Consider the following 57,671-nt stretch of genomic DNA (forward strand, 5'->3'; position numbering starts at 1 on the left):
TCGTGAACGGCGTATAGGCGGGCAGGGTGCCCTCAAGGCCATGTTCGACGAAATCGCGACTGCCATAGGCAAGGCAGGCGAGGCCCGTCGCCGTTGCATGGGGCGAAATCCGTGCGCCAAAACCGACATGCACGCGATTGCTGCGCGTGCCGTCGCGCACTGCGACGGTGGCGATCTGGTGGCCGGCGATCAGCGAGGCATGGCAGGTTTCTGTCGTCCTGACCGCGAGCGCATCGACCAGCGCCTGCAGCGCCGGGGTGATCGGCGAGATGAATTCGCGGGTGCGGGCAAGCCGCAGCACCGTGGCGCCCAGCGTATATTTCTTCGAGCCCGGCGGGCGCGTCACATAGCCGTGTTCGTCGAGTACTTTCAGCATCCGGTGGCAGGTTGCCCGGTCGATCCCGGTCAGGGTGGCGATCTCGGTCAGCGCCAGCACGGACGTGTCCTCGGTGAACAGGTCGAGAATTCTCAGGGCTTTGCTGACGGTGCGCATCGGATCTCCGCTCGGGGTCGATGGCCGAAACGATACCCTATGGCTAGATCGTGTCAATATGACAAATTAAATTGATAATAGTGAAATTATTGGGTGCCATCGCCGTCACCCTTCACGGGTCTTTGAACGCGACGAAGGGCGGGCCATGGTCGTCTAAATTGCAGGAAATGCGCCGGCTTCGCGGAAGCGTAAGGCGGCGCGAGAGGAGACGTTCATGAACCAGCAAAGTGCCATCGACGGGTTGCGCCGGGCCGAAATTCCCTCGCAGGCTCTGTTCATCAATGGGCGATGGCAGCAGGGCGAAACGGGAGAGACCATCGAAGCCATTTCGCCTGTTGATGGCAAGGTTCTGACGACTCTTGCACGCGCTTCGCGCGGTGACGTCGACCGGGCGGTGCGCGCCGGCCGCGCCGCTTTCGAGGCGGGGCACTGGTCGCGGATGCCGCCGGCCGGCCGCAAGAAAGTGCTGCTGCGGATCGCCGAGATCATCGAGGCGCGGGCGCTGGAACTGGCCGTGCTCGGCGTGCGCGACAACGGCACGGAAATCGGCATGGCGCTGCGCGCCGAGCCCGGCAGCGCTGCCGCGACCTTTCGTTATTATGCCGAGGCTATCGACAAGATCTATGGCGAGATCGCCCCGACGGCCGATACCGTCCTTGGCTTGGTTCACAGGGAGGCGGTCGGCGTCGTCGGCGCCATCGTGCCGTGGAACATGCCGCTGATGATCGGTGCCTGGAAGCTGGCGCCGGCGCTGGCGATGGGCAATTCCGTGGTGCTGAAGCCGGCGGAGGCGGCCTCGCTGACGCTGCTCCAGCTTGCCGAAATCTGTGCCGAGGCCGGCCTTCCCGATGGCGTTCTCAACGTTGTCACCGGTTCCGGCTCGGTGGTCGGTGAGGCCATCGCCACTCATATGGATGTCGATGTGCTGGTGTTCACCGGCTCGAACGCCGTGGGCCGCCGGTTGCTGGAATATTCAGCGCGCTCCAATCTCAAGCGCGTCTATCTCGAACTCGGTGGCAAGTCGCCCAATGTCGTCTTCGCCGATGCGCCCGATCTCGCCAGGGCCGCGACTGTTTCGGCCAATGGCATCTTCCGCAATTCCGGCCAGGTCTGCGTTGCCGGTTCCCGCCTGCTGGTGGAGCGCAGCGTACATGACGAGATGGTCGAGCGCATTGCCGGCGTGGCGTCGGCGATGACGGTCGGTGATCCCCTGCGGCTGGACAGCGATATCGGCGCGATCAGCAGCGCCGGCCAGCTTGCCGGCAATCTCGGTTATGTCGAGCGCGCCGAGAGCGAGGGCGGCCGGAGGGTCGTCGGCGGCGAGCGCATTCTTGCAGAGACGGGCGGTTTCTACATGCGGCCGGCGGTTTTCGACGGCGTGACGCAGGAGATGACGCTGGCGCGCGAGGAAGTGTTCGGGCCGCTGCTGGCGGTCATTCCCTTCGACAGCGAGGAGGAGGCGGTGCGCATCGCCAATGCCACCGAATATGGCCTCGCCTCGGCGGTGTGGACCGCAAACCTGTCGCGGGCGCACCGCATGGTGCGCGCCATCCGCGCCGGCATCGTCCATGTCAACACCTATGGCGGCTCGGATCTCACCGTGCCGCTCGGCGGCCACAAGCAATCCGGCAACGGCCACGACAAGTCCCTGCATGCCCTTGAAAAATATACCGCCCTGAAGACGGCCTGGTTCCAGCTTTGACGCGCCGGAGCGCCCCCATGAACAAACGACACGGTGAACCATGAAGACCCACAAGACCATCCTCGTCGTCGGCACCTACGACACCAAGTCCGACGAGCTTCGCTTTATTCGCCACTGCATCGAAGAGCAGGGCGGGCATGTGCTCACCATGGATGTCGGCGTACTTGGAGAGCCGGCCGTTCCGGTCGATATCGGCAAGCACGAGGTCGCCGCCGCTGCCGGCGTCACCATCGCCGGGGTGATCGCCGCCGGCGACGAATGCGAGGCCATGGCGCTGATGAGCCGCGGGGCGCAGGCGCTGGCGGCAAGGCTGTGCGCGGCCGGCCGCTTCGACGGCATGATTTCGCTGGGCGGCACGATGGGCACCGATCTCGCCCTCGACGTCGCCATGGCCCTGCCTTTGGGCGTGCCGAAATACATCGTCTCGACTGTCGCCTTTTCGCCGCTCATCCCGGCGGAACGCCTGCCGGCCGATATCCAGATGATCCTCTGGGCCGGCGGATTATACGGCATCAATTCCGTCTGCCGCTCGGCGCTCAGCCAGGCGGCCGGCGCGGTGATCGGCGCGGCGCGCAGCGCCAGCGGTTTTTTGCGCGACCGTCCGCTGATCGGCGTTTCCTCGCTCGGCAATGCCTGCCTGAAATACATGAAGCGCCTGAAGCCGGCGCTGGAAGCGCGCGGCTACGAGGTGGCCTTCTTCCACGCGCAGGGCATGGGCGGCCGGGCGCTGGAAAGCCTGGCCTGCGAAGGGCATCTGGCGGCGGTGCTCGATCTCTGCATGCAGGAGTTCAACAATGGCATCCACGGCTCCATCGTCAACAGCGGCCCGGAGCGCCTGTCGCGCGTCGGCCTTGCCGGCGTGCCGCAGATCGTGGCGCCGGGCGCCGCCGATCTCGTCGACCTGCCGACCTGGCAACCGATCCCGGAGCATTTCGGCGAGCGGCCGAACCATGTCCACAACAAGCTCATCACCTCGCTGACGCTGACGCCCGACGAGCGCCGCTTCACCGCGCGCGAAATGGCGGCGCGCCTGAACCGGGCGACCGGGCCGACCCATGTCATCCTGCCGCTCGCCGGCATCGAGGAGTGGGATCGCGAAGGCGAGGTCGGCCACGACCCGGAAAGCCTCGCCATCTTCTTCGACGAATTGCGGGCCAGCCTGAAAGCCCCGGTCGAGATCTCCGAAACGCCGTCGCATATCAACGATCCCGGCTTCGTCGATGCGGTGCTGGCCGTCTTCGACCGCTGGGTGACGGCCGGCCTGGTCGAGCCCGGCCGGCAGGCGGACGAGGATCGTCTGGCCGTCGCCGGCGGCTGAGGGGCTTCGGTCCAAAAGGGAATTGGTGAGGCGTGGGCGTGAAAAATGCCCGCGCCATTTTTTGTGTTTTCGCCTCATGCGCGCCGGCAAACAAAATGCCCGGCTGGCGGGCCGGGCACAGACTGCTGACAAAGTCCGAAAACCTCTCCTCCGTCATGCTCGGGCCTGTCCCGAGCATCTGCAACGGTTTGATTTTATGAGACGTTTGTAGATCCTCGGCACGAGGCCGAGGATGACGAAAGAGAGTGGGGCAGGGGTTTGCCAATAAACCGTGCCCGGTCATGGCGGGGCATCGGATGGCGTTGATCTGGTGCAGGCTTCAGGCGCGCAGGCATTCCTTTTCGCCGCTGCGCTTGGCGCGGCTGTCGAGATCGGCGACCAGCGCATTGGCGAGCAACTGCTTGGTGTAGGCATGCCGGGGCGTGTCGATGACCTCGGCGACGCCGCGCATCTCCACCACTTTGCCCTGGTTGAGGACGAGGACACGGTCGGCGAGATTGCGCACCAGCGCGAGATTGTGGGTGACGAAGACCATCGTCAGGCCACGGCTCTGCTGCAGATCCTTGAGCAGGTTGACGATGGCGGCCTGCACCGAGACGTCGAGCGCGGAAGTGATTTCGTCGCAGATTAGCACCTGCGGATCCGCCATCAGCGCCCGGGCAATGGCGACGCGCTGCCGCTCGCCGCCCGAGAGCTGGTCGGGAAAGGCAAACATCGCATCGGGGGAAAGCCCGACCTGGCTCAGCACCTCGGCGATCTTCTGCCGCCGCTCGCTGCGGCTGGCGCGGTTGAACGTGTCGTGGACCAGGCCGACGATGTTCTCGACGGTCTGGCGCGGGTTGAGCGAATTGTGCGGGCTCTGGAAAATGTATTGCATCGTCTGGAGCTGCTGCCGGCTGCGGTCGCGGGCACGCGGCGCCAGCCGCTCGCCATTGAGCAGGGCCGTGCATTGCTGCTGCGGCACCAGCCCGATCAGGGCGCGGGACAAAGTGCTCTTACCCGAGCCGGATTCGCCGACGATGGCGAGGCATTCGCCCTTTTCGACCGTGAATTCGACGCCTTCGAGCACCCGGAAGGCGCCGTAGGCGACATGCAGGTCGCGGACCTCGATGACCGGGCGCTTTCCGCTCGCAGTCGCCGCCGGCACGGGATCGGGCAGACGCTCCGGCTCGGCGATGGCCGTGACGCCGGATTTCAGGCAGCGGACGTCATGCCCCGCGTCCTGACGGGTCATTGCGATGGGATGCGCCTTGCATTCCTGTGTGGCAATTGGACAACGAGCCTGGAAGAAGCAGCCCTGCGGGCGCTGGCCGGGGCGTGCGGCATGGCCCGGAATGGCCTTGAGCTGTGTACGGAAACGCAGTTCGGGAACCGCACTCAGCAGGGCCTGCGTATAGGGATGACAGGGCTGGTTGTACACCGTCTCGACCTGGCCGATCTCGACCACACGGCCCGAATACATCACCATCACCTGATCGGCGATATGGGCGATCACCGAGAGATCGTGGGTAACATGCAGCGCGCCGATGCCGTGTTCGCGGCAGAGGCGCTTGACGATGTCGAGGATCCTGTTTTGCGTCGTCACGTCGAGCCCGGTGGTCGGCTCGTCGAGCACGATCAGCTTGGGCGCGAGGATGACGGCCATGGCGATGCCGATGCGCTGCTGCTGGCCGCCGGAGAGTTGATGCGGGAAGCGCAGGAGGAAGGCGGGGTCGGCGGGCAGGCCGACATCCTGCATCACCGCCTCGATGCGGCGGTCGATTTCGCTGCGTGGCGTTTCGGGCTCATGTGCCTCGATGACCTCGGAGAGTTGCAGCCCGATGCGCAGCGACGGATTGAGGGCGGAGGCCGGATCCTGCGGCACATAGGCGACAGTCTTGCCGCGCAGCAGGCGTTTCTGCTGCGGCGTGAGATCGAGCATGTTGACGGCGCTATCGCCTGCGACATGGACGGTGCCGCCGGCGATCCGGGCGCCGCCGCGGGCAAAGCCCAGCAGCGCCGTGCCGACGGTGGTCTTGCCCGAGCCGGATTCGCCGACCAGCCCGAGCACTTCGCCGGCGCGGATGGTGAAGCTGACATCGTCGACGATATCGCCGCCTTCGGGCATGTCGATGCGCAGGTTGCGAACCTCGACGGCAAGCGCCGGAGCGATTTCGGCCATTCGGCATTTTTCCTTCTTCACTGCTCGCCTCCGGATTTGCGGTTTGCGCCGGACATCGTGCCGGCGATGCCCTCGGCGATCATGTTGATGCCGAAGGCAAACAGCGCGATGCACAGGGCGGGCGAGACGACGGCCAGCGGACGGCTGGCGATGCGGCCGCGATTTTCATTGATCATCAGGCCCCAATCGGCATTGGGCGGCTGGATGCCGTAGCCCATGACGCTGAGTGCGGCGATGCCGGAAATCGACCAGACGATGCGGATGCCGAACTCGACCAGCAGCGGCGTGGTGATGTTGGGCAGGATTTCGCCGAACAGGATCTTCCAGCGCGGCACGCTGAGCGCCTCGGCGAATTCGACGAATTCGCGGCTGACGATGTCGGCGGCCACGCCCCGGGTGACGCGCGCCACCTGCGGCATGTGCGCCACCCCGACCAGCAGCACGATCAGCCATTCACTGGTGCCGATCAGCGACACGAACAGCAACACGAAGATGATCAGCGGAATGGAGAGGAACACGTCCATGATGCGCATCAGCACCTGGTCGATCCAGCCCCGGCTATAGGCGGCGACAAGGCCGACCGTCACCCCCAGCACCATGCCGACCGAGGCGGAGGCGAACGACATCCACACCACCGGGATGCCGCCGCCGAGCAGCCGCGAGAGCACGTCGCGGCCGCGGAAATCGGTGCCGAGCAGGAAGTCCGCCGAGGGTTTCAGGAAGGGCTTGCCGACGAAGGCGCTCGGCTCATAGGGGGCGACGAAGGGGCCGATGACGGCAAGCAGGATGACCAGGAGCGTGATCGCTATGCCGATCCGTGTCCGGTTGTAGCGCGCCGCTTGCGCAAAGGTCGAAAACCAGACGGGCATCGGCAGGGAACTGGCGGTTTGCATGCGGGATCCGATTCAGCTTCTCAAGCGGGGTGTCATGAGGATGGTCAGCATGTCGGCGATCATGTTGAACACGATGTAGCCGAAGGCGAAGATGAGGACGATCGCCTGGATGACATAGAGATCGCGCTGCGAGACCGCCGATTGCAGGGCGCTGCCGAGACCGGGATACTGGAAGATATATTCGACCACGACCGCGCCGCCGAGGATATAGGCAAGGCTGAGCGCCGCCCCCTGGATGGAGGGCACGAGACTGTTGCGCAGCGCATGGCGCAGCAGGATCAGGCGCGGCGGCAGCCCCTTGAGGCGGGCCGTCACCACATATTCCGAGGCCAGCGCATCGATCAGCGAGGCGCGGATCAGGCGCGAGAGATAGGGCATGATGGCAAGCGTCAGCGTCATCACCGGCAGGACGAGCACCTGCGGGTTCTGCAGCACCGTCTGCCCCGGCCGCAGCACGGCGGTCGGCGGCAGCAATTGCAGAACCTGCGTCGACAGGAGCAGGATCAGCACGATGGCCAGCACGAATTCGGGAATTCCCGCCGTGCCGATCAGGAAGCCGTTGGCGGTGTTGTCGAACCATTTGCCCTGCCGCACCGCCATCAGGATGCCGACCGCGAAGGAGAGCGGCAGCGCGATGAGGCTGGTGGAGGCCAGCAGCACCAGCGAATTCGTTAGCCTCGGGCCGACGAGATCCCAGACCGGACCCTTGGTGACGACCGAATTGCCGAGATTGCCGTGCAGGATATCGGCGACCCAGCCGGCATATTGGGCGACGAGCGGCCGGTCGAGGCCGAGCTGCGCCTGAAGCGCCGCGACCGCTTCTGGGGTCGCGCTTCTGCCGAGGATGGCGCGGGCGGCATCGCCCGGAAGAACGTTGGTCGCCACGAAGATCAGGGCCGATATCAGGACCAGCGTCAGGAGCCCGTAGATCGAGCGTTCGAGGAGATGCCGCCACATCGCCATTATCCGGCAAAGCCGATCTTGGCGAGCGAACGGAAGATGCCGGCACCCGACTGGTCGAATTCCGGCAGGCCGACGACGGTCTGCCTGTAGATGCCGAGTTCGTTGCCATAGACCGGAATGATCCAGGCGCCGCGCTCGAAGAGGATTTCCTGCAGTTTCATGGTGATCGCCTTGCGCTTTTCATGATCGACCGTCTTCGACGCCTCGTTCCACAGGTCGAGATATTCCTTGTCGCGCCATTTGATCTGGTCGAGGCCGGCATTCGGGCCGTCGGCGAGCGACGAGATCAGGAAGAACGGACCGGAGGGATAATAATCGCCGCCGAAGAACGAACGCTCCATATATTCTTCATTGTAGAAGGCCGCGCCGTCCAGCTGCTTGACGTTGATGGTGAGGCCGATCTCCTTGACGTTTTCCGCCAGCACGAGGGCCGTGGCGACGTCATGATACATGGTCAGTTCCAGCACCGTGCCTTCGAGGCCGGCTTCCTTGACCAGCGCTTTTGCCTTTTCGACATCGCGCGCGCGGACCAGCTTGTCGTCGAAATCCGGATCGTAGCGACCATAAAGATCGTTGGCGATGGTCGCATAGCCGTTGGCGACGGAATTCAGGACCGCCTCGCGGTCGATGACGAGGCGCAGCGCCTGGCGCAGGCGCGGATCGTTGAAGGGCGCCCTGTCGGTGCGCATCTGGATCGGAAAGAACTTTCCGGTCGGGGAATTGTAGAGCTTGAACTCCTCATTGCCTTCGATTTCGCCGACCAGCGAGGCATCGACGTCGTTGACGATATCGATCTGCCCGGATTGCAGGGCATTGAGCAGTGCCGAGCTATCCTCGAACGGCAGGAGCACGACTTCGTCGAGCAAAGCGTGGTCGCCGTGATAGGTGTCGAAACGCTTGATGGTCACGCTTTCCTTGGGAACGATCTCGCCCATCTGGAAAGGACCGGTGCCGATCGGCTTCTTGGGATCGAAACCGGCCGGCACCATGCCGGAATAGGGGTCGGAAAGCCCGGTCGGCAGCCAGCTTCGCGGACCTTCGAGGATCAGCCGCACCGTGTGGTCGTCGACCTTTTCGTAGGCCTTGACCGGGCCGATATGGCCGCCGCTGATCGTGCCGGGCTCGCGGATGCGCTTGATCGAGAAGATGACGTCATCGGCCTTGAGCTCGCGGCCATCGTGGAAAAGCACGCCCTTCTTGATCTTGATGGTCCAGATCGCGGCGGTGTCGTCATCCGGGGTCACGGATTCGGCCAGCCACATCTCGACGCTGCCGTCGTTGGCCTGATGGGTCAGCGATTCGAAGACGTTGAACTGGTTGGCAAGATCGACCGCGATGTCGCCGGCCATGCGGTGGGGATCGAGCGGGCCGAAACCGGCCTGGCCATGGACGCCAATGGTCAGCTTTCCGCCCTTGGCGGGCGCCGCGGCCTGCGCCTTGCCGCCGAACGGGACGATGCCGGCCGCGGCCAGGGCAAGCGAGCCTGCGAGAAACGTCCGTCGCCGGATCGCCGGGAGCGCTGCGCCGAATGCTGGATCGGTTTTGTCAGTCATCGATGGTTCCCCTTGTTTATGAGCATAATCGATTGCCGCATCGGGCGGGCGGCACCGGACGCGGCCGCTTTCCGTCACATTTGATGAGGATGTTTTAACTGCCGAAAATAGCCATACCCTCTGAGGGTGAAGCCACCGACGGGGCGTGGATCGGCGCGAGACCTCAAGCCAACTGTCACCTTCCGAGAGGTCGAGGCGCGCCGGCCGCCTGCGCTAAGGGTTCTTCCACCTATGTTCAACAACGGCCGGAAAGACATTCATGAAACAGGACCGCGCACTCATTCTCGATTTCGGCGGCGTCGTCACTCACACGCCGTTCGAGACGCATGACGTCACCGAGCGCGCGCTCGGCCTTGCCGGGGGGACACTGACCTGGCGCGGCCCCTTCGATGTGCCAAGCGATCCGCTCTGGGCGCGGATGCAGGCCCGCGAGATCACCGAGCGTGACTACTGGATGACCCGCACCCGGGAGGTCGGCCGGCTGGTCGGCGAGGATTGGGACGAAATGCGCATCTTCGTGCAGCGCACCCGCGGCGCGGATGTCGACGGCGTCATCCGCCCCGAGGCGCGGCAGGCCATTCTCGCCGCGAAACAGGCGGGCTGCCGGCTGGCGATCCTCTCCAACGAACTCGATCTCTTCTACGGCGCCGAATTCAGGCAGCGGTTTGCGCTGCTGGACCTGTTCGACGTCATCGTCGACGCCACCTATACCGGAATCCTGAAGCCGGATCCGCGCGCCTATGAGGAGGTTCTGCAAAGGCTCGGTCTCGACCGGTGCGATTGTGTGTTTGTCGATGACCAACTCAAGAATATCGAGGGCGCGGATGCCGTCGGTCTGCCACGCGTCCATTTCGACGTGACCGATCCGGCCGCGAGCTATCGTCAGGCGCTGGAGATGCTGGGGATCGCCGTCACGGCCGGTTCATGACATCGTCGCCTTTTCGATGTCGTTGCGCGCCTCGACCAGCGCCGGGAGATAGTCTTCTATTCCCTCGGCGCGCAGCACCGGCACCAGCAGGCCGAGGCTGAATTGCACGGTCTGTCCGCCGCTGCGGATCGGCAGCGCCATGCCATGCACGCCCTGCTGCAGTTCGTTGCGGGAAACGGCGTAGCCCTTGTCGCGCACGGTTTCGAGAAGGGCGAGGACCTCCTCTTTCGGCTCCGCCCGCGCCAGCGACTTGTCGATGAACGCGCCGGATTGAAAGGCAAGGATGGCGCGGCCGCTTGCACCGAGATGCAACGCATGGCGCGAGCCGGGCTTGTGCTGGACCCGCACCAGATGCTGGTCGCTGACGGCCTGCTCGACGACAACGGCATTTTCCGCATCCAGACGATGGAGCACGACCGTCTCGCCGCAGGCGCCCGCCAGTCGCTGCATGATCGGCAGCGCCAGGCGCTGGAAACTGTAAGTGTCGCCATAGGTCGCGAGCTGGGCGACGACCGGGCCGATGGCAAAGGCCTTGCCGAACTTTGAGACATAACCGCGCGCATGCAGGGTGGAGAGCAGCCGGTGGACGACGGTGCGGTTCATGCCGCACACCGAGGCGATGTCGGCGGTCGAGAGCGGCCCCTGCCGGGCAACGGTTTCGAGGACCGTCAGCATCTGGTCGCCGGTGGAGGATATTTCAGCCATGACAAGGTTTTCTCTGGTTTCAATGCAGGGCGACGAGGACGCTGGAAGGGAATGGAAAACCCACCTTACGATGCGGACCCTGTGAAAACCAGAGGCCACGGGCTGGCGAAAATGACATCCGGCATAGCGGAGCAGCTTGCGCCTATACAGATATTGTCCTAATAACGAACTTAGATAAACATATATCGAACAAAAATGGAGGAACCATGAAGTTTTCGAGCTACAGACGCAATGGCCGGGCCAGCTACGGCGTGGTGGCTGATGATGGCACGGTGGACATTCCCGACCTGTTTTCCGCGATCGGCAAATCGGCCCTCGCCCATGACCTCCTTTCCTTCATCGAGGCTGGCTCTGCGGCTGTCGCGGCGCTCGAGGATGCGCTCGCTGAAGCCGTGCGGTCGGGCAGGATGGCCGTGGTGCCGCCGGCGGAGATATCGCCGCTTACGCCGCTGCCGCGTCCGCCGAAGATGATCTGCGTCGGGCGCAACTATGCCGAACACGCCCGGGAAGCCGGCTTCGAGATGAGTTCCATTCCGATCATCTTCCCGAAATTCTCCAGCGTCCTCGTCGCGGATGGCGATGCGATCCTGCTGCCGAAGGTTTCGGAGCAACTGGATTGGGAAGGCGAGCTGGCGGTGGTGATGGGACCGACGCCCAAAGGCCAGATCGCCAGGGCGGACGCGCTGACATACGTCTTCGGCTACACCGTGTTCAACGACGTGACCATCCGCGACTACCAGTTCCGCACGACGCAATACACCGCCGGCAAGAATTTCCGCACCTCCGGCCCTGTCGGCCCCTGGATCGTGACGGCTGACGAGATTGCCGATCCGCACGCGTTGCGCATCCGGACATGGCTGAACGGTACGGTGATGCAGGACGCCAATACTGCGGAAATGTTCTTCGACGTGCCGACGATCATCGAGCATCTGAGCGAGTTCATCGACCTGGAAGCCGGCGACATCATCGCCATGGGCACGCCCGCCGGCGTGGGCTTCAAACGCAAGCCCCCGATTTTTATGCGCCACGGCGATGTCGTTACCGTCGAGATCGAAAGTATTGGCAGGCTTGAAAACCGAGTGGTCGGCGAGGGTTAGTATTGCCGCCTCGTATTGATCCGACGATGGCATAGGCGCGATTGGAAGCGGATATCTCCACCATCGGCTGCTGCCCGCCGATCCCGAGCGTTTGACATTACGCTTCCTTTTCCATCGGTGCCTATTGAAACGGGAGGTCGCCGCGTTGCAATGCGACGTATAGAAGGCCGATGGTGCCGTCAGGGTCTGACGGCCATCCATAAGACATGGCGGGCGCCGCTGTTCCTGCTGCTCGCACGTACGCTCACCTCGTCTGTGGCGAAACCGACTTCACGCAATCGGCGTGTGAATGCACGGTCCGGCGCGGAGGACCAGACAGCCAGCACGCCGTTCGGGCGCAGTGCAGACTTGGCGGCCCGAAGACCGTCATGGCTATATAAACCGTCGTTGGACGCGCGCGTCAGCCCATCGGGCCCGTTGTCGACATCGAGCAGGATCGCATCATACGCGGCCTGCGTCGATTGGATGAGCGCGCCGACGTCACCGAGATGGATATCGACGCGCGGATCGTCGAGTGTGCCGTTGTGAAGGTCTGCCAGCGGTCCACGCCCCCACTCCACGACAGCCGGAACGAGTTCGGCGACGACGACGCGGGCGTCTTGAGGCAGCGCGCTCAACGCGGCCCGCAACGTAAACCCCATGCCGAGGCCGCCAATGAGCATGGTCGGGTTTTTCGACCTGCGATACGTTGGCAACTCAAGGTCGCCAACGCTTCCTCCGAGCCACTTAGCCGGCTGTTCATGAGTTCCGTCGAGCCGAGCATGATGGAGAATTCGCTACCCCGCTGCTTCAGACGAAGGTCGCCGGCGTCGCCGGGGATGGTGGCGCGATCAAGGTGGATCCAGGGAAGCATCGGGTACATCTCGTTACATCGTTGAAGGCGTCCTATCATGGCGACCTTTCCGAGGACATCACATTCTCGGTGAATACCGGAGTCGAAAGCAAACCGATCCGTTTCCGACAGGCGTGCCATTCTCATCGATATGCGTGGAATAACTGCAGACAACGCACATGTCATGAGACAGCCGGCATGCCCCGCGCCTGGCTGGGGCGATATTTCAGCGGCGCCATTCGTTCGGAAATCGAGTTGGCGCGACAATAGCCTGCCAGGAGCGCGGTGGTCGTGCCGCTTCATGCGGAGCTTTGCAGAAGCACGCGCGCCGTGCGCTCGTCCGTGATCAGGCCGTGCAGCTTGTGGCTGTGGAGCACGGCACGAATGGCTTCGGTCTTTGCTGGGCCACCGGCGATGGCGACGATGCGGTCGGGGCCGGTTTCCGAGAGGGATGCCGCGAGAGTGCGCGCGGTCACCGATGTCTGGAGGATGCGGCCCTTATTGTCGAAGAAATGGCCGAGCAATTCGCCGACGCCGCCGAGGGCCGCGATCTCTTCCAGTTCGTCCGGCTGCAACATGCCCGAGGTGACGAGATGGGCCTGGTTGTCGACGGTGCCGATGCCGACGATCTTCAGGTCGGCGTTGCGGGCGAGGTTGAAGACCTCGCTGACGCCGCGCTGCGACAGCAATACCTCGCGATCCTCCTCCGTATTGGCGAAGAAGGGAACGGGCATCACATAGGCCTGCGTCCCGGTCTTGGCCGCCAGCCGATGCATGACATCGTAAGGATTGGCGGCATAATTTCGGGTGAGGCCGCCCAGCAGGGAGACGAAACGGGTATTGCCCGCGCTGATGCGCGGCAGGTGATGCACGGCGGCGGACAGCGTGCGGCCATGGCCGAAACCGATGACGGCGGCTTCGCCGCGCTCGATCTCGCGCCGCAGGAAATCCGCGCCGACATGGCCGAGCGTCGTCAGCGCCAGCGCATCGTCGTCGACATCGGGGGCCACCTCGCAATAATCGAGCCCGTATCGCTCGGAGAGTTCGACTTCCAGATTGACGCATTCGGCAATGTCGCCGTCGATGCTGACCTTCACCACGCCCTCTGCGACCGCACGCGCGATCAGCCGGTGCGCCTTCACCGAGGGAATGCCGAGCCGCTTGGCCACCGCCGACTGGGTGAAGCCGCCGACATAATGCAGCCAGGCGGCGCGCACGGCGAGGGAGTCTTCATTGTCGCTCATCGGCATGTCCTGTCCTGCACTGCAACCGGTTTCGGATCCCGTCTTAGCAGGCACCCTCAAGGTGGTCAGCCCAGCTTGAGATCGGATGCACCGGTTTCGATATGCGGTGCCCAGAAGGCGATGCTTTCGGCGATCTGCGGGATCACCTCGCGGTCGTTCGGCTCGCGTTCCTTGAAGGAAAGTTCGAGGCAGATCTCGTTGTCGACTGCGCCGCCCTCGGCAAAGGCCTGCAACAGCGGCTCCGGTTGAATGCGGCCCCTGGCGTTGAATTCGGCGGTGAAGGGGCGGTGGCCGCCCTTGTCCATCAGGCTCTGCTTGATGTGGATGATCGGCGACACCTTCGGCACGGCGCGCGCCCAGGCATAGGGGTCGAAATCGGCGGGATTGTCCGAGGTGACGTCGCCATGGTCGATATCGGCCATCATCCACATGGGGATCGCCATGCCGGCGGCGGTCAGCCGGTCCTGAAGCCTGATGCACTCGGCGATGGTCTCGCCGAATTCGCGGCCGATGCTCATCGGCTCCCAGAAGACATAGGAGAGGCCGGCATCCTTCGCATGTTCCGCCACCTCCGCCCAGCAGTCGATGGCGATGCGGATCAGGTCTTCACGCCGGATCGGATTGTCAAAATCCTTGTAGGTGAAGATGGCGAACTGGGTGCCGACGGAGGTTCCGCCGAGATCGCCGATGATATCGGCAAAGGTCTTGAACCAGTCGACATAATAGCGGCGCACATCCGCATCCGGATGGCCGAAATGGTTGAGGCGGCCATAGGGGCCGGTCATGCCGGAGGTGACGCGCACGCCGGTGCGCTGCAACGCCCGGTCCATCTGTCGCGTCAGCCGGCGGATTGTGGCGGCGTTCCAGCCCGGATTGATGAATTCGTGGGTGAGTTGCAGGTCTCGCAGCCTGAGATCGCGCGCGACGGTCTCGATCAGATCGTCCGGATCGGCAAAACGGTTGACCAGCGGATTGGTGTTCAGCGAAAGCGTCAGCGGCATGGTCGTCCTCAGGCTGCGGCAGGGCGGGCGGTGTCGAACCAGTCGGCGAAAGCCGCGCGTTCGGCCGGCGTCAGATGCAGGTAATGCTTGGTGCGGCGATAGAGAATGTCGTCGGCCGTCTGCGCCCATTCGCTGACGACGAGATAACGCGCCTCCGCCTCGTAGAACTGGCCGCCGAAATGCCGGCCGAGCCCTTCGAGACCGCTCGCGCCGCCGATGACGGTTCTGGCGCGGGTGCCGTAGAGGCGGCCATAGTGATGCAGCAGCTTGCGCGGCATCCAGGGATAGGCGTCGCGCAGGCTGTTGGCGAAGGTCTCGTAATCGGCATTCGGCATGTCGCCGCCGGGAAGTGGCGCCTTTTCCGTCCAGTCGCCGCCCATATTGGGGAAGATGTGCCTGAGGCGCTGCATGCCGCGTTCGGCCAGCTCGCGGAAGGTGGTGATCTTGCCGCCGAAGACGTTGAGCAGCGGCGCGCCGCCGGTCTCGTCGAGATCGAAGACATAATCGCGGGTGACGGCGGAGGGGTTGCCCTTGCCGTCGTCGAACAGCGGCCGCACGCCGGAGAAGGAATGCAGCACATCCTGCCGGCGCAGCTTTTCCTTGAAATAGCGATTGACCGCCTTCAGCAAATAGTCGATTTCCGCCTCGTCGGCCGAGACATCCTCGGCGCGGCCCTCATAGGCGATGTCGGTGGTGCCGATCAGCGCCTTGTCGCCCTCATAGGGGTTGATGAAGATGACGCGCTTGTCGTGGTTCTGCACCAGATAGGCATTCGAACCGGCCCAGAATTTCGGCACGATGATGTGGCTGCCCTTGACGAGGCGCACATTGCGGGTCGAGTTCGAGCCGGCGACGCGGTTGATGACGTCGGAGACCCAGGGGCCGGCGCAGTTGACAAGACATTTCGCGCGAAAGCTGCGGGTTTCGCCGGTGACGCCGTTCTTCGTCGTCACCGTCCATGCGCCGTTTTCGCGGCGGGCGGAGACGGCGGGCGAGCGGGTCAGGACGAGCGCGCCCTTCTCGGCGGCGCCGATGGCGTTGAGCGTTACGAGGCGGGCGTCGTCCACCCAGCAGTCGGAATATTCGAAGCCGCGCGTATACTGGTCGAGGATCGGCGTGCCCTCGGGGTCGCGCCGCAGATCCAGCATGCGCGTGCCCGGCAGTTTCTTGCGGCCGCCGAGATGGTCGTAGAGGAAGAGGCCGAGCCGCACGAGCCAGGCGGGGCGATCCTCAGGGCTATGCGGCAGCACGAACCGCATCGGCCAGATGATGTGCGGGGCGGCGTTGAGCAGCACTTCGCGCTCGATCAGCGCCTCGCGCACCAGGCGGAATTCGTAATATTCGAGATAGCGCAGACCGCCATGCACCAGCTTGCCGGAGCGCGACGACGTGCCCTCGGCCAGGTCGTCCTTTTCGCAGAGCACGACTTTCAGCCCGCGCCCGGCTGCATCACGGGCGATGCCGGCGCCGTTGATGCCGCCGCCGATCACGAAAAGGTCGATAAGCTCGGGCTCGGTCATGTCAATCTCCTTCGGCGCCGGCCGCGGGCGGGCGCAATCGTTGTTTTCAGCGCGCGGCCAGGATGTCCCAGGCCGGCGCGATGCCCCGCCGCACCGTCGAATAGGCGGCGAAGAGGCGTGTCATGCGGTCGATGTCCTGGCTGTCCGGCCGTTCGGCCGCGCCGAGCTCGGGCGTCACCCAGTCGGCAATGCAATCGTCCATGCTGCGATAGGCGCCGATGGCGACGGCGGCCATCATCGAAGCGCCGGCAGCGCCCGCTTCCTCGCGGGTGCTGACCCGCACCGGCGCGCCGAGCGCCGCGCCCAGCGTGCCGCGCAGCGAAGCCGAGCGGGCCGCGCCGCCGCTGATGCGCAATTCGGCGGGCAGGGCGCCCATGGCGGCGTAGCAATCGCGCGTCGCCATACCGAGGCCCTCGACGACGGCGCGCACCAGATCGGGAAAACGGTGGCGGCTGGCAAGCCCGGTGAAATTGGCCCGCGCGCGGGCATTGACGAAGGGGCCGCGCTCGCCGGCCTCCGAAATATAGGGATGATAGAGGATGTTGCCGGGCTTGCTTGCGGCAAACCACTGGTCGACGCGGCCGATCATGTCATTGAGCCCGACGGTGACGCCGAACTCGCCAAGCAGATCGGCGCCGAGCTGCAAAAGCCAGTCGAGATTGATCGTCGCGCCCATGTTGGTCTGCACCTGGGTGACGATGCCAGGGATCGGCAGGGCGATGACATAACCCGTGCGCTCGGCATTCAACACGACATCGCCAACCGCCTTGGCCTGGAGATGCACGCCGGTCGAGCCGATAGCGGAGCAGGCGGCGTTGCGGCCTTCGCTGCGCACCCCGGCCCCCAGCGCCGTCATGCACATGTCGACATAGCCGAGGCAGACCGGCGTGCCGGGTTTCAGGCCGGAAGCGGCGGCGGCTTCCGCCGTCAGGGGATGGGTGGTCTGCGTGCCCTCGATCACCTCCGGCAGCAGCGTGCGGCGATGCGTCAGGCCGAGCGCGGCCAGAACCCCGTCGTCATAGGCGCGGGTACGGAAATTGCCGAAGGTGAAACTGACTTCCGACGGATCGGTGGCGCGGATGCCGGTCAGGTTCAGGTAGAGCCAGTCCTTGCAATGCATGGCGGTTTCGGCGCGGCCGAGCAGTTCCGGAAAATGGCGATCCATATGGGCAAGCTGCGTGCCCTGCTGGCAAGTGTTGAGGCCGGTCCCGGTCGCCTCGAAGCGGGCGCGGTCGGCCTCGCTTGCGGCGAGCCGCTCGACGGTCGGCGCGGCGCGGGCATCGAGCCACAGCCAGGCATCGCCGGCGGGTCGATTTCCGGCACCGACCAGCCAGGTGCCGTCGCCTTGCGCGGTGACGGCGATGGCGGCGGTGCGTTCGGCAAGGCGCTCGACCTTGTCGCCAAGGCTGCGCAGCGCCCGCGCGCAATCGAGCCAGGTCTGATCGAGGGATTGGGTGACGGAGCCGTCGTCGCCGGTTTTATAGGTATTGCGCACCGAGGCGCTGGCGATCTGGCGGCCGTTCAGCGTGAAGGCGACGGCCTTCATGACGGAGGTGCCGGCATCGATGCCGACGATCAGGTCTGCCGTCTCAGCCATGGCGCGCACCTACCGATCCCGCGACGGCCTGCGCCGTTTCGCCCGACCCGAAACAAAGCATTCGATCCTCCCGATCGTCACTCACGAAAGCATGCGCCCCATAGCCGGGCCTGCCGTCCTGGCAGGGTCTTCCCGGATATCGCAACAGAACATAACACAAAGTTATCGCATGTCTCGTAAAATTTTTCGGATACAGAATTTTTTTTCAGGTAAGATGCACGAGCAATTCGCATTGAGCAGGTTCCTGTTTTGAATGCCGGGCCATGGCCGTTTTCGCATCATTGGCCGGCTGCGGATACCGATACGTTCTCTCGAAAGGCCAGAACGTAGAATTTTTACGTCTAAAAACAGAGAATTGCGCAACGACTTCGAATGCTGTGCTTTTGCGCCTGACATCCGGCGCTTTCCAGATGGCGCGCCGATTGCGAAAAGAATCGCACCGCTGACATGCAAGAAAAGCGTGAGCGAGTTCCAAAAGGCCGATTGACAGGCTGCGATAACTTAACATATATAGTGCGACATATCACACATATATATCGCATATGCGAAAAAATGTGCACTGCAGCGCAAGGTCGGTGAGGAGATCGACCGGCGCCGCTCACTGGGGGAGGGTATTGCGATATGTTTCGTCTGGAAACCATCGACATCCGGCCGCTGCGCCGACCGCGCATCTGCGGGCATGTTCGCGTCGCCGGTCTCCTTCCCGCGTCCTGCGCCGATGCCTTCATCGCTCAACCGCAAGGTCAACCGACATGACTGACGCTACGCTCCCGAAACCGTCCCGTCCTGCGCGCAGCTATCGCTGGATCGGCCTTGCCGCCGCCGCCGTGCTGGTCGGCGCCATGGCCTTCGACACGACCGCCGTGCGCATCGGCTCGCAGGCCGACGTGCAGGTCCAGAAATTTTCGCCCGAGGCCTTCGGCGCCGAGCAGTTCCCGCTGATCAAGCAGAGCATCGAGACGCGCGCCGTCGACGCGGCCGAGCTGTCGGCCGCCATCGCCGCCGACAAGAAGGCGGCTGGCGAGAAATACGGCGTCGCCACCTCGGTCGGCCCGGTTATCCCGGTCAAGTTCACCGGCGTCGCCGGCGAGCACAAGGCGAACTACAATACCGTGACGGTTGAGGGGCTGCCCGCGGAACTGAGCGTGCGCGTCCAGACTGGCCCGGCGCTGAACGGCACGGATCTGCGCGATGCCACCGGCCAGATCGAATTCGGTCAGTTCAAGAACCAGATCGAGTATCAGGATGCGGGCTCGGCGATCAACAACGAGGTCAAGAAGGTCGTTCTCGCCGGCATCGATCCGGCGGCGCTGAACGGCAAAACCGTCACCGTCATCGGCGCCTTCAAGCTGGTCAACCCGAAGAACTGGATCGTCACCCCGGTGAGGCTCGACGTCAAATGAGCGCCGTCGCTGAAACCGGTCACAAGGGCGAAGTGGTGCTGGCCGCGCGCAACGTGGCGAAGTCCTACGGCAGCGTCCACGCCCTCAAGGGCGTCAATTTCGACATTCATCGCGGCCAGGTGACGACCCTGTTCGGCGAAAACGGCGCCGGCAAGTCGACGCTGATGAAAATTCTCTCCGGCGTGGTGACGCCTACTTCAGGCGAAATTATTCTCGATGGGGAACCCGTCTCTTTCGCGTCGTCCTCCCAGGCCCGCGATCGCGGCATCTCCATCATCCATCAGGAGCTCAGCCTCGCGCCGAACATGAACGTTCGCGACAACATCTTCATGGGTCGCGAGATCATGATGGCGACGGGCGTGGATTTTGCCGAGGAGGAGCGCCAGACGCGCCTGCTGATGGCCGAACTGGAAGAGGATATCGATCCGCTCACCCCGGTCGAGGATCTGCGCCTCGGCCAGCAACAGATCGTCGAGATCGCCCGCGCCCTTTCGGTCAATTCGCGCATCCTGATCATGGACGAGCCGACCTCGGCGCTCTCGGCCTCGGAAGTTGAGGTGCTGTTCAAGGTCATCCGCGACCTCACCAATCGCGGCGTCTCCATCGTCTATATCTCACATCACCTGGAAGAAGCGCTGCAGATCACCAACCACGCGGTGGTGCTGCGCGACGGCGCGATGACGGCCTATGCGGAGCGCAAGGACATCGATCTCGAATGGATCGTGCGCCACATGGTCGGCGACAATTTCGATCTCGGCTCGCCGCCGACCGGTTATGACAAGGGCGAGGTATCGCTCTCCATCGAGGGGCTGACGGTGCCCGATCCGGGCGGCGCCGGCTATGCGGTGGTGGACGACCTGTCGCTTGCGGTGCGCGCCGGCGAGATCGTCTGCATCTACGGCTTGATGGGCGCCGGGCGCACCGAATTGCTGGAGACGGTCGCTGGCCGCCTGAAGGCGACGGCCGGCAGGGTCCTGCTCAAGGGCCGCGACGTCACCGGCCAGACGATTGCCCAATGCATTCGCGACGGCCTCGTGCTCGTCCCCGAAGACCGGCAGCGCGACGGGCTGGTGCAGACCATGACCGTCGGCCGCAACCTGTCGCTCGCCAATATCGGCGCGTTCACGCGCGGCCTGTTCACCTCGGCGGCCCGCGAGCTGGATCTGGTCGGCGATGCGATCCGCAAGGTGCATATCAAGACCGACGGCGGCGGCGCGGCTATCGGCTCGCTGTCGGGCGGCAACCAGCAGAAGGTGGTCATCGGCAAGATGCTGGCGACCGACCCGGAGGTCATCCTGCTCGACGAACCGAGCCGCGGCATCGATATCGGCGCCAAGGCGGAGGTCTTCAAGCTGCTCGCCGAGCGCGCCCGCCAGGGGCTCGCGGTCGTCTACACCACCTCGGAAGTCGGCGAATGCCTGAGCATCGCCCATCGCATCATCGTCATGCGGCGCGGCCGCATCTCCGCAGAATTCGGTCCTGACGCGACCAAGGAACAGATCATGGCCGCCTCCGGCGAAGCCGTGCATGCCCATTAGGAGCGCCGAGCATGTCAGTCACACCTGCAATCGACACCAAGGCGGCGACGCGCGGCGGCAAGCGCAAAAAGAGCTTCGTCGAACTGCTGTTCGAAGGCCGCGCCTTCTTCGCGCTGATCGCCATCGTCGTCGTCTTCTCGCTGATGTCGCCGAACTATTTCACCGTCAGCAATTTCCTGATCATGGCCTCGCATGTGGCGATCTTCGGGCTGCTCGCCATCGGCATGCTGCTCGTCATTCTTAATGGCGGCATCGATCTCTCGGTCGGCTCGACCCTGGGGCTGGCCGGCGTCGTCGCGGGCTTCCTAATGCAGGGCGTGGCGCTGCCGCAGATCGGCTTCATCCTTTACCCTTCCGTCTGGGTGGTGGTGGTGCTCACCTGCCTGCTGGGCGCCGTGGTCGGCGCGGTCAACGGCGTGCTGATCGCCTATCTGCGGGTGCCGGCCTTCGTGGCGACGCTCGGCGTGCTCTATGTGGCGCGCGGCATCGCGCTTTTGATGACCAACGGCCTGACCTACAACAATCTCGGCGGACGTCCCGAGCTCGGCAATACCGGTTTCGACTGGCTGGGCTTCAACCGTCTCGCCGGCATTCCCATCGGCGTGCTCGTCCTCTTCGTCTTCGCCATCGCCTGCCATATCCTGCTGACGCGCACAGCCTTCGGCCGCTGGCTCTATGCCTCGGGCGGAAACGAGCGCGCGGCGGAGCTGTCGGGCGTGCCGGTCAAGCGGGTGAAGATCTCCGTCTATGTCCTTTCGGGCATCTGCGCGGCGGTCGCGGGCCTTGTGCTCTCCTCGCAGCTGACCTCGGCAGGCCCCACGGCCGGCACCACCTACGAGCTGACGGCGATTGCCGCCGTCGTCATCGGCGGCGCGGCGCTGACGGGCGGCCGCGGCACGGTCATCGGCACCATGCTCGGCGCCTTCGTGATCGGCTTCCTGTCGGACGGCCTCGTGATCATCGGCGTCTCGGCCTACTGGCAGACGGTTTTCACCGGCGCCGTCATCGTCACCGCCGTTCTTCTGAACAGCATCAAATACGGCCGCCGCTAAGCGGCGTCCGCTGGAACTGACCGAAGCCGGGAGAGGCGGACCATCGATTTGGCCCGGAAGCGGAAAGTATTGCCGAAAACCGGCGAAACCAAGTGCTCAACAAAGGGAGTGAGACCATGTTCAAAAAAGGTATGCGTGTACTCTTCGCGGCAACCGCCGTCATGCCGCTGCTGCTCAGCTCGGCCTGGGCCGACGGCCTGATCACCGTCATCGTCAACGACCCGTCGAACCCCTATTGGTTCACGGAGGGCGAAGTCGCAAAGGCCACCGCCGAGAAGCTGGGCTACACAGCCAATGTCGGCGCCCACAAGGGTGACACCAACACCGAAAGCAACCTGATCGACACCGCGATCACCAACAAGTCGGTCGCCATCATCCTCGATCCGGCCAATGCCGACGGTTCGGTCGGCGCGGTCAAGAAGGCGGTCGCCGCCGGCATCCCGGTCATCCTCGTCAATGCCGAGATCAACCAGGAAGGCCTCGCCAAGGCCCAGCTCGTCTCGAACAACGCGCAGGGCGCCGCGATCGGTGCACAGCAATGGGTCGAGGCCGTCGGCGACAAGGGCAAGTATGCCGAACTCTTCGGCAACCCGGCCGACAACAATGCCGCGACCCGCTCGAACGGCTACGAAACCGTCCTGACCCAGTATCCCGATCTGGTGAAGGCCGCCAAGGAAGTGGCCGATTGGGACCGCACCAAGGGCCATGCCAAGATGCAGTCCATGCTGCAGGCCAATCCCGACATTATCGGCGTCATCAGCGGCAACGACGAAATGGCGCTCGGCGCCATCGCCGCCCTCAAGGAAGCCGGAAAGCTCGACCAGGTGAAGGTCGGCGGCTTCGACGGTTCGCCGGATGCGGTCGCAGCCATCAAGGCCGGCGAGTTGCAATACAGCGTCCTGCAGCCGGTCGCCGTCTTCTCGGAAGAGGCCGTCAAGCAGGCCGACAACGTCATCAAGAACGGCAAGACGGGTGCTGCCACCGAAAAGCAGCTTTTCGATTGCCTGCTGATCACCAAGGACAATGTCGACAAGTACACCGCTCCCTTCGTCCTGAGCGAGTGATCGAGACCGGGAGCGCCCCTAGCGGGCGCTCCCATTCCGGAATTGCGGGCCGTTCCCGGCAGCTCGCTTGGCATTTTCCTTCCCGCCCGATACGAGATCAAGAAACCTCGAAGCATGGCAGGGACAACCATGAGCAAGAAAGTCGACGTCAAGGAACTGCTATCGGAAGAGCTGCCGAGCGACAGCCGGCATGCGCGCCAGCTCGTGCGCCGCCAGATGATCGCCGAGACCGTCATCGCCGAGGGCTCGATCCGCATCGAGGATCTGACCGAGCGCTTCGGCATCAGCCTGATGACGGCGCATCGCGATGTCGACGAACTCGTCAGCCGTGGCCTGTTTCGCAAGACGCGCGGCATCGTCTCCGCCGCGCCCACCAGCCTGACCGAATCCTCCGACGTCTACCGCGCCACGCGTCAGGCCAAGGAGAAGAAAGCCATCGCCAGGGCGGCGATGCAGTTCGTCGAGCCGGGGCAGGCGATCTTCATGGACGACGCCACGACCGTGCATGAAATGACCCGCTTCCTGCCCGCCAAGGTGCCGCTGACGGTCATTACCAATTCGCTGGTGCTGATCAACGCGCTGAAGGAGGTCAGCGACCTCAACCTCATCTGTCTCGGGGGCCAGTTCTACAATTGGTGCAATGCCTTCATGGGGCATATCACCACCAACGAAATCCGCCGGCTGCGCGCCGACACCGTGTTTATGTCGCTCTCGGCCATCGTCGATGACGTGGTGTATCACCAGTCGCCGGAGACCGTGGAAACCAAGCGGGCGATGTTCGAAAGCGCCTCGAAGCGCGTGCTTCTGGCCGACCACAGCAAATTCGAGCGCCGCGCGCTGCATCACTTCGCGACGCTCCAGGAATTCGACGCGGTGGTCGTCGATGAGGATATTCCGATTTCCCATCTGTCGCGCCTGCGATCGAAGGGGATCAACGTCATTGTGGCGGATGGGGAACGGTCCGGCTGAGGGCTTTCGCGAACCGCGGATATGCCCGATGCCGGTCGCCGTTCTTTCTTCGCTTGAGAATGGAGAGAGCGATGCCCTGCATCATGGGTATAGACAGCGGCCTGACCGTCACCAAGGCCGTGATCTTCGACGCGGACGGCACGGCGCTCGCCATCGCGCGGCGCCGGGTTCCGCAACTGATCCCGGCGCCGCAGCATGTCGAGCGCGACATGGACGGCCTCTGGGCCGCGACGGCCGATGCCATCCGCGAAGCGGTCGCCGCCTGCGGACGCCCGGCCTCCGATATCGTCGCGATTGCCGCGACCGCCCACGGCGACGGCATCTATCTGCTCGATGAGGACAAAAACCCGCTCGGGCCGGCCATCGTCTCGCTCGATACCCGCGCCGATGCCATCGCCGAGGCCTGGAACGCCGGCGAGGTCGGGCAGCAGTCGCTGGAGCTGACCGGACAGAAGCCGCATGCCTCCGCCCCCTCGGCCATCCTGCGCTGGGTGCGCGAGCATCAGCCGGAGCGCTATGCGCGCATCGCCCATTTCATCGCGGCCAAGGACTGGCTGCGCTTCCGCCTGTGCGGCACAATCGGAACGGATCGCACGGAAGCCAGCACCTCCTTCACCGATGTCCGCACGCAGGACTATGCCGAGGATGCCTTCCGGCTGTTCGGGCTCGACCGCTTGGCAGGTCGGCAGCCGCCGATGGCGGCATCGACCGAGATCGTCGGCGGGGTGACCGCCGAGACGGCGCGGTTGACGGGACTCGTCCCCGGCACGCCGGTCATGGCCGGGCTGCACGACGTCACGGCCTCGGCGCTCGGCATGGGCGGTTATGGCGAGGGCGTGGTCGCGGTTATCGCCGGCACCTATTCGATCAACGAGACGGTGTCGGCCGTACCCAAGGTCGACGGCCGCTGGTTCTGCCGCAACGGCATCCTGCCCGGCGAGTGGAACAACATGTCGATCTCGCCCGCCTCGACCGCCAATTACGACTGGTTCATCGAGCAGTTCTGCGCCGGCGACGCAAGGCAGGCCGAGACCGCCGGTGAAAGCATCCATGCGCTTATCGGCAAGGAGTTCGAGGCGGCGCGGCAGCGCCCGTCCAGCGTCTTCTTCCACCCCTATCTGTTCGGCTCGCCCTTCGGCGGCGCGTCGAGCGCCGGCTTCTACGGCCTCAATGCCTGGCACGATCGCGGCGATCTGGTGCGCGCGGTGCTGGAGGGCATCGCCTTTAATCACCGCGTCCATGTCGATGCGCTGCGCGACGGCTTTGCGCCGGCCTCGGCACGGCTGACGGGCGGCATCTCCCGCAATCCCGCCATGGCCGGCCTGTTTGCCGATATCCTCGGCCTGCCGGTCACCGCAACGCGCACGGAAGAGGCGGCCGCGTGGGGCGCCGCACTTTGCGCAGGCGCTGGCGCCGGTCTGTTTGCCTCCCCCACCGACGATCCGCGTGACCTTGCCGCCATCGAAACCACCTATCGGCCGGATCCCGGCCGCCAACAGGCCTATGACGAGAAATACCGGGTCTTCCTCGATCTCGCCGAGACCATGAAGCCGCTCTGGCCAAGGCTGCGCAGCCTTGGCGGAACCCCGCAATAACAGGACTTCCCATCATGACGGACACGACAGCCCCGGAAGTCGAGACCTTCGACGTCATCGTTCTCGGCGCCGGCATCAACGGGGCGGGCCTTTTTCGCGATCTCTGCCTGCAAGGACTCAAATGCCTTGTTATCGACAAGGCCGATTTCGGCTCCGGCACCAGCGCTGCGCCCTCGCGCCTCATCCATGGCGGCATCAAATATCTGGAGACCGGCGAGCTCGGCCTCGTGGCGCAATCGACGCTGGAGCGCAATCTGCTGCTGCGCAACGCGCCGCATTGCGTGGAGGCGCTGCCGACCTTCATTCCCTCCTTCTCGCTGATGAAGGGCGCGTTTGCGGCGCTGCGCACCCTGCTCGGCTCGACCACCGCGCCGCGCAGCCGCGGCGCGGTACTGATCAAGATCGGCCTGGCGCTCTACGATCTCTATGGCGCGCGCCACCGGGTCATGCCCAGGCACCAGTTCTTCTTCCGCCGCAAGGCGCTGCAGGAAATGCCGGCGATCACCCCGCGCATCGTCGCCGGCGGCATCTATTACGACGCCAAGATCAGCCGGCCGGAGCGGCTGGTCTGGGAACTGGTGCGCGACGGCCTCGACGCCAGCCCGCAATCCGGCGCCATGAACGACACGGAACTGCTCGGGCAGGAGAACGGCGTGCTGCGTCTGCGCGACCCGCGCGGCAAGGAGCGGCTGGCGCGCGCCGGCATCGTCGTCAACGGCGCGGGGCCGTGGATCGACCATGTCAATGCGACGCTCGGCATTCCCGGCAAACTGATCGGCGGCACCAAAGGCTCGCATATCCTGCTGAGGCATCCCGAACTGGTGAAAAGCCTGAAGGGAAGGATGATCTATTTCGAGGCCGACGACGGCCGCATCTGCCTCGTCTACGATTTCCTCGGCCTCGCGCTGGTCGGCTCCACCGACATCAAGGCCGACAATCCCGATACGGTGCGCTGCGAGGAGGACGAGATCGACTATTTCCTCGCCAGCCTGCGCTCGCTGCTGCCCAAGCTGCAATTCGGCCGCGAGCAGATCGTCTATGCCTATAGCGGCATCCGGCCGCTGCCGGCATCGGACGCCAGCAATCCCGGCCTGATCAGCCGTGATCATTCTGCCCCGGTAGCGGAATCCACCACCGGCCGCCCATTCGCCGTCATTTCGCTCGTCGGCGGCAAATGGACGACGTTTCGCGGTTTCGCCGAGGAGGTCGCCGATACGATCCTGTCGCGCATGGGTCGAAGCCGCAAGACCAGCACGCAGATGCTGCCGATCGGCGGCGGACGCGGCTTTCCGATGGAGGCCGCCGACCGCCACGCCTGGATTTCCGAGCGCGCATCCGCCAACGATTTACCCGCCGCGCGCATCGACGCGCTTCTCAGCCGCTACGGCACGACGGCCGATGCCATTCTTGCCCATATCCGGACTGTCGGCGACGCGCCACTGGTCCATGTCGAGGGATATGGCCGCGCGGAAATTGAGTGGATCGCCCGCAGCGAAATGGTCGAGCATCTCGCCGACATCGTCATGCGCCGCACGACGCTCGCTATTGAGGCCAGGCTGACGCAGGCGGGGCTCGACGAGATCGCAAGCCTCGCCGCGACCGTGCTTGGCTGGGGCGAAGATCGGCGGGCACGGGAACTCGCCGAGGTCACCCAACACCTGACGGCCTTCAACCGCGTCAGGCTTTGACCCTCAGAAACGCAGCGAGCGCAGGCCGACGGTGCGGTCGACGACAAGGACGGCGGCGAAGGCGATGACGATGCTGACGGTCGCCACGGCGGCGGCTGTCGGGTCGAAATTGAAGCGCAGGTAATCGAACAGTTCCAGCGGCAGCGTGTTGCTGCCGACCGATTTCAGCAGCAGCGAAATGTTGAAGATATCGAAGGAAATCACGAAGGCGAACAGGCAGCCGGTGATCACGCCGGGCTTGATCGAGGGCAGGGTGATCCGCCGGAAGGTCAGCCATCCATCGGCGCCGAGGCTGCGCGCCGCCTCTTCCTGCGAGCGGTCGAAATTGAACAGCGCCGAGGCGACGTTCAGGAAGACATAAGGGAAGGTGACGAGGATATGGCCGACCTGGATGGCGATCGACCAGCGATTGCCGATGCCGATCTCGAAGAAGAAGAACAGGAGCGCGATGGCGGTGAGGATCTCCGGCACCATCAGCGGCGCGCTCATCAGCACCCGCAGGCCGTTTGCGAAACGTGTGGGCGCAAAGCGCACGACATAGATCGCCGCCAGCGTGCCGATGACGCCGTTCACCGCCGCCGAGATAAGGGCGAGGACGAAGGAATAGACGGCGGCATCATAGAAACGGCTGTTGGTGAACAGCGCGCCGAACCAGCGCAGCGACACGCCCTGCATCGGCAGCGCCAGGAACTCGCCGCCGGAAAAGGACAAGAGCACCACGAGCAGGATCGGCGCCATCAGGAAAATGTAGATCAGCGTCACGATCAGCGCGAAGACGTGATCCCACAGGGTCTTTCGCATGGTCATGGCAGCCTCCGCATGGCGCGCGCCGTCAGCTTGAGATAGACGAATATGATCGAGACTGTGATCGCCGCCATGAAGATCGCCAGCGCCGCGCCCGCCGGCCAGCGGAAATTGTCGACCAGATATTGTACCACCAGCACCGCCATGGTGCGCCCCTGGCTGCCGCCGAGCATGGCGGGCGTGACATAGGCCGAGATCGACAGCACGAAGACAAGGATCGCGCCCGCCTGGATGCCGGGCATCGACAACGGCAGGGTCACCTTGAAGAAGGTGCGCGCCCGCGATGCCCCCAGCGACCGGGCCGCCATCGCCACCTCCGGATTGATCGCCTGCAGATTGCCGAGCAGCGGCAGGATGACGAAGGGCAGGAAGACATGGATCAGCGCGATGGTGACGCCGAGCGATGAATTCAGGAAAATGATCGGCCGCCCGATGAGCCCGGCCCATTTCAGCGCCGTATTGGCAAGGCCGCTGTTCGACAGGATGATGAGCCAGGCGAAGGTGCGCACCACCAGCCCGACCAGCAGTGGCGAAATCACGCAGATATAGAGAAGGCTCGCCCAACGGCTGCGGCTGCTGGCGAGATGATAGGCGACGGGATAGCCGAGCAGCAGCGTTGCCACGGTGACGATCAGCCCGGTGCGCAACGTGCGCCAGACGATGCCCCAGACGAAGCCGTCGGTGACGATCTCGCCGTAATGGCCGAGGGTGAGACCGGGGCCGTAGACGGCATTGGTCGAGGCCTCGCGAAAGCTCATTACCAGGATAGAGGCATAGGGCAGCAGCAGGAAACAGCCGAGCAGGATGAGGGCCGGCAGGATCATCCACCAGACCGGCAACCGCCGGCGCGGCGCGGCGACCGCCATCGGGACGGGGGCAGCGAGCGCGCTCATGCCGCGAAAGCCCATGCCTTGCGGGCAGCGAAACCCAGCGTCACCGCATCGCCTGCCGCAAGCGCGCTGTCGGCGGGCATGTTGGTGGTGAAGCGGCTGCCGCCCGGCGTCTCCACCGCTACGAGACAGCCGCCGCCGAGATAGGTCGATTTCACCACCCGGCCGGAAAGCGTGTTCTCGGCCACCGCCGTCTCGATGTTTTCCGGTCGGATCATCACCCGGACCTCACCTTTCAGTCCGTCGCGGCCGAGGCTTTTCAGCTGTCCCTCCGGCGTATCGATGACATAGACGTCGTTTTCCCGGCCGAGGATCCGGCCTGCCAGCGTATTCGACTGGCCGATAAAGCCGGCGACCATCTGTGAGGCGGGATGTTCGTAGATGTCTCGCGGCGGGCCGCATTGCTCAATGACGCCGTGATTCATGACCACGATGCGGTCGGACATCACCATGGCCTCGCTCTGGTCATGGGTAACATAGATGGTGGTGATGCCGACGCGCTGCTGCAGGTCGCGGATGAAAAAGCGCATGTCGTCGCGCAGGCTGGCGTCGAGATTGGCGAGCGGTTCGTCGAGCAGCAGCACCGAGGGTTCGATGACCAGCGCGCGGGCGAGCGCCACGCGCTGCTGCTGGCCGCCGGACAATTCCCGCGGATAGCGCTTTTCATAGCCGGTGAGCTTGACCATCTCCAGCACGGCGGCGATGCGACGCGTGCGATCCACGGGCGAGACTTTGCGCACCTCCAGCCCGAAGGACAGGTTCTCCGCTACCGTCATGTGCGGAAACAGCGCATAAGACTGGAACACCATGCCGAGATCGCGATGCTCGGGCATGGCATGGGTCATGTCGCGGCTACCGAACAGCAGCCTGCCCTTGGTCACGGTTTCGAACCCGGCGATGCAGCGCAGCGTCGTCGTCTTGCCGCAGCCCGAAGGCCCCAGAAGCGAAATGAACTCGCCCTCGCGGATATCGAGGTCGATATCTTTCAGTATATGCAGCGCCCCATAGAACTTGTTGATCGTGTCCAGTCTGAGCGTGGTCATGTCGGCTCCGGGCTTTCGGGCGTGGAAACGGGCGAGGACCGGGGACGACGCCCCGGTCCCGAAAAGCGAAGGCGTCAGCCGATCTCGCGATTCCAGCGATCGGCGACCTCGGCGGCGATCTTGACGTAGCTATCCCATTCGAAGCGAATGATCTTCGACATCTGATCGCCCTGAATTGGCAGGCGCGGCGAAACCTTGTCGCTGACCACCGACTGGCGGTTGGCGGGCGCGACATAGAAGACGTCGGCCAGCTTCGACTGCACCTTGGGATCGATCAGGAAGTTGATATAGGCGTGGGCCGCATCCTTGTTGTCGCCGGTCTTCACGATGTTGAAGCTCTGCTCGTAGCTGAGCACGCCTTCGCTGGGCACGATGATCTGGACGGGGGCGCCCTTGTCCTGCAGCGTCAGAATCTCGGTCCAGTCGACCGGCGCAATGGCGATATCGCCGCGCATCAGGGCAGTGGCGACTTCGCCCGACCATGAGGCCTGGGTGAAGGGCTGCAATTCCTTGATCTTGGCAAACGCGGTGTCGATGTCGGTATCGCCCTTGCCGAACAGCTTGCCCGCCAGTCGCAGGAAGAGCTGCGCCCCGGTATTGCCGATCTGGTACAATCCGATCCGGCCGGCGAATTCGGAATTCTCCCACAGGTCGGTCCAGGATTTCGGCGGCGTTTCCACCATGTCGGTGCGCCAGGCGAGCCCGATGGGCGAAACGATGCCGCGCAATCCGTTGTTGCCGGCGTTGAGCAGGCCTTCATGCAGGTTTGCCGCGTTCGGGATCTTCGACAGGTCCAGCGGCTCGAAGAAGCCTTCGGCGCGCAGGGTGGCGGCAATGTTTTCATTGCCCATGAAAACGGAATAGGGCGAGGCAGCGCCGCCGGCGCGGATCTTCGACACGAAATCCTTGCCAAGACCCACGTCGATCTGGCTCTTGATGCCGGTGGTGGCGGTGAATTCGGGGACGAGCGTTTCTTCCCAGAGCTTCGCCCATGTTCCGCCATAGGTCGGAATGACGAAGGGAGATTGCGCATGGACCCGGTTTGCAAGCGGAAGAAGGGCGGCGGATGCGCCGATACCCGCCATAAGCTGGCGTCGTGTGATCATGTCGGTAGTTCCCCGGTTGGACCGTCTGCTCGACGGATCTCTGTTTAGGCGGCTCGTGAGAAGCATCGCATCGTCAGGCTGGATCGAAAACGGGGCTTTGTCAATAATTCTATATTTCAATATGGCAATTGGCTGGTATATTGGCTCAAACAAGATGGAATCGCGAATGAACGGCATAGACCGCAATCAGGGACTGGCGCGTCAAATCGCCGGCCACCTACAGGACGACATCATGCAGGGGCGGTTGGGCGCAGCCGAAAGGCTGCCGTCAGAAGCCGAACTGGCCGAGCGCTTCTCGGTGTCGCAGCCGACGGTGCGCGAGGCGATGAAGATCCTGGCCGCCAAGAAGCTGATCCGTTCCAAGCGCGGGCCGAAAGGCGGTGTGTTCGTCAATCCGCCATCTCTGGATATCGCTGCCCAGACCCTGCATGAAACCACCAACTGGCTGGTGTCGCTCGGCGCTGTCGGCCTGGCGGATATCGTCGAGGCACGGCGCAGCCTCGGGCGGCTGTGCATCGAGGCGGCCTGCGAATATGCTGGCCGCGACGAGCACAAGCGCATCGAGGCGGCGCTCATGGAACTGGACCACACGGAAATCTCCGACGAGGATTTCTGCCGGCTGGAGGTCGAGTTCCACCAGGCGGTGGCGGCGGCAAGCCCCAATGCGCTGCTGCGTCTGGTCATGGTCATGGTCAACCAGTCGCTGATTCCGGCGGCCAATATGATCTCCTTCCAGTTTCGCCAGCGCGACCGGGTGGTGGCGCTGCAACGGCGCATCTTCTCGGCGATCCTGACGCGGGACGCGACAGAAGCGGTCGCCGCCTTCGATGCCCTGATCGACTACCAGAGCGGCGTCTACCAGATGGCCGTCGACCAGCGTGAAGCCCGGCAGGCGGACGACAAGACGGCCTGACCGGCCAGGACTGGAGGAAAGAGGATGTCCATCGAGCCGCAGCTCCTTTCCCGCCTCCGTCCGGACGGATCGTCCGTGCTCTCCTCCTCGTTGCAACTGAACGGGGCGGAGGTGGATATTGCGCAAAAACTGCGCGAGCAAGCCACCCGCCATCCCGATCGCCCGCTTCTGACCGAGCCTGACGGGGCAGGCGGCCGTCGGACCCTGTCCTATGCGCAGGCGCTGGCCGAGGCGCGCGCCCTGCATGGCCGCTTGCTGCGGCGCGGCTTACGTCCGGGCGACCGCATTGGCAGCCTGCTGCCCGCCGGCATCGATGCCTTGCGCTTGCGGCTTGCCTGTCTCCTGGGCGGCTTTGTCCATACCAGCCTGCCGCCGCATCCTTTCCGGGTCTCGGTCGCCGATGACGAAGCCGCCCGCCTTTTGCGAGTCGTGCGGCCGGCGCTGCTGATTGCGCCCGCCGGACACGCGCTTGTGAGCCAGGGCGAGGCGGTGGCGCTGCATGCCTTGCCGGCAGCACCCCCGGCCGAGGATCACGACGGCGCGCCCGACGACTGGACAGCGATCTTCTTCACGGCCGGCAGCACCGGCGCCTCGAAGGGCGTGCCGATCACCCGCGCCATGATTGCATCCTGTCAGGCGGGTTGCGTGGCGGCTTGGCCGTTTCTGGCCGAGCGGCCCCCCGTCCTGATCGACTGGATGCCGTGGAACCATGTCTTTGGCGGATTGGACAATATTTTCAAGATGATCTGGAACGGCGGCACACTGCATCTCGCGCCGCCGCCCTCAGCCGCCGGCATGGATGCGATGCTTCACCTGATGACGGATGAGCAGCCGACACTGTTCATCGGCGTGCCGCTTGGGCTGAAACTTCTGATGGAGGCCCATGAGGCCGGGCCGGAGCACGTCGCCCGCGCTTGTGCAGCCCTGACCCATATCTTCTTCGCCGGCGCGGCGATGGAGCCTTCCCTGTGGCTGCGGTTGCAGGATTTTCGCGCCGACATGCAGGCGCGGCATGGGCAATGGATCACCATTCTCTCCGGTTACGGCGCCACCGAGGCCGCCTCGACCATGTGCCTCGCCCCCGGCGATATCGCCGGCCCCGGCGCGCTCGGCTGGCCGCTTCCCGGCCATGAGGTGGCACTGGTCGAGACGGACGGCTGCCTCGAAATCCGCTTTCGTGGCCCCAACCTTGCCCCCTGCTATCTCGGGGAGGACGGCATTGTTCCGCTGCCACTGGACGAGGAGGGTTTTTATCGCACCGGCGATGCCGGCCTTCTGACCGAGGATGCGGCGGGCCGCAAAATGCTGCGCTTCGACGGCCGTATATCCGAGGATTTCAAGCTGGCGAGCGGCATCAAGGTCCGGTCGGGCCTGCTGCGCGGCCAGCTTCTGCGCAAGCTCGGCCCGCTGGCGCAGGATCTGGTGCTCGGCGGCGCCGGCAGCGACGGGCTGGTGGCATTGATCTTCGCCGTCCCCGCGACCTGCGAAGAGACGCTTGCCAAAACGCTGCACGACTGGAACCGCGAAAGCCCAGGCTCCTCGACCGCGATCCGCCGCTTTGCCCTCGCCCGTTTCACGCCCTCCGTCGAAGCCGGAGAGGTCTCGGCCAAGGGCCAATTGGTGCAAAGCCGTATCCTGCGCAATCACGCGGGTCTGTTTGTCGATCTGGTCGAGGGGCGGATGGGGTGTGTGGTCGGTTGATCGATGCGGCTTCCGGCGAGGCGGAGAAATTGCTTATGGAATCAAGCTGATGCCAAGACGTTTCCGCGAAGGCAGAGCAACCGCACAGCGTGCTGAGCCGCCGCTGAAAACGCTCCCGCAGCCACAGGATTTTCGTAGGGAATAAAAGGCATCACATCATGAACCATCCGTCTCGGGCTGGGCAATCGCATACGGAGCATGTGGAGTAAGTCTTTACTCCACATGCCCCTTCTCCCCGAGGCGAGAAGGGGTTTTGAGGCAGCGGCGTGCCTTATATAGGTGCGAGACGCGGAGGAATGCGACTTCAATCCAATTCCCGGAACGGCGCTTCGCGTTCGGCAAGAAACTCCTTCAGCGATTTCTCCTTCAGCACCCGCATCCAGTAGCGCCCCTCGTCGGTGGCGTGGAGGATGGCGGTGGTTTCGCGGTTGTAGGTCCAGGAGCTTTCGAGGCCGGCGGTCTGTTGCTGGTGGTTGAGGGCGGCCTTGGCGTATTTGATCGCGGCGCCCGGCATGCGGGCGCATTTGCGGGCAAGCCGTTCGGCCTCTGCCATCAACGCCTCGCGCGGCACCACCTTGTTGACCAGATGGATGCGGTGCGCTTCTGTCGCGTCGATCATGTCACCGGTATACATCAGGTGGCGGGCGTGGATCATCGGCACGGTCCAGGGCAGCATCAGGGTCGGCGGGGCCGAGACGTGGCGCACCTCGGGCTCGCCCAGCATGGCGTCCTCGGCGGCGATGGCCATGTCGCAGCACATCATCAGTTCCAGCCCGCCGGCCAGCGCAAAACCGTTGACGGCGGCGATGATCGGGATCGGTGCCTCGCGGATCAGCCGCAGCCGACGCATGTTCTCGCCGATATCGTTGCGCCATTGATCGGCATTCATCTCGAAATCGTCGCCGCCGAGATCGAAGCCGGCGGTAAAGGCGCGGCCGGCGCCGGTCAGGATCACGGCGCGGACATCCGGATCCTTCACCGCGCGGACAATGGCCGCCTCGAGCGCATCGCCGAGCGCCTGGTTCATGGCGTTCATCTTGTCGGGACGGTTCATCGTTAAGGTGACGAAGGCGTCCTCGGCATCCTTCTTCCACAGAATAAGATCGTCGTTCATGGATTTGATTCCTCAGGAAATTTCGATGACATGCCGGCCGCGGGTCTCAGCGTTGACGATCGCCTCGGCAAGGGCTGGAAGCGCGTCGAAGGATGAGGTGGTGGTCAGCGCGGCGAGCTTGGCGCGATCGAGATGGGCATCGAGGAAAGCCCAGGCGCGGTCGCGTTTCCCCGCCGGCGCCATGACGGAATCGATGCCGAGAAGCGCCACGCTGCGCAGGATATGCGGCATCACCGAGGCCGGCAGATCGGCGCCACCCGCCAGGCCGCAGGCGGTGACCGCGCCGCCGTATTTCGTCTGCGCCAGCACATTGGCGAGCGTATGGCTGCCGACGGTATCCACCGCCCCGGCCCAGCGTTCGGCCTGCAGCATCTTGCCGGGTTCGGAGAGCGCGCTGCGCGCTACGAAATCCGATGCGCCAAGCTCGCGCAGGAACTCATGCTGGCTTTCGCGCCCGGTGGCGGCGACGACGCGGTAGCCGCGCGCCGCCAGGAGCGCAATCGCCACCGTGCCGACCCCGCCAGCGGCGCCGGTGACCAGCACCTCGTCCCCGCCCGGCGTGATCACGCCCCAATCCTCCAACGCTACGACGCAAAGCGCGGCGGTATAGCCGGCCGTGCCGATGGCCATGGCCTCGGCCGGCGAAAATCCTTTCGGCAAACGCGTCAGATGCGCGGCCTTCAGGCTCTGGTAAAGCGCATAGCCACCCCATTCGGTTTCGGACAGGCCCCAACCGTTGACGATCACCGCATCGCCCGGCTTCCAGTCCGGGGCTTTCGAGCGGATGACGGTGCCGGCGAGATCGATGCCGGCCACCATCGGCAGGCGGCGGGCGATGCGGCCCTTGCCGCTGATCGCCAGCCCATCCTTGTAGTTCAGGCTCGAATGGCTGATCTCCACCAGAACGTCGTTATCGGGCAGGTCAGCCAGCGTCAGTTTCTCGAAGCCGGCCGTGGGTCGGCCGTCGACATCCCGGATGACCATGCCACGGAAACCGGTCATCTCGTTGCTCTGCTCGGTGCTCATCATCATGCTCCAGGTGTTGGGGCTGTGCCCGTCGCTGCTTTCGATCCCCTCCCGTCGCCAGTTTCGCCTCATCGTTGCAAGAGGCTCAAACCATGCTCGGGGCGGACGATCCATATTTCCATATTGAAATATCTATTTGACAATGAATGCAACAGAAATAACCTGTTTGCACCGCGCCGCCCGCTTGTCGGGCGAATATGCGGCAATGAGATGCAGAAACCCGTGGACCGAAATGCCCACGCATGAGGAGCATGGCCTTGCGCCAACCCGAACCCGCTGCCGCCGCGATTCCCGATGCCCTGCTTGCCTTTCAGGTGCCGGCCGCACCGCGCTATCGTGACGATGCGGCGGGAAAGCCGGGTGCTGAGCCGCGTGCGGTTCTGGCGCCGAGGACGACGGATGATTGCGCGCTCATCCTGCGTGGGCTGCAGGCGGCTGGATTGCGCGCGGCGGTGCAGGGCGGGCGAACCGGGCTTTCCGGCGGCGCGCGGGTGCGGCCGGGCGAAATCGTGCTGTCCACCGAAAAGCTGATTGCGCCGCCGGTCATCGATCCTGTCGCGGCAACGCTGGCGGCGGGGGCGGGAACGGCGCTGGAAATCGCGCAGATGGTGGTGCGAGAGGCCGGTCTGTTTCTCGCCGCCGATCTCGGCGCGCGCGGCAGCGCCACGCTCGGCGGCATGGCGGCGACCAATGCCGGCGGGCCGCTGGCCTTGCGATACGGCACCTTCCGACAGCAGGTTCTGGGGCTGGAGGCCGTGCTTGCCGACGGTTCCGTCGTCAGGCGCATGGGCGGGCTCGCCAAGGACAACAGCGGGCTGGATCTCAGCCAGTTGCTGATCGGCAGCGAAGGCACGCTCGGCATCATCACCCGGCTGGTGTTGCGGCTGCATCCGGCGCCGCTCGCGCGGCGGGTGGCGTTTTGCGCGCTCGCCAGCGTCGAGGCGGCGCTGGCGCTGTTGCCGATATTGCGCGCCGGGCTGGGGCCGTCGCTGCAGGCCTGCGAATTGATGGTCGATCCGCTGTTGACCGAGGCCTGCACCGCGCGCGGCCTGCGTCAGCCCTTCTCCTCGCCGGCAGCTTTGCTGATCGAAGTAACGGATCCGGCAGACGGCGAACGGTTCGAAGCCGTACTCGGCAAGGCGCTTGCGGATGGATATATTTCCGATGCGGTGCTTTCGGCCTCCGAGGCGGATTGCCGCGCATTCTGGGCGTTGCGCGAAGGCTGCAGCCACTACCTGATCGACAATGCCGGGCCGATCACCAGCCTTGATCTCTCGCTGCCGATTGCCGCGATCGCCCGTTTCCTGCCGGAGGCGGAGGCGATCTGCGCCGGCCGGGCGCGGCCGCTGGTCTTCGGCCATCTCGGCGACGGCAACCTGCATTACATTCTCGCCGGCAAGCCGGATCATGCGCTTGTGGGCGAGATCTTCGCCCTGACGGCCGCTCATGGCGGGGCGATCACGGCTGAGCATGGCATCGGCCAGGACAAGGTGGAATGGCTGCCGCTTTGCCGCGAGACCGATGAAATCCGGGCCATGGCGCGGCTGAAGGCGGCGCTTGATCCCGGCTGGATCCTGAACGACGGCCGCGTCTTCACCCGTTATGAAGGAGAGTGCTGATGTCAGACCGCGCCGGTGTCGCCGTTCCGCCCCACCCGTCGCCCGAGGGCAAGCCAGCGCTGACGGATCGCTACAGCCAGAAAAGCGGCCGCATCCTCGTTTCCGGGGCACAGGCGCTGATCCGGATGATGATGGAGCAACATGCCCGCGACAGGGCCGACGGCTTGAATACCGCAGGCTTCGTCTCGGGTTATCGCGGCTCGCCGCTTGCCGATTTCGACAATGAACTCGGCAAGGCCCGCGCCTTCCTTGACGACAATGCCATCCGCTTTCAGCCCGGCCTGAACGAGGATCTGGCGGCGACGTCGGTCTGGGGCAGCCAGCAGATCGACCTCTCGCCGGGCGCGCGCCATGATGGCGTCTTCGCCATGTGGTACGGCAAGGGGCCGGGCGTCGACCGCTCCATGGATGCGATCCGCCACGCCAATGCGGCGGGAACGCATCCGAAGGGCGGCGTCCTGCTGCTGATGGGCGACGATCACGGTGCGGTATCCTCCACCTTCCCGCATCAATCCGAACATGTGTTGATCTCCGCCATGGTGCCGATCCTCGCGCCGGCCGGCGTCGAGGAGTATATCGATTTCGGCCTTGCCGGCTTTGCCATGAGCCGGTTTTCCGGTGCCTGGGTGGGCTTCAAATGCCAGACCGAAATCGTCGAATGCACCGCCTCGGCGGATCTGCCCGATCCGGCGCAACGCCCCGTGCTGCCTGCCTTCGACATGCCGCCGGGTGGGCTTTCCATCCGTTGGCCGGATGACAAGCTGGCGCAGGAGGCGCGGCTGGAAACCAAGCTGCGCGCCGTGCGCGCCTTCGCCGTCGCCAACGGGCTGGACCGCATTCTAGGCGCGGGGCAGGGGGCAAGGCGGGGGATCGTTGCCACCGGCAAGGCCTGGCGCGATCTTCAAGGCGCCTTCGCTGCCGCCGGGATCGACCCCGAGGAAGCGGGCCTGCGGCTGCTGAAAGTTGGGCTGGTCTGGCCTTTGGTCGCTGAAACGCTTGATAGTTTTGCCGAAGGACTGGACGAAATTCTCGTCATCGAAGAAAAGCGCCCGGTCATCGAGGACCAGATCCGCGCCCATTTCTACAATCGACCGGACGGCATCCGTCCCCGCCTCTGGGGCAAGACGACGCCGGCGGGCGCGGCGCTGATCTCTGCCACCGCCGAGCTGGACCCGCGCGGGCTGGTGCAGGTTCTCTCCGCCTTCCTGCACCGCGACAATCCCGTCGCTGTGCCTGAAGCGCTAAAACCTGCGCCGCCGATCCCCTTCCGCGAGCCCTATTTCTGCTCCGGCTGTCCGCATTCGGTTTCGACGAAGCTGCCCGACGGCAGCCGCGCGACGGCTGGTATCGGCTGTTCGATGCTGGCGGTGAGCATGAATCGCAATGTCGAGACTTTCACCCAGATGGGTGGCGAGGGCGCGAACTGGATCGGCCATGCCCCCTTCACCGACGAAAAACATGTCTTCGTGCACATGGGTGACGGAACCTATTTCCATTCGGGCCTGCTGGCGATCCGCGCCGCCATCGCCGCCGGGGTGAACGCCACCTACAAGATCCTGTTCAACGATGCCGTCGCCATGACCGGCGGTCAACGCCACGACGGCGAATTGACGGTGCCCGCCGCCGTCGAGCAGATCCTGGCCGAAGGCGTGCGCGAGCTTGTGGTCATCGCCGAAAACCCGGAGGTCTGGCAGGGTCGGCTTCCGCGCCAGGTGAAGGTGTTGCATCGCGATTTCCTGCAAGCCGAGCAGGCGCGGCTGCGCGAGGCCGAGGGCGTGACCTGCATCGTCTATGACCAAGTCTGCGCCGCCGAGAAGCGCCGTCGCCGCAAGCGTGGCAGCTTTCCCAGGCCGGCGGCCATGGCGATGATCAATCCGGAGGTCTGCGAAGGCTGCGGCGATTGCTCGGTGCAATCGAACTGCATCTCGGTCGAGCCGCTGGAAACCGAACTCGGCCGCAAGCGCCGCATCAATCTTTCGGCCTGTAATGCTGATCTCAGCTGTCTCAAGGGTTTCTGTCCAAGCTTCGTCACCATCGAGGGCGGTCGGCGTCGGCGCTCTCTCGCGCCGCTGCCGGATGGTATCGACGGTGACATGCCCCTGCCGCCGGCTGTCACAATCGACGGCAGCCATGCCATCCTGCTGGCCGGAATCGGCGGAACCGGGGTCATCACCGTCTCGGCCATCCTGGCGCAGGCGGCGCATCTAGACGGGCTTGCCGTACAGGTGCTGAACCAGACCGGGCTGGCGCAGAAGAACGGCGCGGTCATGTCGCATCTGAAGATCGCGGCCGACCGCCGGGCACTGCATGCACCAAGGATCGGCGCGGCCGAGACGGATACGATGCTCGGCTTCGATACGGTCGTCGCCGCCTCGCCACGGGCGTTGGCCACCATCGATCCGGCGCGAACGCGGGTGGTCGCCGACCGCCATGTGACCCCGACGGCCGATTTCGTCCGCAATCCGACCGCGTCGCTGGATAGCGACCTGCCGATGGCGCAATTGCGCAAGCGGGCGGGCGTGGGGCGGTTGGATACGATCGATGCGACCGGGCTGGCGCTGCGACATTTCGGCGATGCCATCGCGGCGAACATGCTGCTGACCGGCCGCGCGTTTCAGTTAGGCCTGATCCCGATCCGGCTGGAGGCCATCGCCACGGCAATCGCTCTGAACGGCGGCGGCGTCGAGCAGAACCTGCGCGCCTTCCGGGCCGGTCGCCTTTCGGTGCTGCGCCCCGAGGCTCTTGCGACTATGCCGCAGACGCCGCCGGTGCTTTCGGTGGCGGAGATGCGGGCCATGTTCATCCGCCGCCTCACTGAGTGGCAGGATGCGAAATACGCCGAACGTTTCGCCGCGCTGGCCGACCGCGCCGCCACCAAGGTCGACGGCTGGGACGGCGGCGACGATTTCGTGAAGACGTTGATGCGTGGCGCCTACCACGTCATGGCCTACAAGGACGAATACGCGGTCGCGCGCATGCACAGCGATCCCGCCTTCCTCGCCTCCATCGCGCAGGAATTCGAGGGAGACTATAAATTGCGCTTCCATCTGGCCCCGCCGCTTCTCAGCCGCGAGGATCCGCGCACCGGCCGTCCGGCCAAGCGCGCCTTTGGCCCCTGGATGCATCGCGCCTTCCGCCTGCTCGCGCCGATGAAACGGCTGCGCGGCACCCTCTTCGATCCCTTCGGCCATACCGCTGAACGCCGTGCCGAACGCGCCCTGCGTGAAGATTACCTTTCAAGGATGAAAACGCTCATCGAGACACTCACCCCTGAAACCCTCCCGACTGCCGCCGCCGAGGCCGCCCTCGTCCTCGATGTACGTGGCTATGGGCCGGTGAAGGCCGCAAACCTCGCGAACTGGCGCGAAAAATTGGCTCACCTCTGACTGGCAATGCGTGCGCAGGCGATCCGCCACCGGTCGGCGGGATCCGTCGATCTCGCCAATTTTTCGACGCCGGTCGCGGCGCAACTTGCGCGCGGGAGCGCCGATCCTGCATTTCGGTCTTGCATTCGCCTGACATTTCGCCCACCTTATGGATGTGTTCAACGTGACGAAAGGAAGGTGATCCAATGTCGAGTGAGTTTTCGGACTTCGTGACTGGCATGGGAGTTGTGGTGAAACGGACGAGGCAGCCCTCGGCCTGAACCAGCCTTCCTTGGATCGCAAGACGATCCGGGCCTGTCACGGGCCAAATCTCATGGAAGGGTCGCCTCGGCGACCCTTTTTTGTTGCGTCGATCTTGATGGAGGGCCGTCAAGCGGCTCCGCGAACCTGAAAAATACCGGTCGGCACGGCTTCAGGAGCCGCTCTGGTCGATCGCATGGGGAGAGGGCTGGCCCTGGGGCTCGCCCGGAGTCAGGGCGAAGGTATAGATACCGGCGACGGCGATTGCGATCACGATGATGATCGCAACGAAGGTCAGCATGCCGTTCCTGGCTTTTCGGTTCGTATCCGTCATACCGCTCGAACGATCACCGGCGCGCGTTGTTCCATCGATGACCGTTCAACCGACCAGCGGAAAACCGCTGCGGTAGCAAGTTAGCCGGCGGTTGAACGCCTTCCGAGATACGATTTTCTCAACCGTCGTTGGCGGCGTCCAGTTCGTCGGGGCGCAGGCCTTCGTCGGGATGGACGCGGTTCTTGACCTGGGCGGAAAGGGCTTTCAGGCATTTCTCGAAGGCGGTAAGGTCGGTGTAGAGCGCATCGGCTGCGGCGGTATGGATGGCGATGTGACCGCCGCGGCGCTCGATACCGCCATGTATCATGAGGTTGTCGATCATGTCGAAATTTTCGAGCGAAAGGCCGTCAGGGCCGCGGCGAATGCCCTTGGCGTCCTCGGTGATGCGATCGTCGTAATATCTTGCCGCACGCTCGAAATAGTTTTCGGCGACATTGGTATAGGCCGCCACCAGCTTGCCCTGGGCGCACATGTAGCCCAATTCGAAGCAGGTGCCGACATCGGCAGAAATGCCGCGAAACGGCGTCAGGTTGGCGATGACGCCGTCGGCGCGGTTCATCATGTCCTCATCGACTGTGCTGATGGCGAGGCCGAAGGCTTTCTTTGTCGGCTGCGGCGGTATCTCGAGATCGCCGGGGCAGATGGCCTGGAAGCCATAGCTGCGGCAAAGCTCGACCTTCCGATCCATGATTTCGCGCGCATTCGGCAGAAAGACTTCCGGACCGGCAACGTAGATTTTCAGCATCCTATCCCCATTCGACATGCGATCACCTCGCCTGCTGGCAGTGGTGATACCAGCAATGACGGGATCATTCTATGCCGATTTCGCCGTCAGGCTGCATCATGCAGGATGAGGTCGGCGCCCTTTTCGGCCACCATCATTGTCGGCGCGTTGATGTTGCCCGCCGTGATGTTGGGAAAAACCGAGGCATCGACGACACGCAGACCCTCAACGCCATGCACCTTCAACGTCGCATCGACCACCGCGCCTCGCGTGTCAGGCCCCATGGCGCAGGTGCCGCAGATGTGATAGATCGAGCCGGAATTCTCGCGGAAATAGTCGATCAGCGCTTCGTCGCTCGTCAGGGCGTGGCCGGGGGTGACTTCCTCGGCAGTCACGGCCGCGAGCGCCGGGGCGGCAGCGACGCGCCGCACCAGCCGGCTTCCCTGTATCACCTCCTCGATATCCTTGTTGGCCGATAGATAGTTCGGCCGGATCGCAGGTGCAGCCAGCGGATCGGCGGAGGCGAGCGTGACGCTGCCGCGGCTGGCCGGCCGGCAGGAATTGAAACACAAGAGGTAGCCGGGATAAGGCTCCGGCTTCAGCCCGGCCTTGGGATCGTTAGGGATGCGATAGGACAGCGGGTTGAAATAGAGCTGGATGTTCGGATGTGCCTCATCGTTGGCGCCGCGGAAGAAGCCGCCCGCCTGGTTGACGCTCATCGCGAACGGCCCCTTGCCGGTCAACAGGTATTGCAGCCCGAGCTTCGCCTGGCCGAACAGGCTGCCGAATTCGCCGTTCAGCGTCGGGATCGTCGCGCGGTAATAATAGCTGGCGCAGAGATGGTCCTGCATGTTCTGCCCGACGGCGGGCAGGTGACGACGCACCTCGAGGCCGAGCGCCTTCAGCGCCGCCCCGTCGCCGAGGCCGGAAAGCTGCAGAATCTGCGGGCTGCCGACCGCGCCGGCTGCAAGGATGACCTCGCGCCGCGCGGTGAATGTCTGCTTCTGCCCGTTCTGTCGAACCTCGATGCCGCTGACGTGCCCGTCGGCGGCAAAGGTCAGCCGCTCGACCTGGGTGTCGCGCTCGATGGCGAGGTTGGGACGATTCAGCGCCGGGCGCAGATATTCGGCGCTGGAATGGGAGCGCTGGCCGCGGTTGGTGTTGACGTCGTAGACGCCGGCGCCTTCGATCGAGGCGCCGTTGAAGTCTTCATTCATCGGCAGGCCGAGCTTGCGGCAGCTTTCGAGGAAGGCATCGGTGATGCGATGCGTCATGCCGCGCATGGGAGTGACATGGATCGGCCCGTTGTCGCCGTGCCAGGGGGAGGCGCCCTTCGCATGGGTCTCGAGCTTGCGGAAATAGGGCAGCACCTCTTCATAGGTCCAGCCCGGATTGCCGGCGCGCGCCCAGTCATCGAAATCCTCGCGCGCACCGCGCACGAAGATCATGGCGTTGATCGAGCCGGAGCCGCCCTGCACCTTGCCGCGCGGCACATAGACTTTGCGGTCGTGAAGCTCCGGTTCCGGCTCGCTGTAGTACATCCAGTTGACGCGCGGATTGTAATAGCTGCGCGCATAGCCGACCGGGATCTTGAACCAGAGGGAATCGTCCTTGCCGCCGGCCTCGACCAGCAGGACATTGTGGCGGCCGCTTTCGCTCAGCCGGCTGGCGAGGATGCAGCCGGCCGAGCCCGCGCCGACGACGATATAGTCGTAGGTCATGGCTTCGTCCTTATCCGCGCGCCGGCGCAAATTCCTTCACGTCGGCGGGCTCGCTGCCCATCTGTAGGTGCAGGCGCTCGCCGGTGTAAGGCGTGTGGGCTTCGACGACATCGAGGTCCAGTTCGATGCCGAGGCCCGGCTCACGCGAGGGGATGATGTAGCCGTCCTCGACCACGAGCTTGGTCTTCAGCACCTCGGCATGGAAGCCGGAGAAATCGACGATCGCCTCGTGGATGAGAAAATTCGGCGTCGCCGCCGAAAGCTGGATGCTGGCGGCGGCCCCGACCGGGCCGTTATAGAGATGCGGCGCGACCTGCGCGTAGAAGGCCTCCGCCATGCCGGCGATCTTCTTGGCTTCCAGCAGGCCGCCGACGCGGGCGACGTTCATCTGCAGGATGGAGGCCGCCTTGCATTCCAGCACGCGCTGGAATTCGTATTTCGTCGTCAGCCGCTCGCCGGTGGAGACGGGGATGGAGGTGGCGCGAGCGACCTCGGCCATGGCGGCCTCCTGTCCCGGCGGCACCGGCTCCTCGAACCACAGCGGATCGTATTTTTCCAGGCGCCGGGCAAGGCGGATCGCCGAGGAGGGCACCATCTGGCCATGGGTGCCGAATAGCAGGTCGGCGCTGGCGCCGATGGCATCGCGGATCTTGCGGCAGAATTCCTCGCAGCGGTCCATGACGCCCAGCGACAATTGATGCCCGGAATAATTGGTATAGGGGCCGGCGGGATCGAACTTGACGGCGGTGAAGCCGATGTCGACCATCTTTACCGCCCATTCGGCGGCGAGATCGGGGTCATTGTAATCATGCTCGCCGGCGGCGTTGATCGGGTAGAGATAGGTGTAGGCGCGCAGCTTCTCGTGGACGGTGCCGCCAAGCAGATCGGCGACCGGCCGTCCCGCCGCCTTGCCGATGATGTCCCAGCAGGCGATTTCGAGGCCGGAGACGATGCCCATCATCGTCGGATCGGGGCGCTGGGTGAAGCCGCTGGAATAGGCCGAACGCCAGAAGCGCTCGATGCGGTGCGGGTCATGCCCCAGCAGATGGCGTTCGAAGACGTCGTCGATCAGCGCTGTCATGGCCCCAGGGTGGAAGGAAGTGGCGTAGATTTCGCCCACACCCTCGATGCCGCAATCGGTCTGAAGGCGCACGAAGATCCAGTACATGCCGCCGATATGCGGCGGAGGAACGGCGACGACATGCGTCTTGAGCGAGACGATCTTCATGGGATGTGCCTTTCGCTGGATCAGTGCTTGAAGATGACGAGGCGGGTCTGGGTGAATTCCAGCATGCCATGCTTGCCGTCGTCGCCGCCGAGGCCGGATTTCTTCCAGCCAGCATGAAAGCCTTGGTAGGGATCGGCCGGGAAGCGGTTTACATAGAGTTCGCCAGCCTCGATGCAGGTGGCGGCGCGCATCGCCTTGCGGTAATTCTCGGTGAACAGCACCGAGCTCAGGCCGTATTGATTGTCGTTGGCCAGCGCCAGCGCCTCGTCGAAATCGGCATAGGCGAGCACGGCGAGGACCGGGCCGAAAACTTCTTCCCGCACGATTTCCATCTCCTGGCGGCAGCCGGAGAGCAGGGTCGGCGGATAGAAATAACCGTCGCCTTCAGGCAGGAAACCGCCGGCCTCGACCACGGCGCCCTCTTCACGGGCGCGCTCGACCATTGCATGGATGCGCTGTTGGGCGGCGGCGTTGGCAAGCGGACCCATTCGCGACGGGTCGGCGGCGCGGTCGCCGAAGCTGCGGGCGGCAAAGGCGGTTTTCAGCTTGGCGAGCAGCCGGGCATGCACGCTTTCATGAACGTAAAGGCGCTCGGCGCTGGTGCAGACCTGGCCGCAATGGGTTGTCTTGGCCGCGACGATCATCGCCGTGACGGCATCGAGATCGGCATCCGGCTCGACGATCACAGGCGTCTTGCCGCCGAGTTCGAGAGACGGCTTGGCGATATTGGCCTTGCAGTAGTCGAGCACGGTCTGGCCGGCGCCAACGCTGCCGGTCAGTGTGATCATGCCGATGGCCGGATGGGTGCAGAGTGTGCGGGCCGTCTCGTGATCCATGGTCAGGACGTTGACGAGGCCGGCCGGGAGTTCCGCCGCCTGCACGGCTTCGGCGAAGACGAGGGCGGAGGCGGGTGTGTTGTTGCTCGGCCGCACGATGACGGCATTGCCGGAAATCAACGCCGGGGCGATTTTCCGTACCAGCGTATAGATCGGGTAATTGAAGGGGATGAGGCAGGCGACGACGCCGATCGGCTCGCGGCGCAGGATCAGTGTTTCATCGGCATTGTCGCTTTCGATGACTTCGCCCTCGATGCGCCGCGCCCATTCGGCATGGTAGCGCATGAGCTCGACGCCGTAGACGACTTCGCTGGTGGCGTCGGCTAGGCTTTTGCCGGATTCGGCTGCGAGCGCCGCGCCAATGGCGTCGGCGTGGGCGATCAGCGCGTCGGCCAGACCTCGCAGGGCATTGCCGCGCTCGATGGCCGGCAGCACGCGCCAAGCGCGCTGCGCCGCTCTTGCGGCCTCGGCGGCGACACGCACTTCGGCCTCGCTTGCGGCCGGAACGGAGGTGAAGACCGCGCCGGTGGCCGGATTGCGCACCTCGATCCGCTGCGAGGCGGACGCTTCGACGAAGCGGCCGGCGAAGAAGTTGCGGTAATCGCGCATGATCTTTCCCTCGGCTGGTGTCGGGCCGGCCTCTCTCCCGGGCCGGATCCGTTGCAACGCAAGAGATGCGCCCGCCGTCCGACGCACGCAAACGAGAATTTTTCGGGTGAAGCATTCCCTGGAGGAATGATTCAGTGGTTTTCCGCGTCGATCTCGGAAAACAGCCAATCCCGGAATGCCCGAATATTGGGAGCAAGGCTTGCCTGCGGCCGGGTGACGAACCAATAGGATTCGTGGCCTTCCACCTGCACGTCGAAAAGCTGCGTCAGCGTTCCCGCCGCCAGGTCGCCGCGCACCATGGAACGGTCGGCGATAGTGACGCCGAGGCCGCAGCGCGCCGCCTCGATCGCCAGATCCAGCACGTCGAATTCCAGCCCGCTGTCGGTGTCGAGTTCGGGAAAGCCCGCCGCATCCAGCCAGTGCCGCCAGGTGAGGTAGCGCTGGTCGGGGGAGGCGAGCACATGCAGGAAGGTGAATTGCGCGAGGTCGCCGGGCGTTTCCAGCACCTTGCCCTCAAGCAGCAACGGGCTTGCGACGACGATGTGTCTTTCGCTCATCAGCCGGCGGGCATCGAGCGTCGGCCATTCGCCGTCCCCGAACCGAATGGCGCAGTCGAGCAGGCCGCGTTCGGCCAGGCTATCGGCCAAAGCGGTGCCGATGCTGATGTCGAGCGCCGGCAGGCTGCGCTTGAGCCCGGCAAGACGCGGCACCAGCCAGCGCTTGGCAAAAGTCGGGGGAACGTTGATGCGCAGCCGGTTGAGGTTCTGCTTCTCGGCAATGCCGCGCAGAGACATCTCGATATCGTGGAAGGCCTGCTGGATGGTTTCGAGCAATGCCGCGCCCGCCGGCGTCAGTTCGAGATGGCGATGGCGGCGGATGACCAGCGGTTCACGGATATCGTCCTCGAGATTCCTGATCTGCTTGCTGACGGCGCTTTGCGTCAGGTTCAGCCGCTCCGCCGCGCGAGTAAAACTGCGGGTCTGCCCGACCACCTCGAACACTTTCAGAGCCGACAAACCGGGAAGCCTGCGCATGATCCTCTCGAAGGTTTTTCGCGCCCTGGAGCAGGACGGACGTGACGCCTTCTATGTGAAGGCCGCTGTCAAAGGAGTCAAATGCGGCGAGGGGATATCGTGATCCTTGTCCCGTATCGAAAAAGCGGAGCGTTCCGGCCGTTATCCGACTGCCCGAAACGCATCCGGTCAATTCTTCCGGCAGGTGCAGGCTTCGTAACCGCCGGCAAACAACCGGCCGGCCCGCATACCGATCATCGCTGGAATGTCGCCTATGGTCTCCACCCGCAGGGATCGCGCAATCGAAATGGCCGCCTCGGCGCAAACAGCGGCGTCTTCGGCCGCATTGTGATGCGCGAAGGTGAGGCCGAGATGGGAGGCGAGGACGTTCAGCTTATGCGATCCGAGATGCGGCCAGACCTTCTGCGCCATCTTCACCGAGCAGAGATAACGAAGCTCGGGATAGCTCTGCCGATATTGATCGAGACAGGCGCGCCAGACGCTGAAATCGAAAGCCGCATTGTGGGCGATCATCGTTGCATCGCGAAAATCCTCGGCGAATTCGTCCATCACCTCGGGAAATTCTCCGGCATCCTCCACGTGCTCCGGCCGGATGCCGTGGATGGCGATGTTGAAGGAGGAGAAACGCATGGTTTTTGGCCGGATCAGCCGTTCCTCGACACGCATGACGCGATTGTTCTCGATCCAGGCCAGGCCCACGGAGCAGGCGCTGCCGCGCTGCTCGTTGGCCGTTTCGAAATCGATTGCGATGGTCTTCAAGGGATGCTCCGATTGCTTCGCCCGCTTTTATCCGCGTCGACGCCATTTGGCAAAGGTGAAGGACCGGGTCGGAGTGTCATGGCGAAACCAGGCAGGAATTGCAGACAGCACGGCGCGCCGCCCGTTCGCGCGAGCGGGGATGTGCGGTCCCACCTGACGTCAGGCGATATTGTCCACCCTGATCTTTCGGTCGGGCACCGCCGGCATCTGCGGAATTTCGACATGCAGGCAGCCGACGGACTCGACGAAATGCTTCTTCGAATATTTCCTCGCACCGCCGGGCAGGCCGATCCGCTCGACATGCTGGTCGCCGGTCAAGGCCTTGATGAAGGGCGCAAGCGCCGAGAAAGGTTTGACCGATTTCGGGTCTATGTCGATCACATTGATTTTCTTGGGGTCGGTCTGGTGCTTGCTGACGCAGCCGACTCCGAACTTGCGCTCGAGTTCATGGATCTTGAGGATCATTTCGGATTGGGTCTCGGCGTGCGACTTGGCCGGGCCGGGCAGCGGCCTTTGCGGATCGAACCCCTTGGCCAGCCCGTCCTGCACCCGCCGGTTCGCGGAAAGGCTGTCACGAGCGATCTTCTCGACGGCGTGGCCGTGCTCCTTATACATCCAGCCGGATTGCCGCGATGCATTGTCGAGCATCACACGGCCCTGATCCTTCGGGGATCGATAGGTCGAGGTGATCGTGATCGATTGGACGCCGGCCACCCGCATGCAATTGGCCAGGATAGCTTTCGAATACCCGCTGACGTGCTGCGCGTCTCGCGCCTGATGGGCGAAATTTATGGAGGCGCCTGTGGCTTCACCTGACGGCATGGTCATGCTCCCCGATTGTCGAAACGGAAGAGTATACGATCCATGGACATCGTAAACTGACCCGAAAGGATCATATGAGGCCCGTCTTCGAAAGCGTCGCCGGACCATGAAGATGCTCTCCCGGCCCGGCGCCGCCCAAACGATCACCACTCGGCGACGCTACCGTCGGCATGACGCCAGACCGGGTTGCGCCAGCGATGGCCTTCCTTGGCGCGTTCGATCACATATTGCTCGTCCACCTCGACGCCGAGGCCGGGGCCTTGCGGAATGCTGACGAAACCGTCGGCATAGTGGAACACCTCCTTGTTTGAGATGTAGTCGAGGATATCGTTGCCCTGGTTGTAGTGAATGCCGAGGCTCTGTTCCTGGATGAAGGCATTGTAGGAGACGGCATCGACCTGCAGGCAGGCGGCAAGCGCGATGGGGCCGAGCGGGCAATGCGGCGCAAGCGCCACGTCATAGGCCTCGGCCATGGCCGCGATCTTGCGGCATTCGGTGATTCCGCCGGCATGCGACAGGTCGGGCTGCAGGATATCGACATAACCGTCGGCCAGGACGCCCTTGAAATCCCAGCGGGAATAGAGGCGCTCGCCCAAGGCGATGGGCGTCGAGCAATGATTGGCGATTTCCTTCAGCGTCTCGCGGTTTTCGGAAAGTACCGGCTCCTCGATGAACATCAGCTTGTAGGGCTCCAGCTCCTTGGCCAGCACCTTTGCCATGGGCTTGTGGACGCGGCCGTGGAAATCGACGCCGATGCCGATATGCGGGCCGATGGCCTCGCGGATGGTGGCGATGGTCTCGATGGCCTTCTCCACCTTGTCGTTGGTATCGACGATCTGCATTTCCTCGCAGCCGTTCAGCTTGATCGCCTTGAAGCCGCGGGCCACGACCTCGCGGGCATTGTTGGCGACGTCGGCCGGGCGGTCGCCGCCGATCCAGCTGTAGACCTTGATGCGGTCGCGCACCTGGCCGCCGAGCAGCTGGTGGATCGGCTGGCCATAGGCCTTGCCCTTGATGTCCCACAGCGCCTGGTCGATGCCGGCCAGCGCCGACATATGGATGGCGCCGCCACGATAAAAGCCGCCGCGATACATCACCTGCCAGTGATCCTCGATCAGCATCGGATCCTTGCCGATCAGGTAATCGGCCAGTTCATGCACGGCCGCCTCGACGGTCAGCGCCCGGCCTTCGACGACCGGCTCGCCCCAGCCGACGATGCCCTCGTCGGTCTCGATCTTCAAAAACATCCAGCGCGGCGGCACGATATAGGTGGTCAGCTTGGTGATCTTCATGGCGTTCAACATTCGTTGGAGGGAAGGGCGGTGGTCGTGAGGGGGCGTTTTCGCTCGGCGACGGCCAGATCGCGTGCGGCAAGATCGAGCATCCGGCGCGAGCATGCCCGTGCCGTTGCGCCGTCACGCAGGCGTAGCGCCTCGATGAGCTCGCGGTGGACAGCGACCGCCTCGCCGTGGGCATCGACGGCCGCATTCGAGGCATGCAGCGAGAATTGCAGCGCCGCCTGGATGATGCCGGCAAGCTGCATGAAGACGCGGTTATGGCTGGCGCGCAGCAGGGCCGCATGAAAGGCGACGTCGGCCTCGGTGAAACGGGCCACCTCACCCTCGGCATCGCGCATCGTCTGCCAGGCGCGCTCGATCTCAGCCACTTCCTGAACCGTGGCGCGCTCGGCGGCGCATTCCGCGGCAAAGGGCTCGATGGCGCGCCGGGCCTCGAGGACGCTGCCCAGGAGGTCGAGTTCGAAGATGCGCGGGCCGATCCATTCCAGCACCTGGCCGTCGAGGATGTTCCACTCCTCGCGCGGGCAAACCTGGGTGCCGATGCGCGATCGGCCGCGCACCATGCCTTTGGATTCCAGGATTTTCAGGGATTCGCGGATGACCGTGCGGCTGACGCCGTGGCGCAGACACAATTCGTTTTCGGTGGGCAGCATGGCGCCGGCGGGAAAAACCTCGGCGCAGATATCGGAGGCGATCGCCCGCGTCACATTTTTCTGGACGCGGGGGCGGCGTACGTTGGTTTCGGCCTGTGTCGTCATCCGCATGTTTCCGCACGCTCGGCGCAGTTCGTCATCCAATGAGCGAGACCATATCGCATTCATCATACAAGAGTAAATCGAAAATATGATGAAGCCCAACAGTCGGCAAAAAAAGCAAGGCCCCCATCCGCGAGGATGAGGGCCTTGCTGTCGCGAGTTTTCCGAATGCTCAGTGGCTGTCGGCGAGGCGGGCCGCATCGACGGATGCGGAAGCATCGGCATTGTTGCCATTGAAGAAGGCGTTCAGCAGCACGGACGAAATCGAGGCGAGAACGATACCCGACTCGATGACCGGATGGATCGCATGCGGCATCCACATCAGGTAGTTCGGCGCCAAGAGCGGGATCAGGCCGAAGCCGACCGAGACCGCGACGACGAACAGGTTGTTGCGCGAGGACTTGAAATCGACCGTGGAGAGGATGCGCACGCCCGTCGCCGCCACCATGCCGAACATCACCAGGCCCGCACCGCCGAGAACGAAGGTCGGCACGGCTTCCACAAGCGCGCCCATCTTCGGGATCAGGCCGAGCACGATCATGATGATGCCGGCGGCTACGCAGACATAGCGGCTCTTGACGCCGGTGACGCCAACGAGACCGACATTCTGCGAGAAGCTGGTATAGGGGAAGGTGTTGAACAGGCCACCGATCATCGTGCCGATGCCGTCGACGCGCAGGCCTGCCGTCAGCTGCTGCTGCGAGATGGTCTTGCCGGTGATCTCACCGAGCGCCAGGAACATACCGGTCGATTCGATCATGACGACGATCATCACCAACGCCATGGTGGCGATCAGCACCGGATCGAAGATCGGCATGCCGAAGCGCAACGGCGTGACGACGGCGAACCAGCCGGCATCGGCAACACGGTCGAAGTGCATCATGCCCAGGAGCGAGGCGGCGACACAGCCGATGATGACGCCACTCAGCACGGCGATGTTACTGATCAGGCCGCGGCCGAAGCGGGCGATGACCAGGATGGCGACCAGAACCAATGCCGAGAGGGCGATGTGGCTCGGCTCCGCATAGATCGGGTTGGAGATGGTCGGCGCGATCGATAGGCCGTCCGGCACGGCCGGGCCGCCGGTTTCGGCAAGCTTCTTCATCTGCGCCAGCCATTCGGCATGGGCGGGATCGATCAGCTTGGGCGCGGTGGGGCCAAAGGGATTGCCGAATGTCCAGTTGATACCGACGCGCATCAGCGACACACCGATGACGAGGATGATCGTGCCGGTGACCACGGGTGGGAAGAAGCGCAGCAGGCGCCCCATCAGCGGCGCGATGAGCAGCGAGACGAAACCGGCGCCGATGATCGCCCCGAAGATCATCCGCGCCCCATCCGGTCCAGGCGACAGCGTCGCCATCGACACCATCGGGCCGACCGAGGCGAAGGTGACGCCCATCATCACCGGCAGACGAATGCCCACGTGACGGCCGATACCGAGCGACTGGATGATGGTGACCAAGCCGCAGACGAAAAGATCGGCGGAGATCAGGAATGCCACGTCCTGCGGGCTGAGCTGCAACGCCCGGCCGACGATCAGCGGCACCGCGACGGCCCCGCCATACATGACAAGAACATGTTGAATGCCCAGTGTCGCGAGCCTGCCTGCGGGCAGTTTCTCGTCCACCGGGTGTACACTGGATGCGTCGCTCATGGATACTCCTCCCATCGCCTCGACCCGTTCCATGCCCGTCCTCCAACGGGGTGCGCTATCTTTCGTATCGGCAGGGGATCCCGCAAGCATAGCCGGACGATAAACACTTTATGCTTTCCGCATATAATCCCAGGTGGCCGTTTTACCGAAAATCGTCGCCATCAGGCGTGATTGCGGGTCGGTTTCCCGGAGCGTTCAAGAGGCGCTGCCGAGGCATGGTCGCCCGTCGATACAGTCAAGAATCATGCGATAAATCAGTTGCTTGACTTGCATTTCCCGCCGGAAGAATTGCACTGTTTCCTCTTGCGCACAAACATTTGACAGCAAAACCGGCGGCATCGTCAACCGACTTTTCCCCATCAGCCGTCGGCTCCGCCGATAGGCACTTTCGCAAAGCGTTCGCGCAGCCATTTGGCGGCCGGACCGCTGGGCCGCTGCTTGTGCCAGACGAGTTCCAGTGCCACCGGCCAGTCGGAAACGTCGAATTGCAGGGCCGGCGTCGCCAGGTCGCCGGCAACCGGCGAATGGGCGACGATGTGGTCGGGAACCAGCGCCCAGCCGATCCCCTGGCGCAGGATTTGCAGGATCACCCAATGGCTTTCCACCCACCAGACCTCCGCCGCCGTGCGCAGTCGCTGCTTCTCCGGCCCCTCGCTACGCACCGCCACCATGATCTGGCGATGGCGCTTCAACTCTTCCCAATCGACGGCGGATTTGGCAAGCGGATGATCCTTGCCGCAGACCAGCTTCAGCGGAATCCAGCCGATGGTGTGGAAGGCAAGCTCGGTCGGCAGCAATTCCTGCCGCCACATGACGCCGAGATCGGCACGTCCGTCCAGCACCATGCGGCTGACATCCTCCATCATCGGAAACAGCAGTTCCAGCTCCACATGCGGGAACTGACGGGCGAAATCCGCAAACAGCGCGCCGAGCGCCCGTTCCGGATATAGCTCGTCGATGGCGACCACCAGCCGCTTTTCCACATGCGCCTCGAAGCTGGCGGCGATGCCGATCAGGTGCTCGCGGCGATCGAGGATGACTTTCGCCTCGGACAGCAGCCGCGTGCCGGCCGGCGTCAGCACCGGATTGCGCCCGACGCGGCTAAACAGCGTCACGCCGAGATCGGTTTCGAGATTGGAAACCAGCGTGCTCACCGCCGACTGCGCCTTGCGCAACGCCCGGCCGGCGGCGGAAAAGGAGCCGTGCTCCGCCGCTGCCACAAAGGCTTCCAACTGGTCCATCGAGATCGTCATCTATCTTAGATTCAGATAGTATCTAACTTTATATTGCAAGAAAATTCGATAGAAAGCGCATCGCGAACGAAAAAAACAAGGAGTTTGATCGTGACCATGCGCACGTTTCCGGATCGCATTCGCCATGCGGTGCTGTTCGAACTCATCGGTCTCGCCATCATCACGCCGGCGACGGCCTGGCTTTACGACAAGCCGGTGCTGCAGATGGGCGTCGTCGGCGTCGGTGCGGCCACGCTTGCGACCGTCTGGACCTTTGTCTTCAATCTCGGCTTCGACCACGCCCTGCAACGTGTTCTCGGCCATACGCGCAAAACCATTGGGCTGCGGCTCATGCATGTCGTGCTGTTTGAGCTTGGTCTGCTGGTGATGATCCTGCCGCCGGTCGCCTGGTATCTCGACATGACCCTGTTCGAGACCTTCATGCTCGACCTGTCGATCGTGTTGTTCTATATGGTCTACAACTTCGGGTTCAATATCGCCTATGACCGGCTCTTTCCGATCCCAGGTCTGGTTAAGCCGCAACTGGCGGGTTGAGGCTGGCCGGGCGGGCGCCGGCTGTGGCATAAGGTTCTTTCTGTCCTTATGAAAGCCGTGAGTCCATGCCGCACAGCCAGAATCGTCTCGATCCTGTTTTCGACCGCGACGGTCCCCGCAACCCGCTCGATGTCCTCAAGCGCATTTATGGCTATCCGTCATTTCGCGGCAAGCAGGCGGCGGTGGTCGAGCAGGTGGTTTCGGGCGGCGATGCCGTCGTGCTTTTCCCGACCGGGGCGGGCAAGTCGCTCTGCTTCCAGATTCCGGCGCTCTGCCGCGATGGCGTCGGCATCGTCGTTTCGCCGCTGATCGCGCTGATGCGCGATCAGGTGGAGGCGCTGAAGCAAGTCGGGGTCAACGCCGCCGCGCTGAATTCCTCGCTGAGCCGCGAGGAATTTCTCGACATCCGCCGCGCCATCGGCAACGGCACGCTCGATCTTCTCTATGTCACGCCCGAGCGTATCGTGACGCCGGGTTTCCGCGAGCTGATCGGCGGCGCGAAGATCGCGCTGTTCGCCATCGACGAGGCTCATTGCGTTTCGCAATGGGGCCATGATTTTCGCCCGGAATACCGGGAATTGGGCAAGCTCGCCGCCGATTATCCCGGCGTGCCGCGCATGGCGCTGACGGCGACGGCTGATCCGCATACCCGCGACGACATCATCGAGCGGCTGGAACTGACGGACGCCGCCGTCTTCACCACCTCCTTCGACCGCCCTAACATCGCCTACGAGATCGTCGAGCGCGACCAGCCGCGCCAGCAGCTCCTGCGCTTCCTTGCCCGCCACAAGGGTTCAAGCGGCATCGTCTATTGCCTGTCGCGCGCGAAGGTCGAGGAAACCGCCGACTGGCTGAACGAGCAAGGCATTTATGCGCTGCCCTATCACGCCGGCATGGAGCGGGCAAAACGCGATGCCCACCAGGATGCCTTCCTCAAGGAAGAGGAATTGTGCCTGGTGGCGACGGTCGCCTTCGGCATGGGCATCGACAAGCCGAATGTGCGCTACGTCGCCCATCTCGACCTGCCGGGTTCGGTCGAGGCCTATTACCAGGAAACCGGCCGCGCCGGCCGCGACGGGCTGCCCTCCGAAGTCTGGATGGCCTATGGCATGGCCGACGTCATCCAGCGCGGCCGCATGATCGACGAGGGCAATTCCGCCAACGAGATCAAGCGCGTCGAGCGCGCCAAGCTGAACGCGCTGCTCGCCATCTGCGAAACGCCCGGCTGCCGCCGGCAGGCGATCCTCGCCCATTTCGGTGAGTCGCATGCCGGCCATTGCGGCAATTGCGACACCTGCCTGAAACCGGTCGAGACCTGGGACGGCACGGAAGCGGCGATCAAGGCGCTGGCGGCGGTCTATCGCACCGGCGAACGCTTCGGCGCCGGCCATCTGATCGACGTGCTCACCGGCAACGAGACCGAAAAGACCATCCGTTTCGGCCATGTCGACATGCCAGTCTTCGGGGCCGGGCGCGACCTGCCGGCCAAGACATGGCAATCGGTCTACCGCCAGCTTCTTGCCGCCGGCCTTGTCAGCGTCGATCACAATGCCTTCGGCGCCTTGAAGCTGGAGCCGGAGGCGCGCGCCGTCTTCAAGCATGAACGCGAGGTGCGCTTCCGCAAGGACCGCCCGACCAAGGGCAAGGCGGCGAAAAGCAGCTCCGCCAGCGCCGCCAAGGCAAAGTCAGCGCTGGAGCAGGCCGATCAGGAACTGTTCGAAGCCCTGCGCGCCACGCGGCTGGCGATCGCCAAGGAACTGGCGGTGCCGCCCTACGTCGTCTTCCCCGATACGACGCTGGTCGCCTTCGCTACGGAGCGGCCGACCAGCCGCGAGGCGCTGCTCGGCATTTCCGGTGTCGGCCAGTCGAAGCTGGAGCGTTATGGTGCGCAGTTCCTGGAGGTCATCCGCGCCCACGAACGCTGATTTTTCCCCGGCGATGGCGCATTGACTTCCGGTTGCGCCGGTGTTGCACTCCCTTCGCGCCTCGGGACAGGGGCGGTCGAACATCAAGGAGGAGAACATGCAGCATTCCCATGGAAGAAGCCTGACCTTTGCCGTGATCCTGTCGCTCGGCACCGCGCTGGGTTCGACCGCCTTCGCCGCCTCGCCGGCGCCGGCCGAAGGCGAAAACGGCATGGTGGTGACGGCGCAGCATCTGGCCTCGCAAGTCGGCATCGATGTGTTGAAGGGCGGCGGCAATGCCGTCGATGCGGCTGTGGCGGTCGGTTACACGCTGGCCGTCGTCTATCCGACCGCCGGCAATCTCGGTGGCGGCGGGTTCATGACCATTCGCCTGAAGGACGGCACCACCACCTTCCTCGATTTCCGCGAGCGCGCGCCGCTCGCCTCCACCAAGACCATGTATCTCGACAAGGATGGCAAACCCGTTCCCGGCGCCAGCACCGACGGTTATCTGGCGGTCGGCACGCCCGGCTCCGTCGCCGGCATGGAGATGGCCCGCGAGAAATACGGCACCCGCAAGCGCGAGGAACTGCTTGCCCCGGCGATCAAATTCGCCTCGGAAGGGTTCACGCTGGAGCAGGGCGACATCGCCTCCTTCTCCGAAGGCAACGAGATGCTGGCCAAGGATCCGGCCGCCGCGAAGATTTTCCTGAAGGACGGCAAGCCGCTGGCGCTTGGCACGACACTGGTGCAGTCCGACCTCGCCAAATCCCTGAAAGCGATTGCCGAGAAGGGCACCGACGCCTTCTACAAGGGTGAGATCGCCGACCTGATCGTCAAGGCCAGCGCCGCCAATGGCGGCGTGCTCGCTAAAGCGGATTTCGAGCAGTACAAGGTGCGCGAGCTGGAGCCGGTGAAATGCAGCTATCGCGGCTATGACATCGTCTCCTCGCCGCCGCCATCCTCCGGTGGGCTGATCATCTGCGAGATCCTCAATGTGCTGGAAGGTTACCCGATTTCCTATCTGGGGTATGGGTCGGCCCAA

46 protein-coding genes and 1 pseudogene (2 of these 47 cut by a window edge) are annotated in these 57,671 nt (G+C 64.2%); 18 read left to right on the plus strand and 29 right to left on the minus strand.

The genetic code is table 11. From position 1 onward, the window contains the following. On the minus strand, positions 1–493 hold the 5' portion of the coding sequence (locus P7F60_RS21790) for an IclR family transcriptional regulator (protein ID WP_277919788.1). Its footprint begins 302 nt before the window's first position; the window shows 493 of its 795 coding nt (coding positions 1–493); its start codon is at positions 491–493; the stop codon falls past the left edge of the window. A gap of 214 nt (positions 494–707) precedes the next feature. Here P7F60_RS21790 and P7F60_RS21795 point away from each other — a divergent pair, with 214 nt between their 5' ends. Then, positions 708–2,195, plus strand: coding sequence for an aldehyde dehydrogenase (locus tag P7F60_RS21795; protein WP_277919789.1), 1,488 nt, complete (start codon positions 708–710; stop codon positions 2,193–2,195). Between the two features lie 40 nt (positions 2,196–2,235). Beyond that, complete coding sequence (locus P7F60_RS21800) at positions 2,236–3,513, plus strand: Tm-1-like ATP-binding domain-containing protein (RefSeq protein WP_277919790.1); 1,278 nt, start codon at positions 2,236–2,238, stop codon at positions 3,511–3,513. A gap of 319 nt (positions 3,514–3,832) precedes the next feature. On the opposite strand, the gene P7F60_RS21805 is transcribed toward P7F60_RS21800, so the two are convergent. Genes P7F60_RS21805 through P7F60_RS21820 form a run of 4 tightly spaced genes read right to left on the minus strand, consistent with a single transcriptional unit; the run spans position 3,833 to position 9,083 of the window. Further along, a complete protein-coding gene (locus P7F60_RS21805) occupies positions 3,833–5,674 on the minus strand; it encodes an ABC transporter ATP-binding protein (protein WP_277919791.1) in 1,842 nt (613 codons plus the stop codon). A 17-nt stretch (positions 5,675–5,691) separates the two neighbouring features. Further along, the gene (locus P7F60_RS21810; protein ID WP_277919792.1) at positions 5,692–6,567 is read right to left on the minus strand and encodes an ABC transporter permease; all 876 of its coding nucleotides are present in this window, start codon (positions 6,565–6,567) and stop codon (positions 5,692–5,694) included. A gap of 12 nt (positions 6,568–6,579) precedes the next feature. Continuing rightward, positions 6,580–7,524 carry an ABC transporter permease gene (locus P7F60_RS21815; RefSeq protein ID WP_277919793.1) on the minus strand — a complete coding sequence of 315 codons (945 nt, stop codon included), beginning with the start codon at positions 7,522–7,524 and terminating at the stop codon, positions 6,580–6,582. Between the two features lie 5 nt (positions 7,525–7,529). Beyond that, positions 7,530–9,083, minus strand: a complete 1,554-nt coding sequence (locus P7F60_RS21820) for an ABC transporter substrate-binding protein (RefSeq protein WP_277919794.1) — start codon at positions 9,081–9,083, stop codon at positions 7,530–7,532. Positions 9,084–9,342: 259 nt separating this feature from the next. On the opposite strand from P7F60_RS21820, the gene P7F60_RS21825 reads away from it, so the two are divergent. After that, entirely contained in the window at positions 9,343–10,011 is a 669-nt protein-coding gene (locus P7F60_RS21825) for an HAD-IA family hydrolase (RefSeq protein WP_277919795.1), read from the plus strand. Here P7F60_RS21825 and P7F60_RS21830 read toward each other — a convergent pair. After that, positions 10,006–10,716: an IclR family transcriptional regulator gene (locus P7F60_RS21830; RefSeq protein ID WP_277919796.1), complete on the minus strand. Its 711-nt coding sequence runs from the start codon at positions 10,714–10,716 to the stop codon at positions 10,006–10,008. The two genes, P7F60_RS21825 and P7F60_RS21830, sit on opposite strands and share 6 nt — an antisense overlap. Positions 10,717–10,922: 206 nt before the next feature. On the opposite strand from P7F60_RS21830, the gene P7F60_RS21835 reads away from it, so the two are divergent. Next, positions 10,923–11,813 carry a fumarylacetoacetate hydrolase family protein gene (locus P7F60_RS21835; RefSeq protein ID WP_277919797.1) on the plus strand — a complete coding sequence of 297 codons (891 nt, stop codon included), beginning with the start codon at positions 10,923–10,925 and terminating at the stop codon, positions 11,811–11,813. Positions 11,814–11,992: 179 nt separating this feature from the next. Here P7F60_RS21835 and P7F60_RS21840 read toward each other — a convergent pair. The 5 genes and pseudogenes from P7F60_RS21840 to P7F60_RS21860 form a co-directional block, all read right to left on the minus strand. Further along, positions 11,993–12,666 (minus strand): annotated as a pseudogene (locus P7F60_RS21840) (MnmC family methyltransferase). Positions 12,667–12,944: 278 nt separating this feature from the next. After that, positions 12,945–13,889, minus strand: coding sequence for a sugar-binding transcriptional regulator (locus tag P7F60_RS21845; protein WP_277919798.1), 945 nt, complete (start codon positions 13,887–13,889; stop codon positions 12,945–12,947). Between the two features lie 65 nt (positions 13,890–13,954). After that, the gene (locus P7F60_RS21850; protein ID WP_277919799.1) at positions 13,955–14,890 is read right to left on the minus strand and encodes a TIM barrel protein; all 936 of its coding nucleotides are present in this window, start codon (positions 14,888–14,890) and stop codon (positions 13,955–13,957) included. An 8-nt stretch (positions 14,891–14,898) separates the two neighbouring features. Beyond that, complete coding sequence (locus P7F60_RS21855) at positions 14,899–16,410, minus strand: glycerol-3-phosphate dehydrogenase (protein ID WP_277919800.1); 1,512 nt, start codon at positions 16,408–16,410, stop codon at positions 14,899–14,901. A 46-nt stretch (positions 16,411–16,456) separates the two neighbouring features. After that, complete coding sequence (locus P7F60_RS21860; RefSeq protein WP_277919801.1) at positions 16,457–18,007, minus strand: FGGY-family carbohydrate kinase; 1,551 nt, start codon at positions 18,005–18,007, stop codon at positions 16,457–16,459. Positions 18,008–18,759: 752 nt separating this feature from the next. On the opposite strand from P7F60_RS21860, the gene P7F60_RS21865 reads away from it, so the two are divergent. From P7F60_RS21865 to P7F60_RS21895, 7 genes are all read left to right on the plus strand, one after another. Further along, positions 18,760–19,410: a DUF2291 domain-containing protein gene (locus P7F60_RS21865; RefSeq protein WP_277919802.1), complete on the plus strand. Its 651-nt coding sequence runs from the start codon at positions 18,760–18,762 to the stop codon at positions 19,408–19,410. Then, positions 19,407–20,948: a sugar ABC transporter ATP-binding protein gene (locus tag P7F60_RS21870; protein WP_277919803.1), complete on the plus strand. Its 1,542-nt coding sequence runs from the start codon at positions 19,407–19,409 to the stop codon at positions 20,946–20,948. Before P7F60_RS21865 ends, P7F60_RS21870 begins: the two co-directional genes overlap by 4 nt. Before the next feature lie 11 nt (positions 20,949–20,959). Beyond that, positions 20,960–22,000, plus strand: coding sequence for an ABC transporter permease (locus P7F60_RS21875; RefSeq protein ID WP_277919804.1), 1,041 nt, complete (start codon positions 20,960–20,962; stop codon positions 21,998–22,000). Between the two features lie 116 nt (positions 22,001–22,116). Beyond that, positions 22,117–23,064: a D-ribose ABC transporter substrate-binding protein gene (locus tag P7F60_RS21880; protein WP_277919805.1), complete on the plus strand. Its 948-nt coding sequence runs from the start codon at positions 22,117–22,119 to the stop codon at positions 23,062–23,064. A 129-nt stretch (positions 23,065–23,193) separates the two neighbouring features. Next, positions 23,194–24,033 (plus strand): DeoR/GlpR family DNA-binding transcription regulator, encoded by an 840-nt coding sequence (locus tag P7F60_RS21885; protein ID WP_277919806.1) that lies wholly within the window; start codon positions 23,194–23,196, stop codon positions 24,031–24,033. Between the two features lie 71 nt (positions 24,034–24,104). After that, on the plus strand, positions 24,105–25,628 hold the full coding sequence (locus P7F60_RS21890) for an FGGY-family carbohydrate kinase (protein ID WP_277919807.1): 1,524 nt from the start codon (positions 24,105–24,107) through the stop codon (positions 25,626–25,628). Between the two features lie 14 nt (positions 25,629–25,642). Next, entirely contained in the window at positions 25,643–27,316 is a 1,674-nt protein-coding gene (locus P7F60_RS21895) for a glycerol-3-phosphate dehydrogenase/oxidase (protein ID WP_277919808.1), read from the plus strand. Positions 27,317–27,319: 3 nt separating this feature from the next. On the opposite strand, the gene P7F60_RS21900 is transcribed toward P7F60_RS21895, so the two are convergent. From P7F60_RS21900 to P7F60_RS21915, 4 genes are all read right to left on the minus strand, one after another. After that, positions 27,320–28,123, minus strand: a complete 804-nt coding sequence (locus tag P7F60_RS21900) for an ABC transporter permease (protein ID WP_277919809.1) — start codon at positions 28,121–28,123, stop codon at positions 27,320–27,322. Next, positions 28,120–29,013, minus strand: coding sequence for an ABC transporter permease (locus P7F60_RS21905; RefSeq protein WP_277919810.1), 894 nt, complete (start codon positions 29,011–29,013; stop codon positions 28,120–28,122). Before P7F60_RS21905 ends, P7F60_RS21900 begins: the two co-directional genes overlap by 4 nt. Continuing rightward, positions 29,010–30,053, minus strand: a complete 1,044-nt coding sequence (locus tag P7F60_RS21910) for an ABC transporter ATP-binding protein (protein WP_277919811.1) — start codon at positions 30,051–30,053, stop codon at positions 29,010–29,012. Before P7F60_RS21910 ends, P7F60_RS21905 begins: the two co-directional genes overlap by 4 nt. A gap of 74 nt (positions 30,054–30,127) precedes the next feature. Beyond that, positions 30,128–31,159: an ABC transporter substrate-binding protein gene (locus P7F60_RS21915; RefSeq protein WP_277919812.1), complete on the minus strand. Its 1,032-nt coding sequence runs from the start codon at positions 31,157–31,159 to the stop codon at positions 30,128–30,130. 166 nt (positions 31,160–31,325) lie between these two features. On the opposite strand from P7F60_RS21915, the gene P7F60_RS21920 reads away from it, so the two are divergent. Beyond that, the gene (locus P7F60_RS21920; protein WP_277919813.1) at positions 31,326–32,072 is read left to right on the plus strand and encodes a GntR family transcriptional regulator; all 747 of its coding nucleotides are present in this window, start codon (positions 31,326–31,328) and stop codon (positions 32,070–32,072) included. A gap of 24 nt (positions 32,073–32,096) precedes the next feature. Continuing rightward, positions 32,097–33,773, plus strand: coding sequence for an AMP-binding protein (locus tag P7F60_RS21925; protein ID WP_277919814.1), 1,677 nt, complete (start codon positions 32,097–32,099; stop codon positions 33,771–33,773). A 304-nt stretch (positions 33,774–34,077) separates the two neighbouring features. On the opposite strand, the gene P7F60_RS21930 is transcribed toward P7F60_RS21925, so the two are convergent. Both P7F60_RS21930 and P7F60_RS21935 read right to left on the minus strand, forming a co-directional pair. Further along, positions 34,078–34,887: an enoyl-CoA hydratase/isomerase family protein gene (locus P7F60_RS21930; protein ID WP_277919815.1), complete on the minus strand. Its 810-nt coding sequence runs from the start codon at positions 34,885–34,887 to the stop codon at positions 34,078–34,080. Positions 34,888–34,899: 12 nt separating this feature from the next. Further along, positions 34,900–35,913 carry an MDR family oxidoreductase gene (locus P7F60_RS21935; protein ID WP_277919816.1) on the minus strand — a complete coding sequence of 338 codons (1,014 nt, stop codon included), beginning with the start codon at positions 35,911–35,913 and terminating at the stop codon, positions 34,900–34,902. Between the two features lie 257 nt (positions 35,914–36,170). Between P7F60_RS21935 and P7F60_RS21940 the strand changes: the two genes are divergently transcribed. Further along, complete coding sequence (locus P7F60_RS21940) at positions 36,171–37,532, plus strand: FAD-binding oxidoreductase (RefSeq protein WP_277919817.1); 1,362 nt, start codon at positions 36,171–36,173, stop codon at positions 37,530–37,532. Next, positions 37,532–40,918, plus strand: coding sequence for an indolepyruvate ferredoxin oxidoreductase family protein (locus P7F60_RS21945; protein WP_277919818.1), 3,387 nt, complete (start codon positions 37,532–37,534; stop codon positions 40,916–40,918). Before P7F60_RS21940 ends, P7F60_RS21945 begins: the two co-directional genes overlap by 1 nt. Positions 40,919–41,330: 412 nt before the next feature. Here P7F60_RS21945 and P7F60_RS21950 read toward each other — a convergent pair whose 3' ends face one another. From P7F60_RS21950 to P7F60_RS22005, 12 genes are all read right to left on the minus strand, one after another. Further along, on the minus strand, positions 41,331–41,459 hold the full coding sequence (locus tag P7F60_RS21950; protein ID WP_277919819.1) for a hypothetical protein: 129 nt from the start codon (positions 41,457–41,459) through the stop codon (positions 41,331–41,333). Between the two features lie 151 nt (positions 41,460–41,610). Then, the gene (locus P7F60_RS21955; RefSeq protein WP_277919820.1) at positions 41,611–42,237 is read right to left on the minus strand and encodes a nucleoside 2-deoxyribosyltransferase; all 627 of its coding nucleotides are present in this window, start codon (positions 42,235–42,237) and stop codon (positions 41,611–41,613) included. A gap of 86 nt (positions 42,238–42,323) precedes the next feature. Further along, positions 42,324–43,937 carry a GMC family oxidoreductase N-terminal domain-containing protein gene (locus tag P7F60_RS21960; RefSeq protein ID WP_277919821.1) on the minus strand — a complete coding sequence of 538 codons (1,614 nt, stop codon included), beginning with the start codon at positions 43,935–43,937 and terminating at the stop codon, positions 42,324–42,326. 10 nt (positions 43,938–43,947) lie between these two features. Beyond that, positions 43,948–45,165 carry a mandelate racemase/muconate lactonizing enzyme family protein gene (locus P7F60_RS21965; protein WP_277919822.1) on the minus strand — a complete coding sequence of 406 codons (1,218 nt, stop codon included), beginning with the start codon at positions 45,163–45,165 and terminating at the stop codon, positions 43,948–43,950. A gap of 20 nt (positions 45,166–45,185) precedes the next feature. Beyond that, the gene (aldA, locus tag P7F60_RS21970; protein ID WP_277919823.1) at positions 45,186–46,610 is read right to left on the minus strand and encodes an aldehyde dehydrogenase; all 1,425 of its coding nucleotides are present in this window, start codon (positions 46,608–46,610) and stop codon (positions 45,186–45,188) included. A gap of 131 nt (positions 46,611–46,741) precedes the next feature. Continuing rightward, entirely contained in the window at positions 46,742–47,644 is a 903-nt protein-coding gene (locus P7F60_RS21975) for a LysR substrate-binding domain-containing protein (RefSeq protein ID WP_277919824.1), read from the minus strand. Positions 47,645–47,812: 168 nt separating this feature from the next. Beyond that, positions 47,813–48,403 (minus strand): 3'-5' exonuclease, encoded by a 591-nt coding sequence (locus P7F60_RS21980; RefSeq protein ID WP_277919825.1) that lies wholly within the window; start codon positions 48,401–48,403, stop codon positions 47,813–47,815. Positions 48,404–48,562: 159 nt separating this feature from the next. Next, a complete protein-coding gene (locus tag P7F60_RS21985; RefSeq protein ID WP_277919826.1) occupies positions 48,563–49,225 on the minus strand; it encodes a hypothetical protein in 663 nt (220 codons plus the stop codon). Positions 49,226–49,368: 143 nt separating this feature from the next. Beyond that, entirely contained in the window at positions 49,369–50,517 is a 1,149-nt protein-coding gene (gene dgoD / locus P7F60_RS21990; protein ID WP_277919827.1) for a galactonate dehydratase, read from the minus strand. Positions 50,518–50,522: 5 nt separating this feature from the next. After that, complete coding sequence (locus P7F60_RS21995; RefSeq protein ID WP_277919828.1) at positions 50,523–51,281, minus strand: FadR/GntR family transcriptional regulator; 759 nt, start codon at positions 51,279–51,281, stop codon at positions 50,523–50,525. Between the two features lie 169 nt (positions 51,282–51,450). Continuing rightward, positions 51,451–52,935 (minus strand): nucleobase:cation symporter-2 family protein, encoded by a 1,485-nt coding sequence (locus P7F60_RS22000; protein ID WP_277919829.1) that lies wholly within the window; start codon positions 52,933–52,935, stop codon positions 51,451–51,453. Positions 52,936–53,294: 359 nt separating this feature from the next. Then, positions 53,295–54,188: a LysR family transcriptional regulator gene (locus P7F60_RS22005; RefSeq protein WP_277919830.1), complete on the minus strand. Its 894-nt coding sequence runs from the start codon at positions 54,186–54,188 to the stop codon at positions 53,295–53,297. 90 nt (positions 54,189–54,278) lie between these two features. Here P7F60_RS22005 and P7F60_RS22010 point away from each other — a divergent pair, with 90 nt between their 5' ends. The 3 genes from P7F60_RS22010 to ggt form a co-directional block, all read left to right on the plus strand. Beyond that, the gene (locus P7F60_RS22010; protein WP_277919831.1) at positions 54,279–54,722 is read left to right on the plus strand and encodes a PACE efflux transporter; all 444 of its coding nucleotides are present in this window, start codon (positions 54,279–54,281) and stop codon (positions 54,720–54,722) included. Between the two features lie 65 nt (positions 54,723–54,787). Further along, positions 54,788–56,647, plus strand: a complete 1,860-nt coding sequence (gene recQ, locus P7F60_RS22015) for a DNA helicase RecQ (protein ID WP_277919832.1) — start codon at positions 54,788–54,790, stop codon at positions 56,645–56,647. A 97-nt stretch (positions 56,648–56,744) separates the two neighbouring features. Then, positions 56,745–57,671, plus strand: partial view of a gamma-glutamyltransferase gene (ggt, locus tag P7F60_RS22020; RefSeq protein WP_277919833.1) — the 5' portion only. 816 nt of this gene lie beyond the right edge of the window; the window shows 927 of its 1,743 coding nt (coding positions 1–927); the start codon lies at positions 56,745–56,747; its stop codon lies beyond the right edge, outside the window.

Origin of the sequence: Rhizobium sp. YJ-22, from assembly GCF_029601685.1 — a bacterium.
Lineage (GTDB): Bacteria > Pseudomonadota > Alphaproteobacteria > Rhizobiales > Rhizobiaceae > Metarhizobium.

Bases quoted from the DNA above. Each gene is read 5' to 3' on its own strand.
- P7F60_RS21795 (WP_277919789.1), top strand. From the start codon at position 708: ATGAACCAGCAAAGTGCCATCGACGGGTTGCGCCGGGCCGAAATTCCC.
- P7F60_RS21800 (WP_277919790.1), top strand. From the start codon at position 2,236: ATGAAGACCCACAAGACCATCCTCGTCGTCGGCACCTACGACACCAAG.
- P7F60_RS21805 (WP_277919791.1), bottom strand. From the start codon at position 5,674: ATGGCCGAAATCGCTCCGGCGCTTGCCGTCGAGGTTCGCAACCTGCGC.
- P7F60_RS21810 (WP_277919792.1), bottom strand. From the start codon at position 6,567: ATGCAAACCGCCAGTTCCCTGCCGATGCCCGTCTGGTTTTCGACCTTT.
- P7F60_RS21815 (WP_277919793.1), bottom strand. From the start codon at position 7,524: ATGTGGCGGCATCTCCTCGAACGCTCGATCTACGGGCTCCTGACGCTG.
- P7F60_RS21820 (WP_277919794.1), bottom strand. From the start codon at position 9,083: ATGACTGACAAAACCGATCCAGCATTCGGCGCAGCGCTCCCGGCGATC.
- P7F60_RS21825 (WP_277919795.1), top strand. From the start codon at position 9,343: ATGAAACAGGACCGCGCACTCATTCTCGATTTCGGCGGCGTCGTCACT.
- P7F60_RS21830 (WP_277919796.1), bottom strand. From the start codon at position 10,716: ATGGCTGAAATATCCTCCACCGGCGACCAGATGCTGACGGTCCTCGAA.
- P7F60_RS21835 (WP_277919797.1), top strand. From the start codon at position 10,923: ATGAAGTTTTCGAGCTACAGACGCAATGGCCGGGCCAGCTACGGCGTG.
- P7F60_RS21845 (WP_277919798.1), bottom strand. From the start codon at position 13,889: ATGAGCGACAATGAAGACTCCCTCGCCGTGCGCGCCGCCTGGCTGCAT.
- P7F60_RS21850 (WP_277919799.1), bottom strand. From the start codon at position 14,890: ATGCCGCTGACGCTTTCGCTGAACACCAATCCGCTGGTCAACCGTTTT.
- P7F60_RS21855 (WP_277919800.1), bottom strand. From the start codon at position 16,410: ATGACCGAGCCCGAGCTTATCGACCTTTTCGTGATCGGCGGCGGCATC.
- P7F60_RS21860 (WP_277919801.1), bottom strand. From the start codon at position 18,007: ATGGCTGAGACGGCAGACCTGATCGTCGGCATCGATGCCGGCACCTCC.
- P7F60_RS21865 (WP_277919802.1), top strand. From the start codon at position 18,760: ATGACTGACGCTACGCTCCCGAAACCGTCCCGTCCTGCGCGCAGCTAT.
- P7F60_RS21870 (WP_277919803.1), top strand. From the start codon at position 19,407: ATGAGCGCCGTCGCTGAAACCGGTCACAAGGGCGAAGTGGTGCTGGCC.
- P7F60_RS21875 (WP_277919804.1), top strand. From the start codon at position 20,960: ATGTCAGTCACACCTGCAATCGACACCAAGGCGGCGACGCGCGGCGGC.
- P7F60_RS21880 (WP_277919805.1), top strand. From the start codon at position 22,117: ATGTTCAAAAAAGGTATGCGTGTACTCTTCGCGGCAACCGCCGTCATG.
- P7F60_RS21885 (WP_277919806.1), top strand. From the start codon at position 23,194: ATGAGCAAGAAAGTCGACGTCAAGGAACTGCTATCGGAAGAGCTGCCG.
- P7F60_RS21890 (WP_277919807.1), top strand. From the start codon at position 24,105: ATGCCCTGCATCATGGGTATAGACAGCGGCCTGACCGTCACCAAGGCC.
- P7F60_RS21895 (WP_277919808.1), top strand. From the start codon at position 25,643: ATGACGGACACGACAGCCCCGGAAGTCGAGACCTTCGACGTCATCGTT.
- P7F60_RS21900 (WP_277919809.1), bottom strand. From the start codon at position 28,123: ATGACCATGCGAAAGACCCTGTGGGATCACGTCTTCGCGCTGATCGTG.
- P7F60_RS21905 (WP_277919810.1), bottom strand. From the start codon at position 29,013: ATGAGCGCGCTCGCTGCCCCCGTCCCGATGGCGGTCGCCGCGCCGCGC.
- P7F60_RS21910 (WP_277919811.1), bottom strand. From the start codon at position 30,053: ATGACCACGCTCAGACTGGACACGATCAACAAGTTCTATGGGGCGCTG.
- P7F60_RS21915 (WP_277919812.1), bottom strand. From the start codon at position 31,159: ATGATCACACGACGCCAGCTTATGGCGGGTATCGGCGCATCCGCCGCC.
- P7F60_RS21920 (WP_277919813.1), top strand. From the start codon at position 31,326: ATGAACGGCATAGACCGCAATCAGGGACTGGCGCGTCAAATCGCCGGC.
- P7F60_RS21925 (WP_277919814.1), top strand. From the start codon at position 32,097: ATGTCCATCGAGCCGCAGCTCCTTTCCCGCCTCCGTCCGGACGGATCG.
- P7F60_RS21930 (WP_277919815.1), bottom strand. From the start codon at position 34,887: ATGAACGACGATCTTATTCTGTGGAAGAAGGATGCCGAGGACGCCTTC.
- P7F60_RS21935 (WP_277919816.1), bottom strand. From the start codon at position 35,913: ATGAGCACCGAGCAGAGCAACGAGATGACCGGTTTCCGTGGCATGGTC.
- P7F60_RS21945 (WP_277919818.1), top strand. From the start codon at position 37,532: ATGTCAGACCGCGCCGGTGTCGCCGTTCCGCCCCACCCGTCGCCCGAG.
- P7F60_RS21950 (WP_277919819.1), bottom strand. From the start codon at position 41,459: ATGCTGACCTTCGTTGCGATCATCATCGTGATCGCAATCGCCGTCGCC.
- P7F60_RS21955 (WP_277919820.1), bottom strand. From the start codon at position 42,237: ATGCTGAAAATCTACGTTGCCGGTCCGGAAGTCTTTCTGCCGAATGCG.
- P7F60_RS21960 (WP_277919821.1), bottom strand. From the start codon at position 43,937: ATGACCTACGACTATATCGTCGTCGGCGCGGGCTCGGCCGGCTGCATC.
- P7F60_RS21965 (WP_277919822.1), bottom strand. From the start codon at position 45,165: ATGAAGATCGTCTCGCTCAAGACGCATGTCGTCGCCGTTCCTCCGCCG.
- aldA (WP_277919823.1), bottom strand. From the start codon at position 46,610: ATGCGCGATTACCGCAACTTCTTCGCCGGCCGCTTCGTCGAAGCGTCC.
- P7F60_RS21975 (WP_277919824.1), bottom strand. From the start codon at position 47,644: ATGCGCAGGCTTCCCGGTTTGTCGGCTCTGAAAGTGTTCGAGGTGGTC.
- P7F60_RS21985 (WP_277919826.1), bottom strand. From the start codon at position 49,225: ATGCCGTCAGGTGAAGCCACAGGCGCCTCCATAAATTTCGCCCATCAG.
- dgoD (WP_277919827.1), bottom strand. From the start codon at position 50,517: ATGAAGATCACCAAGCTGACCACCTATATCGTGCCGCCGCGCTGGATG.
- P7F60_RS21995 (WP_277919828.1), bottom strand. From the start codon at position 51,281: ATGACGACACAGGCCGAAACCAACGTACGCCGCCCCCGCGTCCAGAAA.
- P7F60_RS22000 (WP_277919829.1), bottom strand. From the start codon at position 52,935: ATGAGCGACGCATCCAGTGTACACCCGGTGGACGAGAAACTGCCCGCA.
- P7F60_RS22005 (WP_277919830.1), bottom strand. From the start codon at position 54,188: ATGACGATCTCGATGGACCAGTTGGAAGCCTTTGTGGCAGCGGCGGAG.
- recQ (WP_277919832.1), top strand. From the start codon at position 54,788: ATGCCGCACAGCCAGAATCGTCTCGATCCTGTTTTCGACCGCGACGGT.